Origin of the sequence: Bacillus cereus group sp. BfR-BA-01381, from assembly GCF_022663555.1 — a bacterium.
In the GTDB taxonomy this organism is placed as follows: Bacteria; Bacillota; Bacilli; order Bacillales; family Bacillaceae_G; genus Bacillus_A; species Bacillus_A pacificus.
On record NZ_JAKUFR010000023.1, the window covers coordinates 1 to 56735 of the forward strand.

Here is a 56735-nt window from a genome sequence, read left to right on the forward strand (position 1 = left end):
CTAGGGAAGGGGACAATTTATGTCAATTTAATTAGGGATGGAAGTTGTTCAAGACACTGGGGAATGTCTTATAAATTAGGGAGGAACAACTTCGATACATATACTATAAAATGTGGATGTGACGCCCGTGTGAACATAGAGTGAAAGAGAGAGGGAGTTTTAAATAGAAGATAGAAAGACAAAAAAATAAGACCATCACATAGGATGGCCAAAGGAAGGGGACAATTTATGTCAATTTAATTAGGGATGGAAAGCTGTTCAAGACACTGGGGAATGTCTTATAAATTAGGGAGGAACAGCTCCGATACATATACTATAAAAGATAGATGTGACCCCTATGTGAACATAGAGTGAAAGGTATGAGAATTTAAGAAATGATACATATAAAATGATTGTTGTGAGAGTTATAGAGTAAGGATACTTATAATAGAAAGAGTCTTTTCATAAATGAAGTGACGTTCGAGTATAAATAACAGTTGAAAACTATGAAAAAAAGGATTATGCTCAACTATATTATAAGAATATAAGGTTTATTCTGCTATTTAAGGTTTTTTATCCCGCTTTAATGGGCAGTAAGACCCCCACCTCAAAATTCAGCGAAAGCAAAGAAATTAGGTGGGGGTCGGGCTGCTCATTAAAGCCCGATTGGTTCAACTAATAATCAGTGGGGGATGAAGAAAACCCCCACTGATTAAAGTTTCACTTTATAAGCCTTTAGTTATGAGGGGAAAAAAGGGAGCTAGTGAATATGGAAGTAACAAAAAGACAAAGGCTGTATAATCGTTTTATACGATTAAATCCACCACAAATATTAGCATTAGGTTTTTTCTGCTTAATTGTGGTGGGCGGTTTGTTATTAAAGTTACCATTCGCAACGAAAGTACATATTAGTTGGGTAGATGCTTTCTTTACGGCAACATCAGCAGCAACTGTAACGGGGTTGGGAGTAGTAGATACTGCAAGTACGTTTACGATGTTTGGCGAAATTGTAATTATGTTTTTAATTCAAACGGGCGGTTTAGGTCTTATGACAATTGCCATTTTAATTGTTTGGGTATTAGGTAAAAAAATCGGATTACGTCATCGCTTATTAATTGGAGAGGCATTTAATCAGACAAATATAGGTGGTCTCGTAAAATTAGTAAAACGTGTCTTTATATTTTCAATTTGTATTGAGTTTATTGGGGTCATCTTTTTATCATTTCGTTTTATTCCAGAGTTTGGCTTTGGAAAAGGTGTATACTATAGTATTTTTCACGTGATCGCATCTTATAATAATGCTGGATTTGCTCTATGGCCGGATAATTTAACAAGGTATGTAGGCGATCCGATTATTAATATTGGGATTTGCTCTTTAATCGTAATAGGTGGTCTCGGATTTACCGTACTAATTGATATATGGTATAGCCGGAGTTTTCGAAAACTATCGCTTCATTCCAAAATCATGATTATTGGAACGGTAGCGCTAAATGTGATAGCGATGATTGTGATTTTTGTATTGGAATATAATAATGTGAAGACGTTAGGGAATTTACCGTTAAATGAAAAGTTATGGGCTTCTTTTTTCCAAGGGATTACTCCTCGTACGGCTGGATTTAATACAGTTGACTACGGGGGAATGGAAGAATCATCTATATTATTTACGATGGTTTTAATGTTTATTGGTGCAGGAAGTGTATCAACAGGTGGAGGGATTAAATTAACAACGTTTGTTATTTTAGTTACATCTGTTCTTTCTTTCTTTAGAAAGAAAGAGGAAATCGTATTATTTCAGCGCACAATTAAAATGTCGACAGTAACGAGAGCATTAGCAATTGCCGTTGCTAGTCAAATCCTTATTTTTGCAGCAGTATTTATGTTAATGCTTACAGAAAACTTCAGTTTTATTCAGTTACTATTTGAAACAATTTCAGCGTTTGGAACGGTAGGATTAACGATGGGAATTACTGCAAAGTTATCAGCGTTTGGAAAATGTATTATTATGTTTGTTATGTTTTGTGGATTAATCGGACCGTTAACACTTGTATTTTCTTTAGCGCGACCAGCAAAACAAAAAATTAAATATCCGTCAGAAGATGTATTTACAGGATAAGGTATCCCGCATAAGCGAGATACCTTTTTCTTTTTAAAAGAGGGAGAACAATAAGCCGATAAGCGCTACTCGGAATAAAATTGCAATGAGTGCTGCAATTCCGCCGACAATCGCAGCGATACCACCAGTTACAGTAGCTCCGCGGTTATAAGCGTAAATACCTAGTAGTACAGAAACAAGACCGAATAATGTTGGGAAGGTGAAAAGTGATAAGATAGATAAGGCAAGAGCGATAAAGCCAGCCGTTGATCCAGCAGCGGACGATCTTACATCATCTTTATGGTCCTTCTCATCGTAATCATAATCAATGCGCTGTGGTGCAACCTCAGCTGCATATTCTTCTTTATAGTCACTATAATCACTATCTATTCTATCTCTTTTTTTATACTCATCAAATTTCTCAGTCAAAGTCATGACTCCTTTCATAACAAGGTTCAATAGTAGTATGTATCTCTTTTTCCTTTTTATCCGAGTATGTACAGGGAGTAATATCCATTTAAAAGGTGAAGATTGTTTTTTTGAAATAGGAAAAGTTAGTATGACTTCCTCTATTTTGGAAAGTATAAAAAAGAATAATGAGGAAAGGGTGCAATACATAATGGAACATCCAATTGAAAATTTAATGAAAACAGCAATGACAAATTTAAAAGAGATGGTAGATGTAAATACGATTGTTGGAAGTCCAGTTTCAACAGCTGACGGAAATGTAGTATTAACAGTATCTCAAGTGGCCTTTGGTTTTGGAGCTGGAGGAAGTGACTTTAAAGGTGAATTTATTTCCGAAAAACATAATAATGGACAAGGGCAGCATAAAGAGAATAAGCAAAGTCATCCATTTGGAGGCGGAAGTGGGGCTGGGGTTTCTATTAGCCCAGTTGCTTTTTTAGTAGTTGGTTCTAACGGTGTGCAAGTATTGCATCTCAATAGTAGTACACATTTAATTGAAAAAGCTTTAAATACCGTACCAAGCACTGTAGATAAATTTGTAAATGGTCGCTAAAAGTGAACTTGCATTTTTTAGGAATTATGATATATTAGAAAAAGTGCGCTTTAGGATGATCGGAATAATTGAACTGTAAATATATATGATGTGTGGAATAAGGGAGAGGAATTTATGATTAATATCAAAAACTTAGTAGTTGGCTTATGTATGTTAGTAAGCGGTTTTGTTGTATATGTAATAAAAGAAAAAGCTCCATTCTAAAACAGACAAACCGTTATTGTCTGTTTTAAATTTGTGAAAAATGTTGACAAGTTGTTATATTGATGTTAAAATTTTAATTCGTGTCTCGGTTGCAGCTAGTGTAAAGTAAATAAATCTTATAAATATAATACGAAAAGTTTGCGAAAGATCGGGTAGTTTTACCAACAACTTTTGTGAACAAACCCTATAAATTATAATTATAGGCTTTATAGGTATACTAGTGAATCAAGGAGCGGTCAGTGGAACCGTAATGATGAGAGAGAGGTAGGGCTTTCATCCAGTATATGTTACTTTCCCGTTAGGTGAATATAAAAAAGAGGACTCCTTTTCAGAAGGAGTCCTCTTTCTTTTTTGTATGGAATTTAAATGCGGCTCTCAACTTGCTGGCAAATTTCATCTGTTGTTAAACCGTGGGCGTTAATTACCGATCCTTTTATTGATGTATCTGCAATACCCATCATATTAGAATCTTGCCCAGTTACAACGCAACAGTCGCATCCTTGTGCGTCATGTTCCGAGTTAATTGTAACGACTTCATGCCCCTGTTGCTGAAGAGCTTGTTGGACATCTGTTAACGAATTTTCAACACCAATTTTAGCCATAATTCTCACCTCCTACCATCTAGTTGTTAGTATGCTCAAGTTCATCGTATATATTTATACAAAGACGGTAGGAAGCATATATTTATCTGTTATTTACGGGTAGTCTGATTAAAGTACGACTTTATTTAGTCGTTATATACACCAGTAAGCATTTGGCTTACGAATTGATCGTTTAAAGTATCTTGGGCGGAAGAAGTATTTGAATGGATGTCGATGGAAGCAATAAAATTGTTATGTTCTTTATTATTTGGTTCTACCTCTACATAATTATCGAATTTACAAAAACCTTTCGTATCCATTAGATCGAATAGTTGAAGCATTTCTACTACCTCTTGTCTCGTTCCTTTAATTTGTACACACGCCATATTGATTTCCTCCTTCATTTTGACAAATTGTTTTTTAAAAATAGGATTATGATTCCGAAATGAAAAATATGAATGTTATTTTTAGACAGCGTTATTTTTATTATTTTCCCCCTTTTTCAGCAAAAGTCATTGTATATTCCCGAATTTATAAAAACGGACGTCCGTTTATTGAATACAATAGATTCGTATCAATTGACGAAAATCCTTCTTTTAAACAAATATTTTTTTTAGTGAAAATTGACGAAAAAAATTTTTTGACTTTTTGTAAACGTTAACAATGTTGTTAAATCAATATAATTAAAGATGTACGTACGAATAAAAATTATAAATTTTCTAAAAATTCACTTGATTTATTTAGAAAGGAGAGTAAACTAGGAAACAATAAAAAATTCATAGAACATAGGAGGCGCTTTCCAGTGAACGAGCAATGGATTTTCTTAAATGGAGAATTTGTTCCAAAAGACGAGGCAAAAGTATCAGTATATGATCATGGTTATTTATATGGAGATGGAGTATTTGAAGGAATTAGAGTCTATAGCGGTAATGTTTTCCGTTTGAGAGAGCATCTTGTCCGGTTATATGAATCAGCAAAATCCATCATGTTAGAAATTCCATATTCTTTAGATGAAGTAACGAATATTGTTGTTGAGACGATTCGACAAAATAAATTATCTAATGGATACATTCGCCTAGTTGTATCGAGAGGAGCAGGAAATCTTGGGTTAGATCCTGATTCTTGTAAAAAACCGAATGTAGTAGTAATTGCAGAGCAACTATCTTTATTCCCGCAAGAATATTATGAAAAAGGGATTCCAGTTGTAACAGTTGCAACGCGCCGAAACCGTCCAGATGTATTGTCGCCTCAAGTAAAATCTTTAAATTACTTAAACAATATTTTAGTTCGCATCGAAGCGAAATTGGCTGGAGTACAAGAAGCGCTTATGTTAAATGATCAAGGATACGTAGCTGAAGGCTCAGGGGATAACGTATTTATTGTAAAAGGAAATAAATTAATTACACCACCAAGTTCAGCTGGAGCGTTAGAAGGCATTACACGAAACGCTATTTTAGAAATTGGTGAAAAACTTGGATATGACGTTAGAGAAGAGTTATTTACAAGACATGACGTATATGTAGCTGACGAAGTATTTTTAACAGGAACAGCAGCTGAAGTAATTGCTGTTACGACAGTAGATGGTAGAACGATTGGTTTAGGGCAAACGGGTCCACATACGAATCGTTTACTAGAAGAATTCCGAAAGTTAGTTATAGAAGATGGAGAGAAAATTTACGAAGAAAATAAAGTTGGATAACAACTTTTTATAACATAAGAAAGCGTTGATAGGGAGGAGTAGTTGATTGTGAAGCCTCACAGAGAGTCGGTGGTTGCTGGAAACCGATGGTTCACGTCGACGAACATCGCCCTTGAGTGCTAAGCTGAAGCATTTGTCTAGGCTTAGACGGTAGCTCCGTTACTAGCTAGACTCATTTTATGGGTCACTGAGGCAAGAGTATTCTTGCAAAGAAGGGTGGTACCGCGAAATCTTTCGTCCCTTCAGCACATAGCTGGAGTGTGGACGTAGGATTTTTTTTATTGATAAAAGTTTTTAAAAGGGGGCTTATAAGAACAATGTCTTCAAAAACGGAAGAGAAACTGGCAACTGGTGCACAGCTATTGTTAGAAGCGCTAGAAAAGGAAGGAGTAGAAGTGATTTTTGGTTATCCTGGTGGTGCTGTTTTACCTCTTTATGATGCACTCTATGACTGTGAAATTCCACATATTTTAACAAGGCATGAACAAGGTGCTATTCACGCTGCTGAAGGATATGCCAGAATTACTGGCAATCCAGGGGTTGTCATTGCAACGAGTGGACCGGGTGCTACAAATGTGATTACTGGTCTAGCAGATGCGATGATTGATTCGTTACCACTTGTTGTATTTACAGGGCAAGTAGCGACAACGTTAATTGGAAGTGATGCTTTTCAAGAAGCCGATATTATGGGGCTTACGATGCCGGTGACAAAACATAATTATCAAGTGCGAAAGGCTTCAGATTTACCTCGAATTATTAAAGAAGCATTTCATATTGCGAGAACAGGAAGACCAGGGCCAGTCGTTATTGACCTTCCGAAAGATATGGTAGTAGAGCAAGGCGAACGATGTAGTGATGCGCAAATGGATTTACCAGGATACAACCCGAATTATGAACCGAATCTCCTTCAAATAAACAAATTATTACAAGCAATTAGGGTTGCAAACAAGCCATTAATTTTAGCTGGAGCAGGTGTATTGCATGCGAAAGCTTCGAAAGAATTAACAAGTTTTGCTCGTAAATACGAAATTCCTGTTGTGCATACATTACTTGGTCTTGGTGGCTTTCCGCCAGATGATGAACTTTTTCTAGGCATGGGAGGGATGCATGGTTCTTACACAGCTAATATGGCGTTATATGAATGCGACTTACTCATTAATATAGGTGCGAGATTCGATGATCGTCTTACTGGAAATTTAGCTTATTTTGCGAAAGAAGCGACTGTCGCGCATATTGATATTGATCCAGCAGAAATCGGAAAAAATGTGCCGACTGAAATTCCTATTGTTGCCAGTGCTAAGCAAGCGCTCCAAGTATTACTTCAAACAGAAGGAAGGAAAGAAAATCATCATGAGTGGATCTCTTTATTAAAGAATAGAAAAGAAAAGTATCCATTCTCTTATAAACGAAATTCTGAAAGTATTAAGCCTCAATATGCAATTGATATGTTATATGAAATTACGAAAGGAGAAGCGATTGTAACAACAGATGTGGGGCAAAATCAAATGTGGGCAGCGCAATATTATCCGCTGAAAAATCCTGATAAATGGGTAACTTCAGGAGGATTAGGAACGATGGGATTCGGATTCCCTGCAGCAATTGGTGCACAAATTGCAAAGCCTGAAGAACTAGTTATTGCAATTGTTGGTGACGCTGGATTTCAAATGACTCTGCAAGAATTAAGTGTGTTAAAAGAACACTCTTTACCTGTTAAAGTATTTATTTTAAATAATGAAGCTTTAGGAATGGTAAGACAATGGCAAAATGAATTTTATAACCAAAGATATTCGCACTCTTTACTATCGTGTCAACCAGATTTCGTTGCTCTTGCGAATGCGTATGGCATAAAAGGAGTTCGCATAGATGATCCACTTCTTGCGAAGAAACAATTGCAGCATGCAATTGAATTACAAGAACCGGTCGTAATTGATTGCCGTGTACTTCAATCAGAAAAGGTAATGCCGATGGTTGCGCCAGGGAAAGGTGTTCACCAAATGGAGGGAGTGGAAAAAAGGTGAAGAGAATTGTTACAGCAACAGTTCGAAATCAAAGTGGTGTGTTAAACCGAATTACAGGTGTTATGACACGAAGACATTTTAATATTGAAAGTATTTCAGTAGGTCATACGGAATCATCGGACATATCGCGGATGACGATTGTTGTACACGTTGAAAATGAACAGCAAGTTGAGCAGCTAATTAAACAACTGCATAAGCAAATTGATGTTTTGAAAGTATCAGATATTACAGAAGAAGCGATGATTGCAAGAGAACTTGCACTTATTAAAGTAGCAACTTCGGTAGCGAGGGCGGAATTATATAGTTTAATTGAACCGTTTCGAGCCGCTGTAATAGATGTTGGAAAGGATTCCATAGTTGTGCAAGTAACAGGTACACAGGAGAAAGTAGAAGCATTAATTGAATTACTTCGTCCATACGGTTTGAAAGAAATTGCAAGAACAGGGGTAACAGCCTTTACGCGTAGTATGAAAAAACAAGATAAGCAAGTTATGTTAATTCAATAATCATTTAACTATAGGGGGAAATGAAAATGGCAAAAGTTTATTATGAAAAAGATGTAACGGTAAATGTATTAAAGGAAAAAAAAGTAGCAATCATTGGATACGGCTCGCAAGGTCATGCGCATGCGCAAAACTTACGTGATAACGGATTTGATGTAGTAGTAGGTTTAAGAAAAGGGAAGTCTTGGGATAAAGCGAAAGAAGATGGATTTTCAGTATATACAGTAGCGGAAGCAGCAAAGCAGGCTGATGTAGTAATGATTTTACTGCCAGATGAACTGCAACCAGAAGTATATGAAGCGGAAATTGCGCCAAATTTACAGGCAGGAAATTCTCTCGTTTTTGCACACGGATTTAATGTTCACTTTGATCAAGTGAAACCACCAGCGAATGTAGATGTATTTTTAGTAGCACCAAAAGGGCCGGGACATTTAGTTCGTCGTACGTTTGCTGAAGGAGGAGCTGTTCCGGCACTATTTGCAGTATACCAAGATGCAACAGGAGTTGCGACTGAAAAGGCACTTTCTTATGCCGATGGAATTGGAGCGACGAGAGCTGGTGTATTAGAAACGACATTTAAAGAAGAAACGGAAACAGATTTATTTGGAGAGCAAGCTGTACTTTGCGGCGGAGTAACTGCGCTGGTGAAAGCTGGATTTGAAACGTTAGTTGATGCCGGATATCAGCCGGAACTTGCATATTTTGAATGTTTACATGAACTGAAACTTATTGTTGACCTTATGTATGAAGGTGGACTTGAAAATATGAGATATTCAGTTTCAGATACAGCGCAGTGGGGCGACTTCGTATCAGGACCACGTGTTGTAACGGAAGATACGAAGAAAGCGATGGGTACAGTGCTAACAGAAATTCAAGATGGTACATTTGCAAGAGGTTGGATTGCAGAGCATAAAGCCGGAAGACCGAATTTCCATGCGACAAATGAGAAAGAAAATGAACATGAAATCGAAGTAGTTGGACGTAAATTACGTGAAATGATGCCTTTCGTACAGCCGCGAGTAAAGGTAGGGATGAAATAATATGAAGCAGATTTTGTTCATGGATACGACGCTACGTGATGGCGAACAATCACCAGGAGTGAATTTAAATGAACAAGAGAAATTGCAAATTGCGAAACAATTAGAGAGACTTGGTATTAACGTAATGGAAGCTGGCTTTGCAGCAGCTTCCGAAGGGGATTTTCAATCGGTAAAACGCATCGCGAATACAATTCAAAATGCTACAGTTATGAGTTTAGCTAGAGCGAAAGAAGGCGACATTCGAAGAGCATATGAAGCTGTGAAAGGTGCGGTATCTCCTCGTTTACACGTATTTTTAGCTACGAGTGATATTCATATGAAATATAAACTTTGTATGTCAAAAGAGGATGTGTTAGATAGTATTCATCGTTCTGTTACACTTGGAAAATCATTATTTCCAACAGTACAATTTTCAGCAGAAGATGCGACAAGAACATCAAGAGATTTTTTAGCTGAGGCAGTAGAAGTTGCGATTCGTGCAGGAGCGAATGTAATTAATATTCCAGATACAGTTGGATATACGAATCCAGAAGAATATTATTCTCTTTTTAAGTATTTACAAGAATCCGTTCCTTCATATGAAAAAGCAATTTTCTCTTGTCATTGTCACGATGATCTTGGGATGGCTGTAGCAAATTCGCTAGCTGCAGTTGAAGGGGGAGCATTGCAAGTAGAGGGAACAATTAATGGAATTGGAGAGAGAGCAGGGAATGCGGCATTAGAAGAAGTCGCAGTTGCTCTTCATATTAGAAAAGATTTCTATCAAGCAGAGCCTTCTATGACGCTAAAAGAAATTAAAGCGACAAGTACATTAGTAAGCAGATTAACAGGTATGGTTGTACCGAAAAATAAAGCGATCGTGGGAGCGAATGCATTTGCTCATGAATCCGGAATTCATCAAGACGGCGTTCTAAAAGAAGTGACAACGTATGAAATTATTGAACCAGAGTTAGTAGGCGAATCTCAAAACCTATTTGTACTTGGAAAACATTCTGGACGTCACGCGTTTACAGAAAAAATGAAAGAGCTTGGCTATGAATTTACAACGGAAGAACGAGATGCAGTGTTTGAAGCGTTTAAAAAATTAGCTGATCGTAAGAAGGAAATTACTGAGGAAGATTTACGAGCACTTATGCTTGGTGAAGCAGCATTTGCGGCTCAGCAATATAATATTACGCAATTGCAAGTACATTTCGTATCAAATAGTACACAATGCGCGACAGTTGTACTAAAAGATGAGGAGGGAAATGTATTCGAAGATGCAGCTACTGGCTCTGGTAGTATTGAAGCGATTTATAATGCAATCCAAAGAATTTTAGGATTAGAATGTGAATTGGCGGATTATCGCATACAATCTATTACACAAGGTCAAGATGCACTGGCTCATGTTCATGTTGAATTAAAAGAAGGAACACATCAAGTATCAGGTTTTGGTGTTGCGCAAGACGTATTGGAAGCGTCGGCGAGAGCATATGTCCACGCAGCGGGGAAATTAAAATCTTTTATCCAGCTTGTGAAATAAGTGTTTGATAGGTGAGAGGGGCTATTCTCACCTGTCAAATTAAAGTTCTGAAAATTCGGTTAAAAAGGAGTGTTGAAATTGGAAAAACGTATCGTTTGTTTAGCTGGTGATGGTGTTGGACCGGAAGTTATGGAAAGTGCGAAGGAAGTATTGCATATGGTAGAAAGGTTATATGGTCATCATTTTCATTTGCAAGATGAGTACTTCGGCGGGAGTGCTATCGATTTAAATGGGCAACCATTACCACAACGAACACTTGCCGCTTGTTTAGCAAGTGATGCGGTTTTACTAGGAGCAGTTGGTGGACCAAGGTGGGATAGCGCGAAAGAAAGACCAGAGAAAGGATTATTAGCTTTAAGAAAAGGGCTCGGTGTATTTGCGAACGTTCGCCCTGTAACGGTAGAAAGTGCAACGGCACATTTATCTCCATTAAAAAAGGCTGATGAAATTGATTTCGTTGTTGTTCGTGAATTAACAGGTGGGATTTATTTTTCTTATCCGAAAGAACGAACAGACGAAGTAGCAACGGATACACTGACGTATCATCGCCATGAAATTGAACGTATCGTTTCTTATGCCTTTCAATTAGCGAATAAACGGAAGAAAAAAGTAACATCTATTGATAAGGCGAATGTTTTAGAATCTAGTAAACTATGGAGAACTGTAACAGAAGAAGTAGCACTTCGTTATCCAGATGTTGAATTAGAACATATTTTAGTAGATGCAGCTGCTATGGAGTTAATTCGGAATCCAGGACGGTTTGATGTAATTGTAACAGAAAATTTATTTGGGGATATTTTAAGTGACGAAGCTTCCGTATTAGCTGGATCATTAGGAATGCTTCCATCAGCAAGTCACGCGGAAAAGGGCCCTTCGCTATACGAGCCTATTCACGGATCAGCATCGGATATTGCCGGGAAAAATAAGGCAAATCCAATTGCGATGATGCGCTCTGTTGCCATGATGCTTGGGCAATCGTTCGGATTAACGAGAGAAGGGTGTGCAATTGAAGAAGCGATTTCAGCAGTCCTTAAATTAGGAAAATGTACAGCAGATATCGGCGGGACTGAAACGACAACTTCATTTACAAAGGCAGTAATGCAAGAAATGGAAGAGCAAGCACTAGTAGGGAGAGGAAGATAATGGGGAAAAGGTTGCTAGATAAACTTTGGGAAAGACACGTAGTTGCGACAAATGAAAATGGATTGGATTTATTATATATCGATCTGCACCTTGTTCATGAAGTAACGTCACCGCAAGCCTTTGAAGGCTTGCGGCTTACAAATCGAACGGTACGCAGACCAGATTTAACATTCGCAACGATGGATCATAATATTCCAACGAAAGATGTTTGGAATATTACCGATCGCATTGCGAAGCAGCAACTAGATACACTACGGGAAAATTGTAAACAATTTCAGGTGCCGTTAGCAGATATCGGAGATGAAGAGCAAGGGATCGTTCATGTTATCGGACCAGAACTTGGGCTCACGCAGCCAGGCAAAACAATTGTTTGTGGTGATAGCCATACGGCAACGCACGGTGCGTTTGGCGCGCTAGCGTTTGGTATTGGTACGAGTGAAGTGGAACATGTATTGGCAACGCAAACGCTGTGGCAAAGAAAACCGAAAGCGATGGGCATTGAGTTAAAAGGAAAATTACAGAAAGGCGTTTACGCAAAAGATATTATTTTGCATCTCCTTTCAAAGTATGGTGTAGCAGTTGGAACGGGATACGTAATGGAATTTTACGGAGAGACGATTCAGGCTATGGAGATGGAAGAGAGAATGACGCTTTGTAATATGGCGATTGAAGGAGGAGCAAAAGCGGGTATTATCGCGCCAGATGAAAAAACAGTTGCTTATGTAAAAGGACGTAAATATGCACCGAAAGACTATGAAACTTTCGAGAAGAAATGGTCTGAACTTTATACAGATGTAGATGCAATGTATGATTTACATATTTCGATAGATGTTACAGATTTAGCGCCATACGTTACGTGGGGAACAAATCCGAGTATGGGAGTTCGTATTGATGAGAAATTGCCAGAAAAACATGATGTAAATGACGAAAGAGCATTTTCTTATATGGGATTAAGCCCTGGACAAAGTACGTATGATATTCCAGTTCAGCATGTCTTCATTGGATCTTGTACAAATTCCAGGCTCTCTGATTTAGAAATTGCTGCAGCTGTTGTGAAAGGGAGAAAGGTAAAAGAAGGTGTGCGAGCACTCGTTGTGCCTGGATCGAAAAGAGTAAGGGACGCGGCGATGCAAAAAGGACTACATCACATATTTGAAGAAGCGGGATTTGAATGGAGAGAACCTGGATGTTCCATGTGTCTTGGAATGAATCCAGATCAAGTACCTGAGGGAGAGCATTGCGCTTCCACTTCAAATCGTAATTTTGAAGGAAGACAAGGAAAAGGAGCAAGAACACATTTAGTTAGCCCAGCAATGGCGGCAGCAGCTGCGTTATATGGTCATTTTGTTGATATTAGAAAGGAGAGTTATGATGGAGCCATTTCGTATTCATAAAGGTACTGCCGCAGTACTTATGAATGATAACATTGATACAGATCAAATTATTCCGAAGCAATATTTAAAGAGAATTGAAAGGACGGGATTTGGAAAATATTTATTTGATGAGTGGCGGTATGATAATGAACGACACGAAAACCCTAATTTCCCACTTAATGCATCAGATAGAAAAGGAGCAAGTATATTAATTACAGGTGATAATTTTGGATGTGGTTCTTCAAGAGAACACGCACCTTGGGCACTTGCTGATTATGGTTTCCGCGTAATTATCGCGGGAGGGTTTGCAGATATTTTTTATATGAATTGTATGAAGAATGGTATGTTACCAATTGTAATGGATAAAGAAATGCGAGAAAAGCTTGCCAAAACGAATGCAAGAGAACAAATAGAAGTAGATTTAGAGAATGAAGTAATTACAACAAGTACGCACAGGTTTCATTTTAAAATCGAGAAAATGTGGAAAGAGAAATTATTAAATGGTTTAGATGAAATTAGTATTACAATGCAATATGAACAAGAAATAAAAGAGTATGAAAGAAGGGTAGCTGTACATTGAAAGATAACGGAATATTTAAAATGTATTTACATTCAGAATTAAGTATTATATACTATGTAAAAATTAGAGGAGAAAGGGAGTAAGTATTATGAAAACAATGCAATCTATTAAAATGCTTACACAACTACATCATCATACATAAAGCCCTTGAACCTAGCGTGAAAACGTGTAGGTGCAAGGGTTATTCCCGTTGTACCTACACGCTACTAAAGAGCCTTGTAGGTATATTTTATCTACAAGGCTCTTTTTATTTTCGGTTTAGGTGCATGAAATAAGCATACATTAGAAAGGGAAAGGTGTGAGAATTTCGATGACAAAATGGAAACGGGCAAATCCAAATGGAACGAGAGATTATTTATTCGAAGAATGTATGTTAATTGAAGAAGTGGAGCAAAAATTAAGGCGTACTTTTTTAGAGAGAGGTTATGAAGAAATAAGGACACCAACAATTGAATTTTATGATGTGTTCGCCTTTCAAAGCAGGCCGATAGATGAAGAAAAGATGTATAAATTTTTCGATGAAAAGGGAAGGATTATCGTATTGCGTCCAGATATGACAATTCCTTTAGCGAGAGTGATCGGAACGCAGAGTTGTGATACACCACTTAAAGTGACGTATAGCGGAAATGTATTTCGAGCGAATGAGTCCCTTACTGGAAAATATAATGAGATCGTGCAAAGTGGTATTGAAATTATTGGTATTGATAATGTAAGAGCTGAAATTGAATGTGTTATAAGTGTCATTCAATCACTTCAAAAGTTGAAAGTGCAATCTTTTACAATAGAGATTGGGCAAGTGCAGTTATATAAATGTATTGTCAAAAAGCTCTCCATTCATGAGGAAGAAGAGAAAGTTCTTAGAACATATATTGAAAGTAAAAATTATGCCGCTCTATCAAATTTTATTAGAGAAAAGAAATTAGAGCGATGTGATGAAACAGTAAGGTTACTGGAGAAATTACCAAGGTTATTTGGGAATTTAGAAGTGATTGAGGAAGCAGAAAAACTCGCATCAAGTAATGAAATGAAAATGGCCATCGCAAGAGTGAAAGAAATATATGAAGCAATTGACAAGCTAGGCTATGGATCGTACATATCAATTGATTTAGGTATGATTCAACATTTGGACTATTATACAGGTGTTATTTTCAAAGGGTATATATATGAAATTGGAGAAGAAATTGTTAGTGGCGGAAGATATGATGAGTTAATTGGAAATTTTGGAGAAATGTTGCCGGCTGTTGGACTCGCGGTGCAAGTTAATCAAATTGTGAAGGCGCTGCAGGAGCAGCAAGAACCATATGAACGAAAGAGAATAGATATTATGATTCATTACGAGTTAAATAGATTAGCAGAAGCGGAACGGTTACGAAATTTACTTCAAAAGGACGGGAAAAAAGTAGAGATATCTTTATTTTCTAATTTAAATGACACCTTTCAATTTGCAAGAAAGCATCAAATAGTAACGGTCGTTGAGGCAAAGAACGAATCGTTAGTGGAATATGTATGGAACGAGAAATGGGTAGTCCAGAAAGAAGGAGAAACTTCATGCGTAACATTCAAATTGCGTTAACGAAAGGAAGATTAGAAAAACATGTGATTCCACTCTTTGAGCAGATTGGAATCGATTGTTCAGAGCTTAAAAATAAAGGACGAAAGCTTGTCTTTCAAAGTAAAAATACAGATATCTCATTTATTTTAGTGAAAGCAGTAGATGTTGCTACTTATGTAGAACATGGAGTAGCGGATATCGGGGTCGTTGGAAAAGACATTTTAATGGAAAACGAAAAAGATATTTATGAAATGTTGGATTTAGGAGTAGGTGTGTGTAAGTTTTGTGTTGCTTCTATTCCTACTTATAATCCGAAGAGCTACCGGAAGAAACGTATTGCGACGAAATATCCACATATTACTTCTAACTATTTTCATGATAAAGGAGAGGATGTAGAAATCATAAAAATAGAAGGTTCTGTAGAAATTGCTCCTATTCTTGGGTTGGTAGATGCGATTGTTGATATTGTTGAAACAGGAAAAACATTACAAGAAAATGGACTCATTGTATTTGAGGAAATGTATTCTATATCTGCTCGAATGATTGTAAATAAGGCTGCATTAAAAACTAAAAAAGACGAAATATTCAGTATTATAAATATGATGGAGCAAGAAATTTTGTCAGGAAAATAGGGGGACTTGTAATGGAGATCGTTTTTGAAGATTTTCAAAAGGCGTTATCGAAAATAAAATTACTACGAGAAAATGCCAATATAATAGAAGAAACTGTTCAAAGAAGTGTAAGTGAAATCGTTCAAAATGTAAGGGAGAGTAGGGATGATGCCTTATCTTTTTATACAAAAAAGTTTGATGGTGTAAAGATGAAAGAGTTTCGTGTAAGTGAAGAAGAAATAAAACAAGCGAGTTTGTTTGTAGAGAATTCATTTTTAGAAGCGTTACAAGAGGCGAAGAAAAACATTATTTCTTACCATGAAAAGCAAAAAAGACAATCCATGTTCGATTGCGCGAGTAAAGGCATCATTAGAGGACAAATCATTCGGCCGTTAGAGAATGTAGGAGTATATGTGCCAGGCGGAACTGCTTCGTATCCTTCGTCAGTATTAATGAATGTATTGCCAGCAAAACTCGCTGGTGTGAAAAAGATTGTAATGGTAACACCGCCAAGAGAAGGAGGAATTGATCCACATATTTTAGTTGCTGCAAGCCTTGCGGGAGTAGATGAAATTTATACGATAGGTGGTGCGCAAGCAATTGCTGCTTTAGCATACGGGACGGAATCGATTCCGAAAGTGGATAAAATAGTTGGACCAGGAAATTTGTACGTCGCTCTAGCGAAACGAGAAGTATATGGAATAGTGAATATCGATATGATTGCTGGACCGTCAGAAATTGTAGTTATTGCAGATGAAACCGGCAATGCAAAATATATTGCTGCTGATTTATTATCGCAAGCAGAACATGACGAGAGAGCGACAGCAATTTGTATTACAACAAATATAGATTTAGCAAAAAAAGTAGAAAAAGAGATAGAAAGGCAGTTAGAAACATTACCAAGAAGCGAAATTGCACGTGAATCAATAAAGAGAAATGGGGCCATTTTTATCGTTCCTTCTTTAGATGAGGCGCTAAAGTTATCGAATGAAATTGCCCCGGAACATTTAGAGTTACATATAAAAGAACCAATGAATGCTCTAGCTTATGTGAAACATGCAGGATCTATCTTTCTTGGAGCATATGCACCAGAACCGCTCGGGGATTATTTAGCAGGGCCGAATCACGTGTTACCGACAAGTGGAACGGCAAGGTTTTTCTCACCGTTATCAGTCGATGATTTTGTGAAAAAATCAAGCTTTCTGTCTTATACGGAGGAAGCATTAAGAGATGTCCAACATCATATTGTAGAGCTTGCCAATAAAGAAGGGTTACATGCGCATGCGAGAGCAATTCAAATAAGATTTGAGGAGGAAGAATAATGCGTGAGTCTAGTCAAATACGTGAGACGACAGAGACAAAAATAAAATTAAGTTTACAGCTTGATGATGGGAAGAACGTTTCTGTACAAACGGGAGTTGGTTTTTTTGATCATATGTTAACTTTATTTGCAAGGCATGGAAGATTCGGTTTGCAAGTGGAGGCAGAAGGGGATGTATTCGTTGATGCGCATCATACAGTTGAGGATGTTGGGATTGTACTCGGAAATTGTTTGAAAGAAGCACTGCACAGTAAAGAGGGGATTAACAGGTACGGCTCAGCATATGTACCGATGGATGAGTCTTTAGGCTTTGTTGCAATTGATATAAGTGGACGCTCATATATTGTATTTCAAGGAGAATTAACGAATCCGAAGCTTGGGGATTTTGATACAGAACTAACGGAAGAATTTTTTAGAGCAGTTGCTCATGCTGCCAATATTACATTACATGCTCGCATTTTATACGGAAGTAATACACATCACAAAATTGAAGCCTTATTTAAAGCGTTTGGTAGAGCGCTTAGAGAAGCAGTTGAAAGAAATGTCAACATTACTGGTGTAAATTCAACGAAAGGGATGTTGTAATTGATTGCCATTATAGATTATGGAATGGGAAATATTCGTAGTGTAGAACAAGCATTAAAGCATATTGGAGCAGCGTACATTGTAACGAGTGATAAAGAAGAGATTTTTAGAAGTGATGGAGTGATTTTACCAGGAGTAGGTGCATTTCCAAAAGCGATGGATGTATTGGAAGAAAAAGATTTAGTGCGTGTGTTACAAGAAATTGGGCGTTCCAGAAAACCACTTCTAGGTATTTGCCTAGGAATGCAGCTTTTATTTGAAAAAAGTGAGGAACTAGAAGACTGTAACGGGCTAAGTTTATTGCCAGGCGTTATTCGAAAGCTAAAGGTTCCTTATAAAATTCCTCATATGGGATGGAATGAGTTAAAGAAAGAAGGAGAAATAGCGCTTTGGAATGGAGTAGAGGACGGTTCTTTCGTATATTATGTCCACTCTTATTACGCAGATTGTCCAAATGAAATTGTGTATGGAATAAGTGATTATGGAGTAAAAGTACCTGGTTTTGTAGCAAAAGGAAATATATATGGCGCACAGTTTCATCCTGAAAAAAGTGGTGACATAGGGATGGAAATGTTGAAAAATTTTAAAGGAGTGGTAGAATCATGGAAATCTTCCCAGCTATCGATTTAAAAAAGGGACGATGCGTTAGACTGTATCAAGGGGAATTTAGTAAAGAAACAGTAATGAATGAAGATCCGGTTGCGCAAGCAATTATATTTGAAAAATTTGGAGCGAAACGGTTGCACATTGTTGATCTAGATGGTGCAGTTGCTGGTGAGTCGTTAAACTTGTCCGTCATTGAAAGAATTTGCAAGGCAGTACGTATTCCAGTGCAAGTTGGAGGAGGAATTCGATCACTTGTAGCCGTAGAGAAGTTATTTTCAGTAGGGGTAGATAAAGTGATTTTAGGAACAGCTGCTCTTTATGATAAGCCATTTTTAGAAGAAGCAGTTTTTCTATATAAAGAAAAAATCATCGTCGGAATTGATGCGAAAAATGGTTTCGTAGCAACGAGAGGCTGGCTTGATGTATCTGAAATTTCTTATATTGATTTAGCAAAACAAATGGAGAATGTAGGTGTTCAAACGATTGTGTTTACAGATATTTCGAAAGACGGGACGCTTGCAGGACCGAATATAGAGCAATTGGAATTACTACAAAAAAGCGTTTCTACTCGACTTATTGCTTCAGGAGGAGTTGCATCTATTCAAGATGTGAAAAAGTTAAATGATATGAACATATACGGCGTCATAATTGGTAAGGCTCTTTACGAGAAAACGATTGATTTAGAAGAAGTGCTAGAGGTAACAAAGTTATGTTAGCAAAACGCATTATTCCATGTCTAGATGTGAAAGAAGGGCGAGTCGTAAAGGGGGTAAATTTTATAGGGTTACAAGATGTCGGGGATCCTGTTGAAATAGCAGCTTTATATAATGATGCGGGAGCAGATGAAATAGTATTTTTAGATATTACGGCAACGCATGAAGGACGAAAAACGATTATAGATGTTGTAGAAAAAACGGCTTCAAAAGTATTTATTCCTCTTACAGTTGGCGGAGGGATTTCAAGTGTGAAAGATATGTACAATTTACTAAGAGCTGGAGCAGATAAAGTTTCAATTAACTCAGCAGCAGTACGAAATCCAAAATTAATCGAAGAAGGGGCAGAGCATTTTGGTTCACAATGTATTGTCGTCGCAATTGATGCTAGAAAAGTAGCAGAAGATAAGTGGAATATATATGTGAACGGCGGAAGAGTTGATACGGGAATGGATGCAATCAGGTGGGCAAAGCGCGTTACAGAGCTAGGCGCAGGCGAAATTTTATTAACGAGTATGGATGCAGACGGAACGAAAAACGGATATGACCTTCGTTTAACAGAAGAAATTTCAAAAAGTGTTTCCGTACCTGTCATCGCGTCAGGTGGATGTGGTCATGCTAATCACATTATAGAAGTGTTTCAAAAGACAACAGTTGATGCAGCATTAGCGGCATCAATCTTTCATTACGGTGAGGCGACAATAGGGGACGTAAAGAGAAAGTTAAGAAATGCAAATGTTGAGGTGCGGCTATGAAACCTAACTTTTCAAAAGGACTATTACCAGCAGTTGTAATTGAAGAAGGTACAAAAGAAGTTTTAATGCTAGCTTATATGAATGAAGAGGCATATGAAAAAACAATAGAAACGAAAAGAACATGGTTTTATTCTCGTTCAAGAAGGTCGTTATGGAATAAAGGAGAAACATCAGGTAATGTCCAACATGTGCAATCTCTTTATTTAGATTGTGATCAAGATTCAATTGTTGTTGTCGTAAAGCAAGTAGGACCTGCATGTCATACGGGAGAAAAAACATGTTTTCATTACAAAATTATATAGGGGGATACATATGAAAAACGCCTTTACATTACTATTTGAAACAATTAAAGAACGAAAGAGAAATCCACTTCCTGAATCATATACAAATTACTTGTTTTCAAAAGGAGAAGATAAAATTTTAAAGAAAATTGGTGAGGAATGTTTTGAAGTAATTATTGCATCCAAAAATAATGATAACGAAGAGCTAGTGAAAGAAATGGTTGATGTATTGTATCACTGCTTCGTATTATTAGCCGAAAAAAATATATCATTAGAAGATATTATGGAGGAAGTGACAGAAAGAAATGGGAAGCTTTCGAGAGTAGGGGACAGAAGAGAAATAGATACATTATAGGGGGAATATGTATGAAGGTGGATTATCACATTCATTTAGAAGAAGGGCCATATTCAATAGGATGGCTAGCTAAAATAAATGAATCATTACAACATTATGAACCGCTAAAAGAAGAAAAACATTCTATGGAATGGCTTGTAAAAACACAAGAACGCCTGCAAAGACGTGTGAATGAAGGACCATTTACAACGAAATGGATTGATTTATATTTAGAAGAAGCTTTGCGAAAAGGGATAAAAGAAGTTGGTATTGTCGATCATTTATATCGTTTTTATGAAGCGAAAGAATACTATGAAAAATATGTTGATATTAGTGATTCGGGGCTTGGACGTTTACAAAAGGAATGGTTAGAACAAGTAAGGGTAGCTTCACTACATGATTTTACAAAGGCAATTGAAGAGGCGAAAGAACGGTGGAGTAAAAGAGGTGTTACGCTTAAACTTGGAATTGAAGCGGATTATTTTATTGGTGGTGAACAACAATTACAATCTTTACTCGCATTAGGAGATTTTGATTATGTAATTGGTTCTGTTCATTTTTTAAATGGCTGGGGATTTGATAATCCAGATACGAAAGAATATTTTAAGGAACATGACTTATATGCTTTATATGATACGTTTTTCAAAACGGTTGAGTGCGCAGTTCGTTCTGAGTTATTTGATATTATTGCTCATCTTGACAACATAAAAGTATTTAATTATCGGTTAGATGAGAATGAACAACTTTCCTATTATAAGAAAATTGCGCGTGCATTAGTAGAAACAAATACAGCAACGGAAATAAATGCGGGATTGTACTATCGCTATCCTGTGCGCGAAATGTGTCCGAGTCCGCTATATTTACAAGTATTAGCTAAACACGAAGTTCCGATTACACTCTCTTCAGATGCTCATTATCCGAATGATTTAGGAAAATATGTGGAAGAGAATATAAAGACGTTACGTAATCATGATATTGCTCACTTAGCTACATTTACGAAACGAGTCCGAACGATGAGATTACTAGAAGAAGAAGTAACAATTTCAAAATGATCACGATTTTTTCATGAAAACCCATCTTTTTGTTCAAAATAAGAAAGAATAAAAAGGAGGGTAAAGAAATGGTGAAACAACAAAATAAACAAAACGTACAAGATGCACAGCAACAAGCGTATACTTCTGATACGAATGCTACATCTCAATCAGTGATTGAGGAACAAATTAGTGATACAGTTGCAGAAGGAACAATTGATGTGAAGCTTGGAAAACAATCGCAAGAAAAAGCGTAAAAAGAGGGGAGACTTGTATCTCCTCTTTTTTTATGGAAAAGTGTCGATTTTCAAAACTATAATCAAATTCCTTGGTTTTTATATGTGGATTTCTTACAATGAAAGATAAGAGCTATCCTATTTTGTATAGAAGAGGTGTTAGTATAGTGGCAAAAATATTAGTAGCAGGAAAAATTCCCGAAATCGGATTAGAACTATTAAAAGATCATGATGTAGAAATGTATGATAAAGAGGAGTTAATTTCTTTAGATGAATTAACAGAACGTGTAAAAGATAAAGACGCATTGTTAAGCTTACTTTCTACAAAGGTGACAAAAGAAGTGATTGATGCGGCACCTAATTTAAAGATTGTTGCAAACTACGGTGCTGGTTACGATAATATTGATTACTCATATGCCGGAGAAAAAGGGATTGCGGTAACGAATACACCGAAAGTATCAACGGAAGCGACAGCGGAATTAACATTTGCACTTCTTTTAGCAGCTGCACGTAGAATTCCTGAAGGTGATACGCTATGCCGTACAACTGGATTTAACGGATGGGCTCCATTATTTTTCTTAGGCCGCGAAGTACATGGTAAGACAATTGGAATTATCGGCCTTGGAGAAATCGGAAAGGCAGTTGCAAAGCGTGCAAAAGCGTTTGGAATGAATGTTTTATATACAGGACCAAATCGAAAGCCTGAGGCTGAAAGTGAACTAGAAGCAACATATGTAACATTGGAAGGATTATTACAAACAGCAGACTTTATTACAATTAACTGTGCGTATAATCCGAAATTGCATCATATGATTGATGAGGAACAGTTCAAAATGATGAAGAAAACAGCGTATATTATAAATGCTTCACGTGGACCAATTATGCATGAAGCGGCACTTGCTCATGCTTTAAAAACGAATGAAATTGAAGGGGCAGCTCTTGACGTGTTTGAATTTGAGCCGAAAATTACTGAAGAGCTAAAAGGATTAAAGAATGTGGTACTTGCTCCTCACGTAGGAAATGCAACATTCGAAACGCGTGATGCGATGGCCGAAACGGCGGTAAGAAATATTTTAGCTGTATTAAATGGCGAAGAACCTGTAACACCTGTCAATCAAAAAGTATTCGTTACAAAATAAAAAGAAACCTTCCGGAATCGGAAGGTTTCTTTATTTTTCTTTATTTGCTCTTTTTGATGGTCTTTGTCTAAGGAATTGAGATAGCATGTACAAAATATATAGTGGAATAGCAATGAATAAGAAAACAGAAAAATTACCGAACCCTGTTTGGTACATTGTAATAATGATTCCCACTAAAAATAGTGTAATAATGATGCTATATCGTGGAATTGGTACATCTTTTAAACTTGGGATACGAATGCGGCTTACCATTAAAAATGCGAACGTTACAAATACTGTAATAAGAACGATTTTTGGAATAGTATGTGAAAATAATGTTAAGAAAGCAACAAGCCCTCCCGCTGCTGTAATCGGTACCCCAGTGAAATATTTCATTGAAGTAGAAGATGGTGTTACATTAAATCGTGCTAAACGATATGCTCCGAAAAGAGGGAATAGCCCCGCTATGTATAGTCCGATGATTCCATAATTAGAGAAAGATGTGTAATACATGAGAACAGCAGGTGCTGCACCAAATGTTACGACATCTGCAAGCGAGTCAAGCTCTTTTCCCATTTGTGAATCAACGCGTAATAAACGAGCAACACGCCCATCAAGACTATCTAACATCATCCCGATAAGTACTAAAATAGCAGCTGATTTATAATATCCTAAAGATGCATAGCCGATTGACAAGAATCCACTATATAAATTTCCGAGCGTAAATAAGTTTGGAATAGCTGCTCTATACAAAATCTGATCCCTTGCTTTCTGTAATAAATTCTTAATTAGTGTATGAAAGTTTACTTATTTTATCATACCATAAATTTCTTCCTCATACGAAAGAAATTCCCAATTTGTGAAAGATTTCATAGAAGAATGATTTGAAAAATAAGTGAAAAAAGAAGCAACTTTTATAAAGTTGCTTCGTGTATTATTCAAAGTTCGTTGTCATAGTTCCAGTTTTATACCGATTGTTAGGATCGAAACGTAACAAATCTCCATAAATGAGTTTGTCGGAAAGTTTCAATTCTGTTTTTGCTTTTTCAATATTCGGTTGACATAATGAGATGTCTGCTTCTTCACCTGTGTTTCGTTTATAGCACATGTTTTTTGTATACACATAATCTTCCGAAACGAAGCTACCATCACGCATTACCATAAGAGGGTCTTTTTCTTTAATAAATAGGTCAGTTCCAAATTCAACTGATTGATTTGTTTTAATACCAAGTAAATGAAGTAGCGTTGGTTTAATATCAATTTGACCAGACACTTTAGAAATGACTTTTCCTTCTTGACCAGGCACGTGAATGATGAGAGGGACGCGTTGTAATTGCATAGAATCAAACGGTGTAATAGCGTCTTTCCCAAGGAACTGAGCCATAGCTGCGTTATGGTTTTCAGAAATACCGTAATGATCTCCATAAATGACAATAACGGAATTATCATACAGTCCTTCTTCTTTTAATTGTTTAATAAATTGTTTAAGAGCTTCATCTGTGTAACGAACAGTTGGGAAGTAACGGTTTACAACACCACTTTCTGAATTAAACTCATCAACATATTGATCTTCTGGATTTAGAAGAAATGGAAAATGGTTTGTTAAAGTAATGAATTTTGTATAGAATGGCTGTGGTAAAGATTTTAGCTTTGGAATAGATTGTTCAAAGAACTCTTTATCTTTTAACCCCCAACCGACAGACATTTGTTCTGTGCCTACGTAATCATTTAAATTAAAGTAACGATCATATCCAAGTGCAGGATACATTACATCACGATTCCAAAACGTTTTATCGTTTGAATGGAAGACAGCAGAAGAATATCCGTATTTCTTTAATTGTTCTGGTGTAGCTGTATATTCATTTGTTGCATGAGTAAAGAATACAGAACCGCGGTCTAACGGATAAAGTGAATTTTCAACGATAAATTCAGCATCAGAAGTTTTACCTTGCCCTGTTTGATGATAGAAGTTATCGAAATAAAAGCTATCTTTAATAAATTCATTTAAAAATGGAGTAATTTCTTTTCCATTTATTTTTTTATTAATAACAAAACTTTGTGTAGATTCCATTGAAATTAAAATAACATTTTTGCCTTTTGCAGCTCCAAATAAATTTTTGTCAACTTGTTTATCTTTTGAATCTGTATAGTTTTTAATTTCAGAGAACCCGTCCCCACTTGCAAATACACGTTCAGCTGAAGATTTAGATTGAAGTGTAATATCAAATAGATGATATGTGTATAAACCTAAATTTTTCACGACAGTTTGACGGTCAAACGAGCGTGAGAACATTTGTGGTTTATAAATAACGGAAACAACAATTTGTAGTGCTAATAGAGCAGTTACACCGCTAAAGAAAGTTCTCTTCTCAGAGCGAGAAAGCGGCGTCTTGTCGCAAAATGATGGGAATTTACGCGAAAGAAACATTAAGATGATCGCATCTGCGAATAACAGTAATGTTTTATACGTAAAGAGTTCTTTTATACTCGTCCCTAAATCAGCCATATTATTTGTTTGAAATAATACTGGGAACGTAACGAAATCGTTATAAAACCCATAAAACATTGCATTTCCAAATAAAATGAATGACAGTATAAAACTAATTCCAACTATAATGCGATTTCGGTGTTTAGATGCAAATAAAGCAAAACCGAAAAATAAAAGTAACGCAGCTAGTGGATTAATAAAAAGCATAAATTCTTCAAAGAAATTATCAATTTTAATATCAAACGCTAGCTTGTACACAATATATGTTTTTATCCATAATAAAACGACTGCAACGAGTGCGAATCGCAGTTTTGGAAACAGACGTTGTAGCATAATATACTCCTCTCCTAAAAAGCATGACGGTTCTTGTGGGCCGATTTGATTAGCGCCTCATTTTATATATACGAACAGTCCTTTATTATTATGTTTATTATACTATGAGTATCATTATACGAAAATAAAAGAGAGTTGTGGACTTTTTTATAATAATTGAGTAGAAAAAGGGCAGTAGGAGACAATAAAATGGAGTTTCTATGTATGATTATTATCGTGCGCGGAAAGAATCGTGTAACAATACGGAGGTTATAATGCGAAAATTATTATATTTTATAGTATGCAGTAGTGTTATACTTTTTGCTTCACCAAGTGTGTCGGTAGCTCAATATGATGCACCTCTTATGGAAGATGCCCTTTATTCTGTCCTATTTCCGAAAATAAATAAAGCAATTGAAAAACAATATGGGAGCTTGAAGCCTTATCAATGTCCGAAAATTATTAGTTTAAAAAAAGTGTATAGCGGTACATATTTATTTCAAGCAGTTATTGAAGTAACGAAGTATGAACGTGTTGCAGGGAAAATTGCGCCACCATTTGAGAAGGTAACGATTACATTTAATAACGAAGAAGGCGAATGGGAAGTGACAAAGGTTTCAGTAAAGCGCTTACCAAACGATACGAAACTAAACTGTAAAAAAGCAATATAAAAAATTGTTTGACAAATAAAATGGTCCTTTGGTATTGTTAATAGCAACAATTAGATGTTTGAAAATTAAATAGACTTACCTCATCTACTCTCAAAGGTAGAGGCCGCGATAGGAAAGAGTAAGCTATGGGAGATTTAATGGAATCTGTGATCATAGGTTGAAAGGGACTATTGCCGAAATATAAGAATAACCATCTTATTCATATATTGGGACTGCATTGAATAAATGTAGTACTGTCATAAGATTTATTTTATGGAGAGCTATTTGGAGATGTTGATGCGGTTTCTTATTTTGAGGAGATAACAACTCGTTTATTTTTTCAATATATATTTTTCCTAATAAGAAACGCGTGTGAACATTGTTCCGCGCGTTTTTTGTCTATCTAAAAGCGTGCTGCAATGAATAGAAGATTGGGGTTATGAGTTTTAGAGGAAATAAGGGAGGAATTCAAATGTATTTACACGGCACAAGCCGAATCAATGGGCAAGGACACTTAGAAATTGGAGGGTGCGATACGACGCAGCTAGCAAAACAATACGGAACACCACTTTATGTATACGATGAAGAGTCAATTCGAGGAAAGTGCCGCGCGTTTCATCGTGCTTTTAAAGAAAGTGGGTTCTCTTATCAAGTAGCATATGCAAGCAAGGCGTTCTTGTGCATGGAGATGTGCCGAGTAGCTCGTGAAGAGAATATGTCATTAGATGTTGTTTCTGGAGGAGAATTATATACTGCACTACAAGCAGGATTTCCGGCATCGCGCATTCATTTTCATGGCAATAACAAAACAGATGAAGAAATTGTGATGGCTCTTCAGGCGAATATTGGTTGTTTTGTCGTAGATAACTTCTTAGAATTAGAAATTTTGCATGATTTAGCAGTGCAACATGGGAAATTTGTGAACATATTAATTCGTGTAACGCCCGGAGTAGAGGCGCACACACATGAATATATTACAACAGGTCAAGATGATTCAAAATTTGGATTTGGCGTGTCAAATGGTCAAGCGATGCAAGCAATTGAGCTTGCTTTACAAAAATCAAATTATAACGTGTTAGGAATTCATTCACATATCGGATCACAAATATTTGAAACAGCCGGCTTTGTACGAGCGATTGAAGTTCTTCATCAATTTTTAGAAAAAGTGAGAGAGCGAACAAATTATGTAGTAAAAGTGCTAAATGTAGGGGGAGGATTCGGAATACGCTACACAGAGTCCGATACACCATTAACTCTTGAGACGTATGTGCGAGCTGTAACAAGTGCGGTGAGAGAACAATTTACGTTATGTAATTATCCATTGCCAGAAATATGGGTTGAACCAGGCCGTAGTATTGTAGGTGATGCCGGAACGACACTTTATACAGTCGGATCTGTGAAAGACATTCCTGGTATTCGGAAATATGTATCAGTGGATGGTGGGATGACTGATAACTTAAGACCTGCTTTATATAACGCTCGTTATGAAGCGATGTTAGCGAATCGAGGGAATGATGAGAACGAGGAAGTTGTTTCGATTGCAGGGAAATGCTGCGAGAGTGGAGATATGTTAATTTGGGATATTAATCTACCGAAAGTTGCTTCTGCGGATTTACTAGCAATTTCTTGTACAGGGGCATACGGGTACTCGATGGCGAATAATTATAATCGGATTCGTAGACCAGCTGTCGTTTTCGCGAAAGGTGGTACATCACAAATTGTTGTAGAGCGCGAAACATATGAAAATATTATTGGGAACGATCGCATACGTATAAAAGAACTTGTTTAAATGAGGAAAAAGGAGTTGTTCGGATGGGCAATTCCTTTTTTATAAAATAAAATAATTAAAATATATCGGAAAACTAGGATTGAAAAAAATCAGAATTGTGATAAAATACAAATACAAAGCTTATCAAGAGAAGCGGAGGGAACTGGCCCGGCGAAGCTCGGCAACCTGCTTATAGAAAGCAAGGTGCTAAATCCAGCAAAATGGAATCCATTTTGAAAGATAAGGTAAAATATATTACCGAACAGTCTTTTCGAAATGGGAAAGATTTTTTTTATGAATAAAAAGGGGGGCTGTTCGCGTGAGCGTACGGGAACATTTTGAGGAAGTATCTGAGAAAATTGAAGCGATGCTTGCTGATATGAAATATGGTTCAATTACAATTGTTGTGCAAGATGGAAAAGTCATTCAACTAGAGAAAAGTGAAAAAGTACGTTTAAAGTAAAAAGCGCTGACTAGAAAAACTAGAGGCGGTTTTAACCTATTTCATTAGGTTAAAACCGTCTTTTTGCTTTTACAGGGGGAAAAAACATGTTGACGTATGAAACGTGGGAAGAAAATGATGTTTCATTTTCAGAAGAAGATGAAACGAAAGGCGCGTTATCTGTATTAAGTTGGGCTTATAAAGAATATAAAAGTGAAATTGTATACGCATGTAGCTTCGGAGTGGAAGGGATGGTACTGCTGCACCTTATTAACCAAGTAAATCCATCTGCTAAAGTTGTATTTTTAGATACTAACGTACATTTTCAAGAAACGTATGAATTAATTCAAAAAGTGCGGGAACGATTTCCTTCATTAAATATTATAGAAAAACAGCCAGAACTTACACTTGATGAACAAGCCGGATTGCATGGTGACAAGCTATGGGAAAGCAATCCTAATCTCTGTTGTAAGATTAGAAAAATTTTGCCTTTAGAAGAATCATTAGCGAATGAAAAAGCGTGGATATCGGGACTGAGGAGGGAACAATCAGAAACCCGTAAGCATACAAAGTTTATAAATCAAGATCATCGCTTTCGATCTATTAAAGTTTGTCCGCTCATTCATTGGACGTGGAAAGAGGTATGGCGATATGTATACAAACATAGTTTGCCGTATAACCCATTACATGACATTGGATATCCAAGTATTGGGTGTGAGAAATGTACGTTACCTGTAGGAGAGGGTGGCGATTCGAGAGATGGTAGATGGGCCGGGAAAGTAAAAACTGAGTGTGGTCTTCATTACCAATAAGGTGAATTTGAAAATAAAGCTAAGAGAGGGTATAGAAAATGAGTACAAGAAACGAGTTAATAAATCGAATAGACGAGACATACGATGTATCACAAATTGAAAAAGAAATTGGGCTAGATAACATTGCGTTAAGTGATTTAGAACTATTAGCGACAGGGGGATATAGCCCGCTTACTGGTTTTTTAGGAAAGAAAGATTATGATTCGGTTGTAGAAACGCTTCGTTTAGGTAATGGAAGTGTTTGGAGTATACCCATTACATTACCAGTAACAGAAGAGGTAGCAGAGACGCTAAAAGTTGGAGAGGAAGTAAAACTTGTTAACGGTGAAAATGTATATGGTGTCATTCAAATAGAAGATATTTTTGTGCCTGATAAGGAAAAAGAAGCGTTACTAGTGTATAAAACGACGGATGAGACTCATCCTGGAGTGAAAAAATTATACGAAAGACCGAACGTTTACGTCGGAGGAGCTATTGTTCTGACGAAACGTTTTGAAAATAATCCGTTTCCTTCTTATCATTTAGATCCAATTGAAACGAGAGAGGAATTTAAAAAACGTGGTTGGAAAACAGTAGTTGGATTCCAGACGAGAAATCCGGTACATCGTGCTCATGAATATATTCAAAAATCTGCTCTTGAAATTGTAGATGGTCTCTTTTTAAATCCGCTCGTTGGGGAAACGAAGTCGGACGATATTCCTGCTGATGTAAGAATGGAAAGTTATGAAGTATTACTTCAAAACTATTATCCGAAAGATCGTGTCTTTTTAAGTGTATTTCCTGCAGCAATGCGTTACGCAGGACCGAGGGAAGCGATATTCCATGCATTAGTCAGAAAGAATTTTGGATGCACCCACTTTATTGTAGGGCGCGATCATGCAGGAGTAGGAGATTATTACGGTACTTATGAAGCGCAAGAGATTTTTACAAACTTTACAGTGGAAGAGTTAGGGATTACACCGTTATTTTTTGAGCATAGTTTTTACTGCACGAAATGTGAAGCGATGGCTTCAACGAAAACATGCCCGCATGGAAAAGAGGATCATGTCATCTTATCTGGTACGAAAGTAAGAGAACTATTAAGAAACGGTGAGGTTCCACCAAGTACATTTAGTCGTAAAGAGGTAGTAGAGGTACTAATTAAAGGATTGAAAAAAGAAGTAGTAACAGAATAGGGAGAGAATGAGATGGATACGAATATTACTTGGCATACAGCTTCTGTTTCAAAAGATGAGAGAAGAGTGAAGAATGGGCATCATAGTTTTGTCATTTGGTTTACTGGTTTATCAGCTTCGGGTAAATCTACAGTAGCGAACGCGGTTGCTCGTAAACTATTTGAAAAGAATATTGGAAACTATGTACTTGATGGAGATAATATACGTCACGGTTTAAATAAAGATTTAGGTTTCTCTGAAAGTGATCGTATGGAAAATATAAGACGAATTGGCGAAGTAGCGAAGCTATTTGTAGATCAAGGGACTGTTGTTCTTACAGCGTTTATTTCACCGTTTCGAGTAGACCGAAAACAAGTTAGAGATCTATTAGCTGCAGATGAATTTATAGAAGTGTTTGTAAAATGTCCAATTGAAGAGTGTGAGAAACGTGATCCGAAAGGACTTTATAAAAAAGCAAGAAAAGGTGATATTAAAGACTTTACAGGTATCGATTCACCGTATGAGGAACCAGAGAAAGCGGAATTAATTGTAGAAACGCACAAGTATTCTATTGAAGAATGTGCAGAACAAATCGTGAAGTACTTACAAGAGCGTAGTTTTATATAGGGGGATAAAAAATGAGTTATGAAAAAGTATGGGCTAACAATGAAAAATTAAATCAAACTGAGAAAAATAAATTAAAAAAAGATGGATTGGAAATCTTTAATGATATTCCTTACTATGCAGAGAATGGCTTCGAATCTATTCCGAAAGAAGAGTGGGACGCATTCAAATGGGCAGGGTTGTATTTACAAAGACCGAAAGAAGCTGGTTATTTTATGATGCGTGTAAATATTCCTTCTGGCATTATTACGAATGCACAGGCAGAAGTGCTTGCTTCTATCGCTGAGGATTATGGGCGTGACGTAATAGATATTACGACAAGACAGGCAATTCAGTTTCATTGGTTAGAAATTCATCAAATTCCAGATATTTTTAAAAGATTAGCAAGGGTTGGGTTATCTTCAGCTGGGGCGTGTGGTGATATAACGCGTAATATTACGGGGAATCCACTTGCTGGTATTGATGCAAATGAACTATTTGATACAACTGGCATTGTAAAAGAGGTATATGATTATTTCCAACATAATGAAGAGTTTTCTAACTTACCGCGTAAATTTAAAATGTCTATTAGTTCTAACATTTATAATTCAGCAAACGCAGAGATTAACTGTGTTGCATTTACACCTGCAACGAAAGAAATAGATGGTGAGAAAAAAGTTGGTTTTCATATAAAAGTAGGCGGTGGGTTATCAGCCCGTCCGTATTTAGCTGATGAATTAGATGTATTCGTTTTACCAGAAGAAGTGAAGGCGGTAGCAATTGCGATTGCTACGATATTCCGTGATTTTGGATATCGTGAAAAACGTCATTTAGCTCGTTTGAAATTTCTTGTTGCAGACTGGGGAGCAGAGAAGTTTAAAGAGAAACTAATAGAATATACAGGACCATTACAAAGTAAAGGAGAAAGTGCTCTTAAAGGCTGGAATGCGGGATACTTTTATGGTGTCCAAGACCAAAAACAAGATGGACTAAAATATGTAGGTTTTAATGTGCCAGTAGGACGCCTACATGCAGAAGAAATGTTTGAGATTGCAAGAATTGCTAAACAATATGGAAATGGACAAATTCGTACATGTAATTCACAAAACTTCATTATTCCGAATGTTCCGCCAGAAAATGTAACTGGCTTGCTAAATGAGCCGTTGTTTGAAGCGATATCAGCAAATCCGAAATCGTTTATTGGTCACGCGGTTTCTTGTACTGGTATTGAATATTGCAATCTTGCATTAGTAGAAACGAAAGAAAGATTACGAAAAATTGCCGAATACTTAGATACACAAATTGCACTCGATGTTCCGGTTCGTATTCATATGGTAGGATGCCCGAATTCATGTGGTCAACGTCAAATTGCTGACATTGGATTACAAGGTGTAAAAATGAAAACGAAGGAAAAAGGAATTGTTGAAGCATTTGAAATATATGTAGGTGGAACGTTGTTAGATGGTGGTGCTTATAATCAAAAGTTAAAAGGAAAAATAGATGGCGAGGATCTACCTGATGTACTCGCATCATTTATAAGTTATTTCAAAGAAAATAAATTACCAGCTGAAACGTTTTATGATTTTGTAGGCCGTGTTGGTGTAGAGACATTACAAACAGTGTTAAATAACGTGTTAGAAGAAGTAATAGCGTCTTAGGAGGGGCAATATGGATTTATATCGATTTGAAGCGGTATTAGTGAATAGCATTGTTCCGATTGTTGTTGTTGCTGAAAGTGAAGAACAGGCATTTAAGATGGCGGAGATTGAGCTTGAAAAACATTTTTTACCGTTACCAGAAGTAAAGGAGATTGCTTTATTTGAAAAAAAGAAGATTCGAAAAAGCGCAGCCTTTGTTATTCATGAGTAAGGAACATTGAAATATGAAGAAATGAAAACTTCCATTCCTATATAAGGATGGAAGTTTCACTTTAATAGTAGAAATGAGGAGAGATGATGGGAAAAGTATATATCGTTGGAGCGGGCCCTGGTGATCCAGATTTAATTACTGTAAAAGGATTGAAATGCATTGAGAAAGCAGATGTTATTTTATACGACCGTCTCGTGAATAAAGAATTGCTTTCTTATGCAAAGCCTGAAGCGGATTTAATTTATTGCGGAAAACTACCAAATTATCACACGATGAAGCAAGAGACAATTAACACGTTTCTTATTAAATATGCGAAAAAAGGAAAAGTTGTAACGAGGCTAAAAGGTGGGGATCCATTTGTATTTGGTAGAGGAGGAGAAGAAGCTGAAGCGTTAGCAAAGCAAGGTGTACCGTTTGAAATCGTTCCTGGTATTTCAGCTGGAATAGCTGCTCCTGCTTATGCTGGTATTCCAGTGACACATCGTGATGCAAGTGCAAGTTTTGCTATTGTGACAGGGCATAGAAAAGAAGATGCTGAAGAGGAAGTGAAGTGGGAAAATTTAGCGAAAGGTGTAGAGACGTTAGCTGTATATATGGGGGTTAGCAATTTACCCTACATATGTGAGCAACTGATAAAGCATGGAAAAGATAAAAGTACGCCTGCTGCTATTATTGAGCGGGGAACGACATCTATGCAGCGCACAGTTGTTGGGACGTTAGGAACAATTGTAGATGTTGCGAAAAAAGAACAAATTCAAAATCCGAGCATGATTGTAATTGGAGAAGTCGTCCGTTTTAGAGAAAAAATCCATTGGTTTGAGAAACAGACAGAAAGTACGTATCAAGTAAGTGGAGTGTTATAAAATGAAAGCCATCTTATATATATGTCATGGAAGTCGCTTGAAAGCAGCGAAAGAAGAAGCGGTTGCATTTATTACTTCATGTATGAACCATGTAGAGGCAAGTATTCAAGAAATTTGTTTTTTAGAGTTAGCGAGTCCAACTATTGATGAAGGGTTCCGTACATGTGTGAAGCGTGGTGCTACAGAGATTATTGTTATTCCCGTTTTTTTATTAGCGGCAGGTCATGTGAAGAAAGATATCCCGTTTGAATTGGAAAAGTTAACTAATCAATTTTTGAATGTTAAAGTGACCTATGGTAATCCGTTTGGTGTATCAGAAACACTTGTTAAATCGGTGTATAGCGGAAGTGGTATTGAACAGGAAGATAAGAATGAAGTGACGTTGCTTCTCGTTGCAAGAGGGAGTAGCGATCCTGAAGTATTAAGAGATATAAACTGGATTGCTTCTTTATTTCAAATGGAAGAGAAGATTAAGAAAGTAGAAGTTTGTTATTTAGCAGCTGCAGAGCCAAAATTTGAGGAGAAGTTAAAGGAAGTTGTAGAACGAAAAGAAAAGAATATCGTTGTACTGCCTTACTTGTTATTTACAGGTTTGCTTATGAAGCATATTGAAAAAGAAGTACGCCAATATGAGCTAGATGAGATAAAAATAAGTCCATATTTAGGGAAGAATGAAGCGTTTCAGTATATGTTAATTCAGAAAACGAAGAAATTATTGAAGGGAGATCAATATGTATCCACTTACAGTGCGAGTTGAGAAGAAACGTGTTGTTGTCATTGGTGGAGGGAAAGTCGCGGGATTCAAAATTATTCCTTTACTCAAACAAGGTGCAGATATAGTTGTGGTAAGTCCTGAATTGGATGCAAATTTAGTGAAACTTGTAGAAGAAAAGAAAATTCGTTGGTATCAAAGGGAGTATGAAAAAAGTGATATTAATGGTGCTTTTTTAGTTGTAGCAGCGAGTAGTGATGCCGTATTGAATGAAAAGGTTGCTGAAGATACGGCAGAAAATCAGCTGGTAAATGTTATTACGAATCCGGAAAGTGGAAATGTTCATTTTCCGGCGGCGTTTCATCGTGGGCTACTTAATATAGCCGTTTCTACTGGAGGAGCGAGTCCGAAACTTGCAAAAAAAATTCGAGATGATATCGCAAATAAATATGATGAGACGTATGAATCGTATCTTGATTTTTTATACGAAGTTAGAATAAAGGTGAAAGAATTACAAATAGAGAAAAGAGAGAGAAATATATTGTTGCAAGAGGTATTGAAGTCGATATATGTTCAAAATGAACAAAAAAGAGAATTGTTTTTACAAGAATTAGAGAGAAGAGTTCATATAGGATAATAAATAAATTGTACTTTACAACTATAAGAATATAATTTATAATCACAAGTAACTTCAATAGATGAAATCGATGAGCAAGAAGAGTATGTATATTTGATACGTTCAGAGAGCTGGGGTAAGGTGTGAGCCCGGTACGATAAAATATACAGAATGGGCTTGCGAGAGGTATGTTGAACATTGTAGTAGGCAACCCGGGTTCCGCCGTTAAAAGGATAGAGTATCGGAGTTTTTCCTGTACTTGAACAAGTGGGATTTATCAATCCAATTGAGGTGGTACCACGGTATTAACATTACATATATCGTCCTCTACATGCATATTTGCGTGTAGGGGACTTTTTTATTTTCTAAAGGAGGTGTGCGAGTATGAAATGAAAGTGTATAATTAACAAAAGTTTAAATATTCAGAAAAGGAGAATTTATGATGAAAGAAACACAGCAATGGACGTCGAAAATAGGCTTTGTACTCGCAGCAGCCGGAGCCGCAGTAGGTCTTGGTGCAATATGGAAATTTCCATATGTTGCAGGTAATGGCGGGGGAGGCGCATTCTTCCTTGTATTTTTACTATTAACTTTATTTATAGGTATGCCACTCCTTTTAGCTGAATTTGTTATTGGGCGTAGTACGCAAAAAGAGGCAGTTACAGCGTATAAAGTATTAGTGCCAAATAGCAAGGTATATCCTTGGATTGGTCGCATGGGAGTTGTTACTTGTTTTAGTGTACTATCTTTTTATAGTGTTGTAGGTGGATGGATTTTACTTTACTTATACTATAGTGTGACAGGAAGCTTCTGGAATGGAGTGACTGATTATGGGCAATTATTCGGTGAGACGATTTCAAATCCAGTAAGCGCGATTGGAGCGCAATTTGTCTTTATGCTTTGTACGATTTTTGTTGTAAGTAAAGGTGTAGAGAAAGGGATAGAAAAAGCAAGTAAGTATATGATGCCGCTATTATTTATTTTGTTTATTGCAATTATTGTTCGTGCGTTAACACTGGATGGTGCTTTTGCTGGGGTAGAGTTCTTCTTAAAACCAGATTTTTCAAAACTGACAGCAGATACGATTTTATACGCGATGGGACAATCATTCTTCTCGCTAACAGTTGGGGCCTCAGTAATGGTCACGTATAGTTCTTATTTGAAGAAAGAAGAACATTTAGCGAAATCAGCAACATCTATTGTAAGTTTAACTGTTTTTATTACAGTACTTGCAGGATTAGCGATTTTTCCGGCGATTTTCGCATTAGGTGTTAAGCCGACTGAAGGACCGGGGTTACTATTTATCGTCCTTCCAGCAGTATTTGCGAAAATACCATTTGGACAATTTTTCTTCATTATGTTTTTGGTGTTATTTTTCTTTGCAACGTTAACATCTGCGATTTCCATGCTTGAAATTGTAGTAGCATCTGTTGCGAAAGATAACGAGAAAAAGCGTCCGTCAGCATCGTTATTAATTGGTATTCTTATTTTTGCAGTTGGAATTCCGTCAGCTCTATCGTTTGGAATTATGAGTGATGTGAAAATATTTGGGAAAACATTCTTTGACTTAGTCGACTTCTCAGTAAGTAACGTATTGCTGCCGTTAGGGGTACTAGCTATTTCGCTATTCGTACCAAATAAAATGAGTAAAGAAATGTTAATGAAAGAATTAGAAGTTACGGAAACGAAAGGGAAAACATTATTTAATATTTGGTTCTTCTTACTTCGTTATGTTATTCCAGTAACTGTAATTATTGTATTTTTAAATGTGATAGGCGTATTTAAAATGTTTGCATAATAAAAAGACGGAGATTTCTCCGTCTTTTTATTATGTTGTAGGTGTATTTAATAAACGATTATATGCTTTATAGGCTGTGACGACTGCGAGGAATGATCCGATTAAAAATAAAACTGAGCCACCAAATGTAAATATCCGGCCAATAAAAGTCTCTCTAGCTTCTTGTATTTCTTGTTGTAATTGTGTATTCATATAATTCACCCCGTAAACTATAGGCATTTAGTTGTAGTCTATGTGGAATGCCTATAGTGTGTGAAGGGGAAATAAAAAAACTCGGTATGCACCGAGTTTTTTTATAATCCGATATAAGGAGATGGATCAACTGCGTTTGTCTTACCGACATTCCATTCTCCAAGATGAAGTTCAAAGTGTAAATGTTGTCCGTATGATTGGCCGGTATTCCCCATAAATCCAAGTTGAGTTCCTTGTTTTACAGTTTGTCCATTCGATACAGAACGGCTACTCATATGAGCATATACTGTTGTATATGTTTTTCCGTTAATACGGTGAGATAAGTACACAACATTTCCGTAACTAGATGATAATTCTGAGCGAATAACAACGCCATCTGCAGCGGCAATAATTGGAACAGTTCCTGAAGCAGCGATATCGATTCCTTTATGGTTATCAATAGAGCGCACGCCAAAACCAGAAGTTTTTGATCCAGCTGCTGGTTTAATAAATCCTCCGATGTTTGTATCGTGTGGTGTTGGGGCCGCTTGAGCTGTTTGAGCAGATGTAGCAGCTTGTTTACGAGCTTCTTCCGCCTTGCGAGCTTCCTCAGCTTTACGAGCTTCTTCTGCGCGTTTTTCTTCTTCAATTGCCTTTTGAACAGCTTGACGCTGATTTTCTAAAATGCCTTTAGATTCTTCTAATCCTTCAATCTCTGAATCTACTTTTGCCACTTTCGTATGTAGATCGCTAATAAGAGTTTGTTGCTGTTGTTGGTTATTTTGTAATTCTTGTTGTTTTTGTTCTAATTTTTGCTCGGATTCTTTCAGTTGTTGCTCTTTTTTCTCAACAGCCTCTTTTTCTTTCGTCACAGCATCTTGGTCAGTTGTTTGTTTTTTCACAATATCAGTATCGTTGTTTAAAATTAAACTGACAGAGTACATATTATCAACAAGATCAGCAATGTTTGCAGAATTTGTTAATACTTCCGTAATGATATTTGTGCGAGGTTTTTCTTGCATAGATTGCAGTCGTTGCTTAATAACTTCCTGACGTGTATCTATGTTTGTTTGTAATTGCTCTATATGTTTCTTTTTTTCAGTAATTATTTGTTGTGTTTTACTAATTTCTTTTTTTGTATCGTTTAATTCAGCTTCGTTTTTATTAATAGAAGTAGTTAAATCGTCGATTTTCTTTTGTAATTCTTGAATTTCTTTTTCTATTTGTTCTTTCTCGGCTGATTTATTTTGTAAGTCATTTTGTTTTCCTTCTAATTCAGATTGAATATTAGATAATTTATCTTGATTCGTTTCAGCGTATGCGGGTGAAAGTAACGGGGAAGCAAAAATCGTTCCTGCTGCTAAAACGCTGAACGCTACAAATTTCTTTTTCATGGTTGTCTGGCTCCTTTCCCTATGAATGTTATATATCATAAGAAGAAGAGTGTCTATCGTTGTAACCATAATGTAAAGAAAATTTTATAAAATTACTAAGTTTTGTCGGAATTTATCATTTTTTAACGATAAATTTCACTGTAGATTCATTTTTTATATTTGTGTAACAAAGGTTTGTTTTTAGAGTTTCCTTGTAAAATAAAGGGAAAAGTGAATTTGTTTTATGTAGTGAAATATTAGTTATATATTCAATAAAACACTGGTAAGGAATCGTTCTCATGTTAGGTTTTCTGACATGGGTTTTATTTTTGTCAAGAAAATTATTTGTGTTCGGGCAAAGTTATTTTGTTGTCAGATTTTAAATTTTGATTTATGATTTTTAACAGGGACAAAATGTAGTGAATTGTCGAATAATATGTAATACTCTTAATTTCAAGTTTTATAGAGATAGATAGAATGAGAGATAGAGTGACACATCGAAGAGGGGGTTACAACAAATATGAAAAGAATAGGACTTGCATGGCAAATATTAATTGGTCTTACGCTAGGTATTGCAGTTGGGGCGATTTTCTTTGGCAATCCGGCAGTGGTGAGCTATTTACAACCAATTGGTGATATTTTTATCCGATTAATTAAAATGATCGTTGTACCGATTGTTGTAGCGAGTATTGTTGTTGGGGTTGCTGGTGTTGGCGATGTTAAAAAATTAGGTCGACTAGGCGGAAAAACAATTATTTACTTTGAAATTATTACAACAATTGCAATTATTGTCGGTCTATTAATTGCGAATATTTTCCAACCAGGAAAAGGCGTAAATATGGAGCAGTTAACAAAGACAGATATTTCGAAATATACACATACGACAGAGCAAGTACAAAGTCACTCATTTGCAGATACATTTGTAAATATTGTTCCAACAAACATTGTAAAGTCATTAGCTGACGGAGATATGCTTGCTATTATCTTCTTCTCTGTATTATTTGGTTTAGGTGTAGCGGCAATTGGTGAAAGAGGAAGACCGGTTCTTCAATTTTTCCAAGGTGTAGCTGATGCAATGTTTTACGTAACAAACCAAGTTATGAAATTTGCACCATTTGGTGTATTTGCGTTAATTGGAGTTACAGTTTCTACATTTGGTCTTTCTTCATTAATTCCATTAGGGAAATTATTAATTGTAGTATACGGAGCAATGATTTTCTTCGTTGTAGTCGTATTAGGAATTACAGCGAAAATATTTGGAATTAACATTTTCCAATTCTTTAAGATTTTAAAAGATGAACTGATCTTAGCGTACTCTACAGCAAGTTCAGAAACGGTTTTACCGAAAATCATGGAGAAAATGGAGAAGTTTGGTTGTCCGAAAGCAATTACATCTTTCGTTATTCCGACAGGTTATTCATTTAACTTAGATGGATCAACTTTATATCAAGCAATTGCGGCTATTTTCTTAGCACAAATGTATGGTATTGATTTATCTATTACACAACAAATTACATTATTACTTGTATTAATGCTTACATCAAAAGGTATTGCGGGTGTACCTGGCGTATCATTCGTTGTATTATTAGCGACACTTGGTACAGTAGGTATTCCAGCTGAAGGTTTAGCCTTTATCGCTGGTATTGACCGTATTTTAGATATGGCCCGTACAGCAGTTAACGTTGTAGGTAACTCTTTAGCAGCTGTAGTTATGTCTAAGTGGGAAGGTCAGTATGACGCTGAAAAAGGAAAAGCCTACTTGAAAGAAATTTCTAATAAGCAAGCAGCTTAATTATAATTTGAACAAGCTCTCACATAATATGTGGGGGCTTTTCTATATAGAAGGGGAGCAGACGAAATGAAACGTAAATATGGTGACGGTTCTTCGTGGAAGCGACTAATAGAGAGGGATTATACTGTTAAGCAAATAGAAGAGGGAATGCTAGGAATACTGGAAATAAAAAAGGTGAGAGAACCTAGTTTTAAAGCATATGATGGTAAGGAACTTTGTATTGCTGGTAATCAGTATACGTGGATTCAATATTTCATAGATGGTAAAAACTTTGCGATTACAGCTATGTTAGATGATCAGAAAAAATTAGTGCAATATTATATCGATGTGGCGAAAGAATATGAAATAGATGACCGTGGCTTACCATATTTTGATGATTTATATTTAGATGTAGTGTTATTACCGAATGGTAAAATGTATGTACTCGATGAAGATGAGCTAGAGGATGCTTATAAAAGTGGCGATGTTACAAAAGAAGAGTATGAGTTAGCTTGGTACACTACGAAATGGATCATAGCTGCAATAAAAAATAGTGAATTTTATTGGATTTCAATATTGGAAGAAGAAATCGAAAAGTTAAAATGATTATTGTATTCAAATTTTTGTATAATTACCAAAAAAATCTATACAAAAAATAATTGACTTTTGTTTTGTAAGCGAGTAAAGTTAGGGAAGAAATTATTATTAAAAAATAAATATGAAACCTTCTTATAAAGAGAGGCGGAGGGACTGGCCCTACGATGCCTCGGCAGCGGACTCGATTTCAGAGTGCTGTGCCAAATCCAGCAAGCATATGCTTGAAAGATGAGAAGAGCGTTTCTTATAGATGTATAAGACCTCTTCTCGTTGGAAGAGGTCTTTTGTTATTCATTAGAAAAAGGTTGAAACTAGGGAGAGATGGTACTTTGAAAGAAACGAGAGGAAATGGTTTGGCATTATTACCACTTGGGATATTTTTGGCGCTATTTATTGGTTCTGGAATTATTACAGGTGATTTCTATAAATTGCCGATACTTGTAGCAATTTCAATTGCTGTAGGAGTCGCTTTAGCAATGAATCGTAAAGAAAGTTTTCATGTAAAAGTGGAACGATTTGCTAAAGGTGCAGGGAACCCAGACATTATGATTATGGTTCTGATTTTTGTACTGGCAGGAGCATTTTCTGAAACAGCAAAAGGGATGGGTGGCGTTGATTCTACAGTTAACTTAGCTTTATCAATTTTACCACAAGGATTTATCGTAGCTGGCATTTTCGTTATAGGAGCATTTATTTCATTAGCGATGGGAACTTCAATGGGAACAATTGCTGCATTAGCACCAATTGCTGTAGGTATTAGTGGGCAAACTGATATCTCAATTGCACTTACGATGGCTACTGTTGTTGGCGGAGCGATGTTTGGTGATAATTTATCATTTATTTCAGATACAACAATCGCAGCTGTACGTTCACAAGGAACAGAAATGAAAGATAAGTTTAAAACGAACTTTTTAATTGTATTACCAGCAGCTATTATTACAATTGTACTATTAGTAATCATTACTTTAGGAAGCGATACGCAGATTAAAACGCATAGCTTTGACTGGATAAAAATTTTACCGTATGCAGGAGTACTTATTACAGCGCTACTTGGTTGGAATGTACTTATCGTGTTAACCGGTGGAACTGTACTATCTGGGGTTATCGGTCTTTTAGATGGAAGTTATACGTTAGAGAGTTTCTTTAAAAGTGTAACGACTGGAATGGGCGGTATGATGGAGTTAGTATTACTTGCTATTTTAATTGGCGGTATGGTCGAATTGATTCAATATAATGGTGGCATTCAATATTTAATGAATATTTTAACGCGTAACATTCGTTCAAAAAAAGGAGCAGAGTTCGGTATCGCTGGTTTAGTAGGCATGACGAATATGTGTACAGCGAATAATACAATTTCTATTATCTTTACAGGTCCGCTTGCGAAAAACATTGCAGATCAATATGAAATTGATCCTCGTAAATCAGCGAGTGTATTAGATCTTTTCTCGTGCTGTGTGCAAGGATTGATTCCGTATGGTGCGCAAATGTTAACAGCAGCAGGATTTGCGGCGTTATCTCCAATTGAACTGTTACCATATGCGTTTTATCCAATCTTAGTTGGAGTATGTGGAATCATTTCTATATTAATTGGTTTTCCGAGGTTTTCTAAAGTAGCGGAAAAGAAAGAGTATCATAAAACAGCATAATGAAAATGAAGTGTATGAAAAGTAACGAAAGCCGTACAGAGAATGTTCTCTGTACGGCTTTTTATGTGCGGGAAAAGAGTGAATGATCCTATGCTACCGTATGTTTTTACAAAAGGCTGAATGCAACTCGGTCTTAAGTCTGAGTTAAAAACGGTTCTTAAGCTCGTTATGGAAAAAAGAAAAAATAGTTAAGATAAGAGTATCAAATCGAAGGGAGGCAAGCACAAGATGAAACAATTTCTAGCGTTTATCGCGGCTGGTATTTTAGCTTTAATTGCTCTTGGTAGTCTTGCTGGTATTGTAGGATTCGCAATCGGAGCAGGAGTTGTGTATTGGAGCTATAAATCATTTGTGCGAGCACAATCATTTTTTGGAAAGTTAGCTTGGGGTATTGTTGGTTTGATCGGCTTGTCCATCGCCCTTTCGCATTCCCCAGCATTAATCGGTATTGCAGCATTAGTAGTTTTATACTACGGATACCGTGAGTGGAAAAAAGAAAAAGATGTAGTTGTTGATTCTGCTCCAGAAAGTTCTAAACCATATAGTAACTTTGAAGATGAGTGGAACAAGTTAATGAAAAACTAATATAAAATCAATCAAATCAAATTTATAAAGTAGAAGAGAGGAAGATTATAATGAAACAATCTTTATTCGGACGTGTACGCGATGCAATTTTAGCAGATTTTCATAATGTGTTAGATGAGAAAGAAAGAAAAAACCCAATTGCTATGTTAAACCAATATTTACGTGATAGTGAGCGTGAAATAACAAAAATTGAGAAGTTAATTCAGCGTCATAAAACATTAAAATCTAACTTTGCTCGTGAGCTTGAGCAAGCACGTTATTTCGTGAATAAAAGATCTAAGCAAGCGATCATCGCTCAAGAAGCAGGCGAATTACAACTACATGAGCGTGCATTAGAAGAAGTAGCTTATTATGAAGGGCAAGTAACTCGATTAGAAGAAATGTATGCAGGTGTTGTAGAACAAATTGATGAGCTAGAGCGTCGTCTTTCTGAAATGAAAAATAAATTAAAAGAAATGCACGCAAAACGTATGGAATTAATGGCACGTGAAAATATGGCACATGCAAATCGTCGTATGAATACTGCGATGCATAAAATGGATGAAAATAATCCATTCTTACGCTTTGAAGAAATTGAAGATCATATTCGCGACTTAGAAACTCGTATGAACGAGGAGCATGAACGTGACACATTTGATATGAAGATTGCAAAGCTTGAGCGTGAAATGAAAGAAAAGAATGATGTATCGTTAACGAAAGAGTTAACAAAATAATAGTAGTATATTATAAAACAGGCTTATGATATAGTGATAGGAGAAAAGGTGTTGGAAAGCAATGCCTTTTCTTCTATGTATATGTGACAAGAAGGGGGGAGCTGAAATGAAGAAACATTTTTCAAAGACACAATTAATGGGGATGCTCCTCATCATATTTGGATTCGGTCTTTTTCTTGATATGATACTTGGACATTTTGAACCAGGTGGTCTCATTTTTGCATTTATTATGCTTATGTTTGGAAGGCATTATCGTAAAAAGAATCGTTATGTACGGGGAAATGTATTTTTATTTGTCGGTGGTATCGTATTTTTATTCTTCTTATTTTCATCAGCAGCATTTGTTCTTGTCGTATTTGCTTGTTTAGCTTTAATTGGTTATCAATTGATTCAACAAGGGCATCAGCAAAAAGCAATGAAGGTTGAAATTAAAGAAGAAGGGATTATAGACGAAGCGAAGCAAATATATCGTACAGAACCATATTTAAAAAATATGTTTGTAGGCAATGTACGAATGATGGATCATATTTATGAACTTGAGGATATTAATGTTCAATATGGTGCTTGTGATGTGGAAATAGATTTAACAACTGCTATGATTCCAGAAGGAGAAACGGTAATTGTTATTCGGGGTGTCGTTGGTAATATTCGTTTATATGTGCCATATGATATTGAACTGTCTTTAAATCATTCTGTTATTGTCGGACGTGTGCTCTTGCCAGGTCATGAGGAGACAGGGTTTAACCGCAATGTTACATTTAGAACAGAGCAGTATAAAGAGGCTCCTCGTCGTATTAAAATTATTTCTTCGCTTGTCGTAGGCGATACGGAAGTGAGGAAAGTATAATGAAGAAACAAAAAAATATTTCGTGGATGTATATTCGTTATTCTATGTTGTCCTCAGTTAGTATCGCACTCATTTGTACAATTGTATATGTATGGAAAAGCGAGCAACAAGTATATGATTTATTATGGAAGGAATCCATCGCTTCTGTTCCAATTGGCTTGTTTATTATGACTACAAGTTTACTTATCGGGGGAATTGTAGGATATGCAATCGGTTACTATATAGAGCAGCGTATACAAGGATTAAATACGTTTCTATTTGAAGTAGAGCGAGGGAATTTTCCGAGTGATGTTTCGTTTACTGCAGATGATGAATTTCATGAAGTGGAACGAAAAGTAATCGGTCTGGCTCGTCGATTAGAGGAGCAAGCTGGACTCTTTCAAAAGGTAACGAATGAACGAGCTCATTGGAATGAAGAGATGAGACAAGAAGCGATTTCCCAAGAAAGGCATCGATTGGCGAGGGAGCTGCATGATTCTGTAAGTCAGCAGCTTTTTGCAATGTCGATGATGATGTCGGCTATTAATGAACAAGTAGCTGAATTTCCAGAAACGACGAAAAAGCAGTTACAGCTCGTTGAAAATATGGTTGTAAATGCACAGTCAGAAATGAGAGCATTGCTTCTTCATTTACGCCCAGTACAGTTAGAAGGTAAGAAACTAACAGAAGGAATAGAAGAATTATTAACAGAACTATCTAGAAAGCAACATATGAAAATTGAATGGTTAATTGAACCGATTCAATTAAAAAAAGGTGTAGAAGATCACTTATTCCGCATTGTACAAGAGGCGCTATCTAACACTTTACGTCATGCGAAGGCAAAGAAAACGGAAGTGCGTCTTCGAAAAATTGATCAATATGCAATATTGAAAATTATTGATGATGGTGTAGGGTTTAAAGTAGGAGTGAATAAGGCTGGTTCTTACGGATTAAGGTCAATACAAGAGCGTGTTCATGAAATTGGTGGGACATTAAAGGTACTTAGTTTTCCAAATAAAGGTACACAAATAGAAGTAAAAGTACCGATTATGATTGAGAGAGGGGGAGAATCATGATTAAAGTATTACTAGTGGATGATCATGAAATGGTTCGTATGGGTGTATCAGCATATTTATCAACGCAGCCAGATATTGAAGTAGTTGGAGAAGCTGAAAATGGAAGAAAAGGTTCAGAGTTAGCTTTGCAATTAAGGCCGGATATTATTTTGATGGATCTTGTCATGGATGAGATGGATGGTGTTGAAGCAACACGTGCTATTATTCAAGAATGGCCAGAAGCAAAAATTGTAGTTGTAACGAGCTTTTTAGATGATGAGAAATTGTATCCTGTTATTGAGGCCGGAGCGACAAGTTATTTATTAAAAACATCAAGAGCGAGTGATATAGCAGACGCTGTACGAGCTACTTATGATGGAGAAACGGTATTAGAGCCGAAAGTTACTGGTAAAATGATGTCTCGTATGCGTCAGAAGAAAGAACAACCTTTGCATGAGGAGTTAACAGAAAGAGAGTCTGAAATTTTGTTATTAATTGCAGAGGGGAAAAGTAATCAAGAGATTGCAGACGAGTTGTTTATTGCCCTCAAAACAGTAAAGACACATGTGAGCAATATATTAAATAAGCTAAATGTAAGTGACCGGACACAGGCGGTTATTTATGCGTTTCGACATCAATTGACGAAATGATAAAGTGAAATTTTAACCAGTGGGGTGGTCCCCACTGGTTATTAGTTTGTACAAAATCTTTTTATTGACGCTAATAAATGTAAGCGTTATCATTAAGTTGTTAACAGTACATACAAAGGGGAGAATGTATATGCTAGTTCAAACTATATTCGGTATGGATAAGTCTAAAAAACTAGGGGATTATGTGAACGCATTACAAGCGCTTTGTGAACAATATAATGTTGAAACAGATAAAATTGCAATTGTTGAGGCGACAGAAGAGTACTATTTATTTTTAATAAAGCAAGAAGAGTGCTACGATGTTGTCAAAGTAGAAACGGTGGATACAAATATCGATTATTATACGAAAGCGTATAAAATAAGCAGTTTTAATCATACTGCTTATCAAATGTAAAAAAACTCCCTTTCGGGAGTTTTTTAGGATGCTTTTATTTCACGAGATTCGGTGAGTAAGGGAACTTTTTTCGCGCCGCTTAGCTTAGCGATTGTAAGGCCGATAAGAGCTCCGATTAATGCAGGTACTAGCCAACCTATTCCTTCATTATATAAAGGGATAAATTCAAAATATGATGTGATAAATGAAACTGAAATACCACCTTGTTTTAATCCATCAAATACGCTTACGATTGCTGCGCCAATTAAAGCACCTACATAAACAGAGCGATATCCACCGAAATATTTATGCAGTAACGATAGTAGAACAAGTACAATCGCAACTGGATATACAACAAGTAGAATTGGAACAGAGATGGAAATGATTTTTGTTAAACCTAAGTTGGCAACTAATAATCCCAATACACAAATGATACTTGCGAATGTTTTGTATGAAAATTTAGTCAATAATGTTGAGAAATATTGACTACATGCAGATACAAGTCCAACACATGTTGTTAAGCAAGCGAGTGTAACGATAAGAGATAATAAAAGCAGACCATATGGACCGAATAATTGTTGTACGATCACAGTAAGTAATTGTCCACCATTCTTTGCATATCCGAGCGAGACGCTAGTTGCACCGAGCCAGCCAAGCGCACCATATACAAGTACGAGGCCAGTAGCAGCAATAAGTCCAGCTTTGGCTGTTGCGATAGCAATGGATTTACGATCCTTTACACCTTTAGAGCGAATGGTATTTACAACGATAATTCCAAATGCAAGTGCTGAAATGGTATCCATCGTTAAGTATCCTTCCATAAAGCCTTTGAAAATCGGAGAAGTTTGATACTCTTGCATTGCAGGTCCTGATTGTCCAAGTGGTGTAAATACACTTTTAACAAACAATAAGAAAATAGAGAGTAATAAAATAGGTGTTAATATATTTCCAATACGATCTACAAGTTTAGATGGATTCAAACTCAGCCAATATACGATAGCAAAGAAGATGATTGTATATACAAAAAGTACGAGGTTGCTAGAGCGAATCGTTTCTGGTAAGAAAGAACTAGCGCCCATTTCATAAGCGACATTTGCAACGCGTGGAATACCCATAGAAGGACCAATGGCGATGTATACAACTACCGTAAAGAATATTCCGAATAATGGGTGAACATGACTTGCAAGTTGCTGCATACCATTTCCTGATAAAGAAATTGCGATAACTGTTAGTAGTGGTAAACCGACTCCTGTTAGTAAAAATCCAATCATTGCCGGCCAAAAGTTTTCGCCTGCATTTTGTCCAAGCATGGGAGGGAAAATTAAATTACCTGCCCCAAAAAATAAAGAAAATAGCATAAGACCCGTGAAAAAAATATGTTTTTTTGATACAGTGTTCATTGTTTTTCCTCCTTTTTTAAAATTCATTTGTAAGAACACAAAAAACTCGTCCCTAAAGAAAGGGACGAGTTATATTTACCCGCGATACCACCCTAATTTATACATGTAGAAATAATTCTATATGTATACGGCTCTGCAACGTACAACATGATACGTGTTCCTTGTAACGGGGGACAGCCGGTAAGAACTTACTATAACATTCGGTTCTACTTCTCGGAGATGATTTTCGGCTACGCACTGAACGTTGGCTTTCAGCAAATCGCCAACTCTCTGGGGAACAGTTCTATAACGTACTCGTTCTCGTCAATGAATTTTTATTCAAGTATTCTGACAGTATTGTTACATTTTTTTTTTAGAAAGTCAATATATTTTTTAATAAAATATATCTATGCGGAAATGTTATTTGTTTTGAAATGAATAGTTGATGTAAATTGAATTGTAAAACAGAAGTAAAAATTTGCGGAGAATTGTAAATATTATAGAGAAAGTTGATATTTATAGGAGTAAAGAAGGGATTGTTTGAATTTAGAGAGAATAATACAACAATCCACTTGCTGGAAAGAACAAACCAAAAGAGGTGACTGAAATGCTTGCGATGGGAGTATTATTTGGCATTATTGCTATAATTGGTTTTATGTGGTTATATTATTCGCGTTCGTTTAAACAAGCAGAAGTTTTACTCTTTCAAAAAGGTAGTTTGTTGACAAATCAGTCTAGATATTTAGTATGTCCGAAGTGTGGAAGTGCACAGGCCAGAAGTGGAGGATATCAAGAGTGTTGCAAAATTAGATTATGAAAGAAGGAAGCCTCACATTATTTTGTGAGGCTTCCTTCCTTACAACTTCATGGCGCTCCAAATGGTCCAACGATCTCTTTCGATAATAGGAGAGACGTTTTGTAAGGCGGTCTTTACTTGTTGTAGAAGTTGAGAAAGTTCATAATCTGTTAGTTCATATAGAATGGATCGGCCTGTTCGAGGTGATAAATCTTGCAATAATGCCTCTACAGAATCATGTATTTTTCGTATCTCCCATTGTGTTTGAGTGGGGAAAACGTGAAGAAAATATTTTTGTAATTCTTGCTGTATCTTGGTGGTTTTTGGACGTCTTTTTGATTCTATTTCAATGAGTTTTGGGAAGATAGAGAAAAAATATCCACGGATGTGTTCTGGACTTCCAGGGATCGTACAATCTTCAATAGTTCGGTCTTGTACAATAAGTACACCGTTTTTCTTTAATATACGAGAAGCTTCACGTAGAAATGTAGGAACGTCTTGTAAATGATGAATAACTGCGCGCGAAATAACAATGTCGAATGTATCATTAGGATATGGGACGCTATGTGCATCACCTTGAATGAAAGAAATGTTTGAAAATCCGCTACAATTTTCTTTTGCAGCCTGTAATATTTCTTTTGAAAAATCAAGCCCAACAACACTTTCTGCTCCCATAAGAGCAAGTTCTTTCGTATAAATCCCGCCACCACAGCCGATATCAATTATTCGTTTATTTTGTACGTCTGTAATATTTTTTATCATTTCTCTCCAAGAAATATGGGCGTTTCGCTGTGCGTATGTGTATTTATTATTTGCATCGTGAAAATTAATGGACATGAAAAAGACCTCCTTTCAATGCTTAGTATAGCGTATTTTATAGTGTGTCACGTTTTTGTTTTTTGTATGAAGATTATAAGAGTTTCTTATTGTAAAAGGAGGATTAAGTTGAAAAGGAAATATGTATTGCTGTTATTTGTTATGTTACTAGCATCTTGTAGTCAAGTTGAGCAAAAAAAAGAAACAAAAAAAGTGGAAGAGACGGTGAATGAAGTGAAAGAAACAATAGAGGTAACCGTTATACAAAAAAAACATAAAGAGAAAAAGTTACAGGAATCAGAAGCTAAGGTAGTAATAGACATTATAGATAAAGCTGAGAAACAAGAAATAACAGGTAGCTTTGGTGAACCTGAATATGAAATACAAATTAGTAGAGATGGGAAGAAAGAAACGTATTATGCATGGCTAAGAGGAGAAGACAGACGAGGATGGGTACAACATAAGAAAGCAATGTATATGCTGAATAAAAAAGATACAGAAAAGCTTTTGGCTATATTTCCAAATGTATCAGAACAAAAAGAAGATGAAACACAGGCAGGTCCTTTAAAGGAAGTAACAAAAAAAGATTTGCAGATTACCGCGTTCCATATTAAAGCGGGCGATCAAAAAGTGAATTATACAGTACGGTATACGATTTCACAATCACTATACAACAAGTTAGAGAAGGAACAAGAATACTATTTGCAGGTCATTTTTCCAGAAAAAGTTCAAAAATTAATTGGAGCAAAAGAGAGTGAAAAAATTTTAGGAGAAAAGGTAAAGGAAGGATATAAACAGTATGAATTGCATGCTACTGTTCCTGTACAAGGTGCTTCAGAATCACAATTAAATTCATTAGAAACATATTATGAAAATTATGATTTAAATATATTAAATAGTAAACAAGAAAAAATAGGTGTTTTTCAAAATATTATTCAAATTGTTAAAGATTATGGTGAAAAAATGAATTTACAAAGATAAAGTGAAACGTTATTTAGCCTTTACGGATCGGGATGAATGTAACTCGTCAATTCTATATGAACTTTCCTAGGAAATGATAATAGAGAGGGGAAAATCCCCTCTCTATTACTTTGCTTTTGCAGATGGCTCATTCATTGATTTTCGTGTAATAAGAAAAGAAATCATAAGAGCGGAAAGGATGATAAGGGCAATAAATACGTGATTGGGCAACAAATCTAATAATAATACGTAACTAACGGTATAAAAAATAAGAGTTGAGGCTAAAAAAGATAGAGCTCCTATTATGAGCGATTGTAAATTCAATTGTGTGCACCTCCTTTTATTTATATTTTTGGCTAAAAATGGATTATATAAACATTATTTCTAACAATAGAAAAAAATATGTCATAATAGAGAAAAGAACAGGCTTTGATGAATGTATATCATTCATTAATGAAAGATAAAGGAGAGGAATATGAAAAATAATAAAAAAGGATTATGGGGAATTATTGTTGCAATAGGGTTATTTTTACTTTCTAAGTTAAAGTGGGTATTTGCAATTTTTAAATTAGCAAAGTTTTCAACGGTATTTAGTATGTTTCTATCACTTGGTGCGTACGCAGTTATATATGGTTGGAAATTTGGGGTAGCGCTCATTTATTTGTTGTTTATTCATGAAATGGGCCATTTATGGGCTGCGAAAAGAAAAGGTATACCAACATCGCCAGCAATATTTATTCCATTTATGGGCGCTCTTATTGGGATGAAAGAGATGCCTAAAAATGCAAAAGATGAAGCATATATTGCCTATATGGGACCTCTTTTCGGATTACTTTCATTTTTACCGGCTATTCCACTTTATATGATAACGAAAGAGCCATTTTGGGCGCTCATTATTTTACTCGGAAGTATGATTAATTTCTTTAATTTAATTCCGGTTTCTCCGTTAGACGGGGGACGGATTATTTCAGTTGTAAGTACGAAAATTTGGGGAGCGGGGCTTGTTTTACTACTTGGGTATTCAATTTATTTTAAAAGTATTTTAGGCGGATTTATTTTTATTATCGGCTGTATGGAATTGTATAGAGTAATAAAGAGAGATGAGCCAATTAAGGAATTAGGATATAAAATTGATGGAATGAAAGAATATGTTGCAAGGCTTGAAGAAGAGTTAAAAGAAACTGGTGCAGTGCATCGGAATATATATATGATGCAACATGAAATAAATGTATTAAGGCAAAAAGAAAGAGAGAAAGAATTAAAAACAGGAGAACTTCAAAAGATTGAAGTGTTAGAGTATCTTTTACCAAAGTTTGAGCCACTTGATTACGTCCCATATGAAGATGAAAAAGAAACACATACAATTCATATACGAGAAGCATTTGAAATGTCAGAAAGAAAATTACAGGAATGGGATGCAGACAAGAGACAACAGGAAAACTATTACAAAGTGGATACGAAGACGAAATGGACAGCATTTGCTTGTTATATCGGATTAATGGCTATACTCGGTTACGCAGCTTATGAAGGGTATATGGTTTTACAAGAACATTTGCCAACGAGGAATGTATAGAAAAATATTGTCGAAATGATAAGCTAGCTAGTATTCTAGTTAGCTTATTTTCTTTTGTAAGTGCAATGTTCATATATTTTTCACAAAAACACCATGTTAATAGTGATTAAAATCACAATCTGTATTATACAATTCGGTTAAACTAAAAACAGTTAAGGAAATAGAGGAGTGGGATACAATGTTAAGTGAAAAAACAATTGAAATCGTAAAGTCAACAGTACCATTATTACAGGAAAAAGGCGTTGAAATTACAACGAGATTTTATGAAATTTTATTTTCGGAACATCCGGAGTTATTGAATATTTTCAATCATACAAATCAGAAAAAGGGAAGACAACAACAAGCGTTAGCGAATGCTGTTTATGCAGCTGCAACGTACATTGATAATTTAGAAGTTATTATTCCAGTTGTAAAACAAATTGGTCATAAGCATAGAAGTTTAGGTATTAAAGCAGAGCATTACCCAATTGTAGGTACATGTTTACTACGCGCAATTAAAGAGGTTGCAGGTGCACCTGATGAAGTTTTAAACGCATGGGGAGAAGCTTATGGTGTCATTGCTGATGCATTCATTAGTATTGAAGCAGAGATGTATGCAGAAGCGGCACATAAAGAAGGTGGATGGAAAGATTTCCGTAACTTTGTAGTTGTAAAAAAAGTGAAGGAAAGCGATGTTATTACGTCATTTTATTTGAAAACTGAAGATGGAGGGAAAGTTTCTTCATTCATCCCAGGACAATATGTAACGGTTCAAATCAATATCGAGGGTGAAACATATACACATAATCGTCAATATAGCTTATCAGATGCTCCTGGAAAAGAATATTATCGTATTAGTGTCAAGAAAGAAAAAGGTGTAGATACACCGGACGGTAAAGTATCTAATTACTTACATGATCATGTAAAAGAAGGCGATATGTTACCAATAAGTGCACCAGCGGGAGATTTCGTATTAAATATGGATTCAACATTACCAGTTGTCCTAATTAGTGGTGGAGTAGGTATTACACCAATGATGAGTATGCTAAATACGTTAATTGAACAAGATTCAAAACGTAATGTATGTTTTATTCATGCAGCACTAAATAGTAATACACATGCAATGAAAGAATACGTTGAGGCAGTAGATAATGAATACGAACAAGTGAAAGCATACACTTGCTATTCGGCGCCGACTGAAAAAGATTTGGAAATGAAAAACTTTGATAAAGAAGGTTTGATTGAAGCTGAATGGCTGCAAACGATTATTCCGACAACGGAAGCAGAATTTTATTTCTGTGGTCCAGTACCATTTATGAAGCATATAAATGCTGCACTAACTGATTTAGGTGTGAAACAAGAGCATATTCATTATGAATTTTTCGGTCCAGCAGCAAGCTTACAATAGATGGAGTTTGAAGAAGCAAAAAAACGAGGTATTATTTCACCTCGTTTTTTATCCCGCTTTAATGGGCAGTAAGACCCCCACCTCAAAATGCAGTGAAAGCAAAGAAGTTAGGTGGGGAATCAACTGCCCATAAAAGTCCGATTGTGAGGGCTGATAATCAGTGGGGGATGAAGAACCCCCCACTGATTAAAGTTTCACTTTATTTGTTCTCGCAATAGTCGATTTACCGTTTCGCGGCGTATACCGATGAGCTGACCAATTTCAGTTTGTGTTAATATTTCATATATAGGAATGTCACCTAAATATAGTGTGAACCATTCTTGTAAGCGATGAAGACGTTCTTTTGGAGAGACGGTCGTCAATTGGTCGATACGTTGCTGCATCATTCTTAATTTTGACTGTAATTGCATAGCGATATTTGCATATGATGCAGGATCCGCTTGAAGTTGATTGTACCACTCATTGCTAATTATAGGTTCAACTTCTGTTTTCATTAAAGCGATTGCTGTACCGTGATATTCCTTCGGTGAAATTAAGGAATGGTGAGGTATCGTTTCTCCTGGAACGATAATGTTGAATAGAAATGGTGTTCCATCTTCTTCTATCCTTACTACTTTTAATAAACCTGTTTTTATAAAATATAAAGGACCGTCCTCACCTTGACGGAATAGTACATCTCCTTTGTGTAGAATCAATGTTAGCCCCCCATTTATTAAACATTTCTATTTTTTTAGTGTATATGTATAAAGACAATATGCTATTTAAACAGCAATTTCATTGACGAAATATATGCTATTACAGTAGTATACTATTTAGTGTGTAATAGTACTAGCAATGAATACGCTGTAGGGGGTTTAGTATATTGTTAGATGCGATAAAAATGACGGATATGAGAATTCCGGCGAATGCCATCATTCATGTAGAAGAGATGAAAGGTGGAGTCGTGTTATCCGTTGAAGTAGATGGCCAAATTATTTATACGATGGCTTATGATGAAGAAACAGATAGTTATGCTGAATTATATGATCGAAACGATAAGAGGGCGTGCCAAGTACATGAAGACTTTATGGGATGGTCACTTCTTCACTAAAAAAGATGTCAATATGACATCTTTTTTTATTAAAACGATAGAATATACAAAGAAATGAAATATAAGGATAAAATTTGTAATAAATGATTTTGCATTGTTAGCACTTTGTAACTGCAAGTAAATTATTTTTTCGCTATCATAAAGATAACAGTCGCAGTTATAGGAGTGGTCAACGTGAAGAAAGTACATATTTCCAATTACATGTTATTATGTGTTTGTCTAATTTTATTTGTTCTCTTAGGAGGATTTTTATATTCATGTGTATAAGAAAAAACGCATTCTAAAAAGAACACGTTATAAAAAAGAAGTAATGATTAATCTAGTCCCAAGAATAATTAATGTGATACGCAATAGATTAATTACGGCGTTACCGCTTAATTTTGTATTAATATACGCCCCGATTTTTCCACCAACCCATGCACCAGGAATAAGAATTAATGCGTAAATCCAGCTGACATTTCCAAGTGAGATGTGAGTTGCAGAACTTACAATTGCTGATAGAAATACGATAAACATCGAAGTTGCTACAGCAATATGTGCTGGGAATGCAAAAAGTAGCATCATTGCTGGAACAAGTAAAGCACCGCCACCAATTCCAAATAACCCAGATATAAAACCAACTATAAAGGCGATAAAGATAGCGAGAAGCGGTGGGAATTGATAGTGTACAGTGTTTCCTTCGTTATCTGTAAAAGAGCGCTTGATTACAGTCATATTTGATAAAGAAAGGGGTTTTAATTTGTCTCGTAACATAAGAAGAATGGAGACAAAAATAAGAAAAATCCCAAAATATAAAGAAAATGTATCTTGGTTTAAAAATTTATTCGCCCACGAGCCGATGATACCACCCGGGCCACTCCCGATAAATAAAATAAGTCCACTTTTGTAATCTACTCGTTTATGCTTCATATAAGTAAGGGTGGAAGATAGTCCTGTGAAAACGACTGTTACCATTGAGGTTCCTACTGCAAGTTGTGGTGATAGGCTGTGTAATCCGATTAATAACGGAACAATAATAATTCCGCCGCCAAGTCCGACTAGACTCCCGACTGTCCCGGCGATTAGTCCGATGAAAAGTAACATGATGTATTCCAAAATTGCCAACTCCTCTATATAACTTATCCACCAATTATTATACACGCTTTTTCATGAGAAAAAGCTTTGTTCACAAAAAAGTCGTCTTCCTAGAAAAATAAGGAAGACGACTTTTAATTAAAAGATTAAGTGTAATAAAGAGTAAAATAAAGCAGCTAAAGAAGCTGAAATAGGAAGTGTAATAACCCAAGTAATTAACATGCGTTTTGCAGTTCCCCATTTTACACCTTTCACACGATGAGAAGCACCAACCCCTAAAATAGAAGAAGAGATAACGTGCGTCGTACTAACTGGTAAGTGAATGAATGTTGCCCCGAAAATAACAAGAGATGATGATAAATCAGCAGCTACACCATTTACAGGACGAATTTTCATAATTTGTCCACCGACAGTTTTAATAATTTTCCATCCGCCGACAGAAGTACCAAGACCCATTGCAATGGCACAAGATAATTGTACCCAGAACGGGATATCGCTAGAAGTATGATAACTATTCGCCATAAGAGCCATTGTAATAATTCCCATTGCTTTTTGTGCATCATTCGTACCATGTGTATAAGCTTGTAATGCAGCAGTGAAAATCTGGAATATACGGAAGTTTTTGTTCGTCTTCGTTAAATTAAAGTTTTTAAAGACGACTTTAAAAATACTGTATACGATATAACCAATAACAAATGCGATAATTGGTGAAATGATTAAAGCTTCAATAATTTTTATGAATCCTTTAAAGTTTAATGAACTAAAACCAGCAGCAGCGATAGCTGCACCTGCGATGGAGCCAATGATTGCATGCGAAGAACTACTTGGAATACCGTAGTACCAAGTAATCAAATTCCATGCTATTGCCGCAAGTAAAGCAGCTAAAATTACAAGAGAACCATTTTGTAAAGCGAA

General features: G+C 36.1%; 63 protein-coding genes, 3 riboswitches and 3 other annotated features (1 of these 69 running past the window's edge). Of the genes, 50 read left to right on the forward strand and 13 right to left on the reverse strand.

Annotation, left to right across the window (positions count from 1 at the left end; all coding sequences use genetic code 11):
- The first annotated feature begins 748 nt into the window (after positions 1–748).
- Positions 749–2092, forward strand: coding sequence for a TrkH family potassium uptake protein (locus MR079_RS10270; protein WP_139869729.1), 1344 nt, complete (start codon positions 749–751; stop codon positions 2090–2092).
- 33 nt (positions 2093–2125) lie between these two features.
- On the opposite strand, the gene MR079_RS10275 is transcribed toward MR079_RS10270, so the two are convergent.
- Positions 2126–2518, reverse strand: coding sequence for an imidazole glycerol phosphate synthase (locus MR079_RS10275; RefSeq protein ID WP_002020776.1), 393 nt, complete (start codon positions 2516–2518; stop codon positions 2126–2128).
- Between the two features lie 112 nt (positions 2519–2630).
- On the opposite strand from MR079_RS10275, the gene ytfJ reads away from it, so the two are divergent.
- Entirely contained in the window at positions 2631–3092 is a 462-nt protein-coding gene (gene ytfJ / locus MR079_RS10280) for a GerW family sporulation protein (RefSeq protein ID WP_001997038.1), read from the forward strand.
- Between the two features lie 114 nt (positions 3093–3206).
- Complete coding sequence (locus tag MR079_RS10285) at positions 3207–3296, forward strand: hypothetical protein (protein ID WP_000608225.1); 90 nt, start codon at positions 3207–3209, stop codon at positions 3294–3296.
- 362 nt (positions 3297–3658) lie between these two features.
- Here the strand turns inward: MR079_RS10285 and MR079_RS10290 are convergent, their stop codons facing one another.
- Together MR079_RS10290 and MR079_RS10295 are read right to left on the reverse strand one after the other, a co-directional pair.
- A complete protein-coding gene (locus tag MR079_RS10290) occupies positions 3659–3898 on the reverse strand; it encodes a YkuS family protein (RefSeq protein WP_001062581.1) in 240 nt (79 codons plus the stop codon).
- A gap of 125 nt (positions 3899–4023) precedes the next feature.
- A complete protein-coding gene (locus tag MR079_RS10295) occupies positions 4024–4263 on the reverse strand; it encodes a DUF3911 family protein (RefSeq protein WP_000752504.1) in 240 nt (79 codons plus the stop codon).
- 59 nt (positions 4264–4322) lie between these two features.
- Between MR079_RS10295 and MR079_RS29345 the strand changes: the two genes are divergently transcribed.
- The 21 genes from MR079_RS29345 to MR079_RS10395 all read left to right on the forward strand — a co-directional run bounded on the left by MR079_RS29345 (position 4323) and on the right by MR079_RS10395 (position 22919).
- Entirely contained in the window at positions 4323–4538 is a 216-nt protein-coding gene (locus MR079_RS29345; protein WP_140168456.1) for a hypothetical protein, read from the forward strand.
- A 141-nt stretch (positions 4539–4679) separates the two neighbouring features.
- Positions 4680–5576 carry a branched-chain-amino-acid transaminase gene (gene ilvE, locus MR079_RS10300; RefSeq protein WP_001005497.1) on the forward strand — a complete coding sequence of 299 codons (897 nt, stop codon included), beginning with the start codon at positions 4680–4682 and terminating at the stop codon, positions 5574–5576.
- A 16-nt stretch (positions 5577–5592) separates the two neighbouring features.
- Positions 5593–5821 (forward strand) — a binding site (T-box leader).
- 72 nt (positions 5822–5893) lie between these two features.
- The gene (gene ilvB / locus MR079_RS10305; protein WP_242293971.1) at positions 5894–7594 is read left to right on the forward strand and encodes an acetolactate synthase large subunit; all 1701 of its coding nucleotides are present in this window, start codon (positions 5894–5896) and stop codon (positions 7592–7594) included.
- A complete protein-coding gene (ilvN, locus tag MR079_RS10310) occupies positions 7591–8100 on the forward strand; it encodes an acetolactate synthase small subunit (RefSeq protein WP_000822948.1) in 510 nt (169 codons plus the stop codon). The genes ilvB and ilvN overlap by 4 nt, the downstream gene beginning before the upstream one ends.
- Before the next feature lie 26 nt (positions 8101–8126).
- On the forward strand, positions 8127–9137 hold the full coding sequence (ilvC, locus tag MR079_RS10315; protein WP_139869725.1) for a ketol-acid reductoisomerase: 1011 nt from the start codon (positions 8127–8129) through the stop codon (positions 9135–9137).
- Position 9138: 1 nt separating this feature from the next.
- Entirely contained in the window at positions 9139–10659 is a 1521-nt protein-coding gene (gene leuA, locus MR079_RS10320) for a 2-isopropylmalate synthase (RefSeq protein WP_242293972.1), read from the forward strand.
- 78 nt (positions 10660–10737) lie between these two features.
- Positions 10738–11802, forward strand: coding sequence for a 3-isopropylmalate dehydrogenase (leuB, locus tag MR079_RS10325; protein WP_242293973.1), 1065 nt, complete (start codon positions 10738–10740; stop codon positions 11800–11802).
- Positions 11802–13196, forward strand: coding sequence for a 3-isopropylmalate dehydratase large subunit (gene leuC / locus MR079_RS10330; protein WP_242293974.1), 1395 nt, complete (start codon positions 11802–11804; stop codon positions 13194–13196). The genes leuB and leuC overlap by 1 nt, the downstream gene beginning before the upstream one ends.
- On the forward strand, positions 13174–13755 hold the full coding sequence (leuD, locus tag MR079_RS10335; protein WP_016716978.1) for a 3-isopropylmalate dehydratase small subunit: 582 nt from the start codon (positions 13174–13176) through the stop codon (positions 13753–13755). Before leuC ends, leuD begins: the two co-directional genes overlap by 23 nt.
- 310 nt (positions 13756–14065) lie before the next feature.
- On the forward strand, positions 14066–15328 hold the full coding sequence (gene hisZ, locus MR079_RS10340) for an ATP phosphoribosyltransferase regulatory subunit (RefSeq protein ID WP_242293975.1): 1263 nt from the start codon (positions 14066–14068) through the stop codon (positions 15326–15328).
- Complete coding sequence (gene hisG / locus MR079_RS10345) at positions 15304–15939, forward strand: ATP phosphoribosyltransferase (RefSeq protein WP_001244478.1); 636 nt, start codon at positions 15304–15306, stop codon at positions 15937–15939. The genes hisZ and hisG overlap by 25 nt, the downstream gene beginning before the upstream one ends.
- 11 nt (positions 15940–15950) lie before the next feature.
- Positions 15951–17240 (forward strand): histidinol dehydrogenase, encoded by a 1290-nt coding sequence (gene hisD / locus MR079_RS10350; protein WP_242293976.1) that lies wholly within the window; start codon positions 15951–15953, stop codon positions 17238–17240.
- Entirely contained in the window at positions 17240–17824 is a 585-nt protein-coding gene (gene hisB, locus MR079_RS10355; protein WP_139869718.1) for an imidazoleglycerol-phosphate dehydratase HisB, read from the forward strand. The genes hisD and hisB overlap by 1 nt, the downstream gene beginning before the upstream one ends.
- Positions 17825–18454 (forward strand): imidazole glycerol phosphate synthase subunit HisH, encoded by a 630-nt coding sequence (gene hisH, locus MR079_RS10360; RefSeq protein ID WP_139869717.1) that lies wholly within the window; start codon positions 17825–17827, stop codon positions 18452–18454. It abuts the gene before it with no gap.
- The gene (hisA, locus tag MR079_RS10365; RefSeq protein WP_139869716.1) at positions 18427–19146 is read left to right on the forward strand and encodes a 1-(5-phosphoribosyl)-5-[(5-phosphoribosylamino)methylideneamino]imidazole-4-carboxamide isomerase; all 720 of its coding nucleotides are present in this window, start codon (positions 18427–18429) and stop codon (positions 19144–19146) included. Before hisH ends, hisA begins: the two co-directional genes overlap by 28 nt.
- Positions 19140–19898, forward strand: a complete 759-nt coding sequence (gene hisF, locus MR079_RS10370) for an imidazoleglycerol phosphate synthase cyclase subunit (RefSeq protein ID WP_139869715.1) — start codon at positions 19140–19142, stop codon at positions 19896–19898. Before hisA ends, hisF begins: the two co-directional genes overlap by 7 nt.
- Positions 19895–20200 carry a phosphoribosyl-AMP cyclohydrolase gene (gene hisI, locus MR079_RS10375; RefSeq protein ID WP_098921949.1) on the forward strand — a complete coding sequence of 102 codons (306 nt, stop codon included), beginning with the start codon at positions 19895–19897 and terminating at the stop codon, positions 20198–20200. Before hisF ends, hisI begins: the two co-directional genes overlap by 4 nt.
- 10 nt (positions 20201–20210) lie before the next feature.
- A complete protein-coding gene (hisE, locus tag MR079_RS10380) occupies positions 20211–20534 on the forward strand; it encodes a phosphoribosyl-ATP diphosphatase (protein WP_139869714.1) in 324 nt (107 codons plus the stop codon).
- An 11-nt stretch (positions 20535–20545) separates the two neighbouring features.
- A complete protein-coding gene (locus MR079_RS10385) occupies positions 20546–21565 on the forward strand; it encodes a histidinol phosphate phosphatase domain-containing protein (protein ID WP_139869713.1) in 1020 nt (339 codons plus the stop codon).
- A 68-nt stretch (positions 21566–21633) separates the two neighbouring features.
- A complete protein-coding gene (locus MR079_RS10390) occupies positions 21634–21801 on the forward strand; it encodes a DUF4025 domain-containing protein (protein WP_000240694.1) in 168 nt (55 codons plus the stop codon).
- Between the two features lie 146 nt (positions 21802–21947).
- Entirely contained in the window at positions 21948–22919 is a 972-nt protein-coding gene (locus MR079_RS10395; protein WP_240795831.1) for a 2-hydroxyacid dehydrogenase family protein, read from the forward strand.
- A gap of 30 nt (positions 22920–22949) precedes the next feature.
- On the opposite strand, the gene pssA is transcribed toward MR079_RS10395, so the two are convergent.
- Positions 22950–23651, reverse strand: a complete 702-nt coding sequence (pssA, locus tag MR079_RS10400; protein WP_000285422.1) for a CDP-diacylglycerol--serine O-phosphatidyltransferase — start codon at positions 23649–23651, stop codon at positions 22950–22952.
- A gap of 181 nt (positions 23652–23832) precedes the next feature.
- Positions 23833–25719 (reverse strand): LTA synthase family protein, encoded by a 1887-nt coding sequence (locus MR079_RS10405; RefSeq protein WP_139869711.1) that lies wholly within the window; start codon positions 25717–25719, stop codon positions 23833–23835.
- Positions 25720–25919: 200 nt separating this feature from the next.
- On the opposite strand from MR079_RS10405, the gene MR079_RS10410 reads away from it, so the two are divergent.
- The 12 genes from MR079_RS10410 to MR079_RS10465 all read left to right on the forward strand — a co-directional run bounded on the left by MR079_RS10410 (position 25920) and on the right by MR079_RS10465 (position 36985).
- Complete coding sequence (locus MR079_RS10410) at positions 25920–26369, forward strand: DUF3888 domain-containing protein (protein ID WP_061183989.1); 450 nt, start codon at positions 25920–25922, stop codon at positions 26367–26369.
- An 89-nt stretch (positions 26370–26458) separates the two neighbouring features.
- Positions 26459–26640, forward strand: a riboswitch (Lysine riboswitch).
- A 180-nt stretch (positions 26641–26820) separates the two neighbouring features.
- A complete protein-coding gene (gene lysA, locus MR079_RS10415) occupies positions 26821–28137 on the forward strand; it encodes a diaminopimelate decarboxylase (RefSeq protein WP_139869710.1) in 1317 nt (438 codons plus the stop codon).
- A 117-nt stretch (positions 28138–28254) separates the two neighbouring features.
- Positions 28255–28363, forward strand: a riboswitch (SAM riboswitch).
- Between the two features lie 72 nt (positions 28364–28435).
- A complete protein-coding gene (locus MR079_RS10420; RefSeq protein WP_000116161.1) occupies positions 28436–28579 on the forward strand; it encodes a YezD family protein in 144 nt (47 codons plus the stop codon).
- Between the two features lie 86 nt (positions 28580–28665).
- Positions 28666–29370: a phosphoadenylyl-sulfate reductase gene (gene cysH / locus MR079_RS10425; protein ID WP_139869709.1), complete on the forward strand. Its 705-nt coding sequence runs from the start codon at positions 28666–28668 to the stop codon at positions 29368–29370.
- 38 nt (positions 29371–29408) lie between these two features.
- Positions 29409–30545: a sulfate adenylyltransferase gene (gene sat / locus MR079_RS10430; RefSeq protein ID WP_242293977.1), complete on the forward strand. Its 1137-nt coding sequence runs from the start codon at positions 29409–29411 to the stop codon at positions 30543–30545.
- 12 nt (positions 30546–30557) lie between these two features.
- Positions 30558–31151 carry an adenylyl-sulfate kinase gene (cysC, locus tag MR079_RS10435; protein WP_139869707.1) on the forward strand — a complete coding sequence of 198 codons (594 nt, stop codon included), beginning with the start codon at positions 30558–30560 and terminating at the stop codon, positions 31149–31151.
- 11 nt (positions 31152–31162) lie between these two features.
- Positions 31163–32785: a nitrite/sulfite reductase gene (locus MR079_RS10440; protein WP_242293978.1), complete on the forward strand. Its 1623-nt coding sequence runs from the start codon at positions 31163–31165 to the stop codon at positions 32783–32785.
- 10 nt (positions 32786–32795) lie between these two features.
- On the forward strand, positions 32796–32996 hold the full coding sequence (locus MR079_RS10445) for a DUF3906 family protein (RefSeq protein WP_000366912.1): 201 nt from the start codon (positions 32796–32798) through the stop codon (positions 32994–32996).
- 86 nt (positions 32997–33082) lie between these two features.
- A complete protein-coding gene (cobA, locus tag MR079_RS10450; RefSeq protein ID WP_000521273.1) occupies positions 33083–33859 on the forward strand; it encodes a uroporphyrinogen-III C-methyltransferase in 777 nt (258 codons plus the stop codon).
- A 1-nt stretch (position 33860) separates the two neighbouring features.
- Positions 33861–34616 carry a sirohydrochlorin chelatase gene (locus MR079_RS10455; RefSeq protein WP_139869705.1) on the forward strand — a complete coding sequence of 252 codons (756 nt, stop codon included), beginning with the start codon at positions 33861–33863 and terminating at the stop codon, positions 34614–34616.
- Complete coding sequence (locus tag MR079_RS10460; RefSeq protein WP_000283349.1) at positions 34591–35208, forward strand: NAD(P)-binding protein; 618 nt, start codon at positions 34591–34593, stop codon at positions 35206–35208. The genes MR079_RS10455 and MR079_RS10460 overlap by 26 nt, the downstream gene beginning before the upstream one ends.
- A gap of 61 nt (positions 35209–35269) precedes the next feature.
- Positions 35270–35518: a binding site (T-box leader), on the forward strand.
- A 111-nt stretch (positions 35519–35629) separates the two neighbouring features.
- Positions 35630–36985 (forward strand): sodium-dependent transporter, encoded by a 1356-nt coding sequence (locus MR079_RS10465; protein ID WP_016716991.1) that lies wholly within the window; start codon positions 35630–35632, stop codon positions 36983–36985.
- A 30-nt stretch (positions 36986–37015) separates the two neighbouring features.
- Here MR079_RS10465 and MR079_RS10470 read toward each other — a convergent pair whose 3' ends face one another.
- Positions 37016–37177: a hypothetical protein gene (locus MR079_RS10470; RefSeq protein WP_001095994.1), complete on the reverse strand. Its 162-nt coding sequence runs from the start codon at positions 37175–37177 to the stop codon at positions 37016–37018.
- Positions 37178–37278: 101 nt separating this feature from the next.
- Positions 37279–38550: a murein hydrolase activator EnvC family protein gene (locus MR079_RS10475; protein ID WP_049111555.1), complete on the reverse strand. Its 1272-nt coding sequence runs from the start codon at positions 38548–38550 to the stop codon at positions 37279–37281.
- Between the two features lie 499 nt (positions 38551–39049).
- Between MR079_RS10475 and gltP the strand changes: the two genes are divergently transcribed.
- From gltP to MR079_RS10520, 9 genes are all read left to right on the forward strand, one after another.
- Complete coding sequence (gltP, locus tag MR079_RS10480) at positions 39050–40321, forward strand: glutamate/aspartate:proton symporter GltP (protein ID WP_049111554.1); 1272 nt, start codon at positions 39050–39052, stop codon at positions 40319–40321.
- 66 nt (positions 40322–40387) lie between these two features.
- Positions 40388–40906 carry a ribonuclease FAU-1 family protein gene (locus MR079_RS10485; protein WP_049111552.1) on the forward strand — a complete coding sequence of 173 codons (519 nt, stop codon included), beginning with the start codon at positions 40388–40390 and terminating at the stop codon, positions 40904–40906.
- A 120-nt stretch (positions 40907–41026) separates the two neighbouring features.
- Positions 41027–41132, forward strand: a riboswitch (SAM riboswitch).
- Between the two features lie 94 nt (positions 41133–41226).
- Positions 41227–42543: a Na+/H+ antiporter NhaC family protein gene (locus MR079_RS10490; protein WP_000665478.1), complete on the forward strand. Its 1317-nt coding sequence runs from the start codon at positions 41227–41229 to the stop codon at positions 42541–42543.
- A gap of 228 nt (positions 42544–42771) precedes the next feature.
- Entirely contained in the window at positions 42772–43128 is a 357-nt protein-coding gene (locus MR079_RS10495) for a lmo0954 family membrane protein (RefSeq protein WP_000808648.1), read from the forward strand.
- A gap of 50 nt (positions 43129–43178) precedes the next feature.
- Complete coding sequence (locus tag MR079_RS10500; RefSeq protein ID WP_000814138.1) at positions 43179–43841, forward strand: PspA/IM30 family protein; 663 nt, start codon at positions 43179–43181, stop codon at positions 43839–43841.
- Positions 43842–43947: 106 nt separating this feature from the next.
- The gene (gene liaF / locus MR079_RS10505; RefSeq protein WP_049111551.1) at positions 43948–44688 is read left to right on the forward strand and encodes a cell wall-active antibiotics response protein LiaF; all 741 of its coding nucleotides are present in this window, start codon (positions 43948–43950) and stop codon (positions 44686–44688) included.
- A complete protein-coding gene (locus tag MR079_RS10510; protein WP_000744320.1) occupies positions 44688–45743 on the forward strand; it encodes a sensor histidine kinase in 1056 nt (351 codons plus the stop codon). Before liaF ends, MR079_RS10510 begins: the two co-directional genes overlap by 1 nt.
- Positions 45740–46372 (forward strand): response regulator, encoded by a 633-nt coding sequence (locus MR079_RS10515; RefSeq protein ID WP_000598709.1) that lies wholly within the window; start codon positions 45740–45742, stop codon positions 46370–46372. Before MR079_RS10510 ends, MR079_RS10515 begins: the two co-directional genes overlap by 4 nt.
- A 55-nt stretch (positions 46373–46427) precedes the next feature.
- A complete protein-coding gene (locus MR079_RS10520) occupies positions 46428–46766 on the forward strand; it encodes a DUF3922 domain-containing protein (RefSeq protein WP_396022960.1) in 339 nt (112 codons plus the stop codon).
- A 23-nt stretch (positions 46767–46789) separates the two neighbouring features.
- Here the strand turns inward: MR079_RS10520 and brnQ3 are convergent, their stop codons facing one another.
- Positions 46790–48145 carry a branched-chain amino acid transport system II carrier protein BrnQ3 gene (gene brnQ3, locus MR079_RS10525; protein ID WP_049111549.1) on the reverse strand — a complete coding sequence of 452 codons (1356 nt, stop codon included), beginning with the start codon at positions 48143–48145 and terminating at the stop codon, positions 46790–46792.
- 57 nt (positions 48146–48202) lie between these two features.
- Positions 48203–48461, reverse strand: a binding site (T-box leader).
- Positions 48462–48731: 270 nt separating this feature from the next.
- Here brnQ3 and MR079_RS10530 point away from each other — a divergent pair.
- Positions 48732–48941, forward strand: a complete 210-nt coding sequence (locus tag MR079_RS10530) for a hypothetical protein (protein WP_000880630.1) — start codon at positions 48732–48734, stop codon at positions 48939–48941.
- A gap of 39 nt (positions 48942–48980) precedes the next feature.
- On the opposite strand, the gene MR079_RS10535 is transcribed toward MR079_RS10530, so the two are convergent.
- Positions 48981–49757, reverse strand: coding sequence for a class I SAM-dependent methyltransferase (locus tag MR079_RS10535; RefSeq protein ID WP_049111547.1), 777 nt, complete (start codon positions 49755–49757; stop codon positions 48981–48983).
- A 108-nt stretch (positions 49758–49865) separates the two neighbouring features.
- On the opposite strand from MR079_RS10535, the gene MR079_RS10540 reads away from it, so the two are divergent.
- Positions 49866–50717, forward strand: a complete 852-nt coding sequence (locus MR079_RS10540) for a YhfM domain-containing protein (protein WP_049111545.1) — start codon at positions 49866–49868, stop codon at positions 50715–50717.
- Between the two features lie 105 nt (positions 50718–50822).
- Here MR079_RS10540 and MR079_RS10545 read toward each other — a convergent pair whose 3' ends face one another.
- Positions 50823–51020 carry a hypothetical protein gene (locus MR079_RS10545; RefSeq protein WP_001053353.1) on the reverse strand — a complete coding sequence of 66 codons (198 nt, stop codon included), beginning with the start codon at positions 51018–51020 and terminating at the stop codon, positions 50823–50825.
- A 151-nt stretch (positions 51021–51171) separates the two neighbouring features.
- Between MR079_RS10545 and MR079_RS10550 the strand changes: the two genes are divergently transcribed.
- Together MR079_RS10550 and hmpA are read left to right on the forward strand one after the other, a co-directional pair.
- Positions 51172–52269 (forward strand): site-2 protease family protein, encoded by a 1098-nt coding sequence (locus MR079_RS10550; protein WP_242293979.1) that lies wholly within the window; start codon positions 51172–51174, stop codon positions 52267–52269.
- A gap of 178 nt (positions 52270–52447) precedes the next feature.
- Positions 52448–53656 (forward strand): NO-inducible flavohemoprotein, encoded by a 1209-nt coding sequence (gene hmpA / locus MR079_RS10555; RefSeq protein ID WP_242293980.1) that lies wholly within the window; start codon positions 52448–52450, stop codon positions 53654–53656.
- 194 nt (positions 53657–53850) lie between these two features.
- On the opposite strand, the gene MR079_RS10560 is transcribed toward hmpA, so the two are convergent.
- On the reverse strand, positions 53851–54351 hold the full coding sequence (locus tag MR079_RS10560) for a Crp/Fnr family transcriptional regulator (RefSeq protein WP_087951823.1): 501 nt from the start codon (positions 54349–54351) through the stop codon (positions 53851–53853).
- Positions 54352–54518: 167 nt separating this feature from the next.
- On the opposite strand from MR079_RS10560, the gene MR079_RS10565 reads away from it, so the two are divergent.
- A complete protein-coding gene (locus tag MR079_RS10565; protein ID WP_000882907.1) occupies positions 54519–54746 on the forward strand; it encodes a hypothetical protein in 228 nt (75 codons plus the stop codon).
- A 294-nt stretch (positions 54747–55040) separates the two neighbouring features.
- Here MR079_RS10565 and MR079_RS10570 read toward each other — a convergent pair whose 3' ends face one another.
- Positions 55041–55841 carry a sulfite exporter TauE/SafE family protein gene (locus MR079_RS10570; RefSeq protein WP_242293981.1) on the reverse strand — a complete coding sequence of 267 codons (801 nt, stop codon included), beginning with the start codon at positions 55839–55841 and terminating at the stop codon, positions 55041–55043.
- 117 nt (positions 55842–55958) lie between these two features.
- Positions 55959–56735, reverse strand: the 3' portion of a protein-coding gene (locus tag MR079_RS10575) for an inorganic phosphate transporter (RefSeq protein WP_000380271.1). It continues 222 nt past the right edge of the window; the window shows 777 of its 999 coding nt (coding positions 223–999); the start codon falls outside the window, past its right edge; it ends in the stop codon at positions 55959–55961.

What these genes read in the sequence shown, in the direction of transcription:
- ytfJ (WP_001997038.1), top strand. Translation starts at nt 2,631, where the DNA reads ATGACTTCCTCTATTTTGGAAAGTATAAAAAAGAATAATGAGGAAAGG.
- hisG (WP_001244478.1), top strand. Translation starts at nt 15,304, where the DNA reads ATGCGTAACATTCAAATTGCGTTAACGAAAGGAAGATTAGAAAAACAT.
- MR079_RS10530 (WP_000880630.1), top strand. Translation starts at nt 48,732, where the DNA reads ATGCTTGCGATGGGAGTATTATTTGGCATTATTGCTATAATTGGTTTT.
- MR079_RS10385 (WP_139869713.1), top strand. Translation starts at nt 20,546, where the DNA reads ATGAAGGTGGATTATCACATTCATTTAGAAGAAGGGCCATATTCAATA.
- sat (WP_242293977.1), top strand. Translation starts at nt 29,409, where the DNA reads ATGAGTACAAGAAACGAGTTAATAAATCGAATAGACGAGACATACGAT.
- hisD (WP_242293976.1), top strand. Translation starts at nt 15,951, where the DNA reads ATGGAGATCGTTTTTGAAGATTTTCAAAAGGCGTTATCGAAAATAAAA.
- cysH (WP_139869709.1), top strand. Translation starts at nt 28,666, where the DNA reads ATGTTGACGTATGAAACGTGGGAAGAAAATGATGTTTCATTTTCAGAA.
- liaF (WP_049111551.1), top strand. Translation starts at nt 43,948, where the DNA reads ATGAAGAAACATTTTTCAAAGACACAATTAATGGGGATGCTCCTCATC.
- lysA (WP_139869710.1), top strand. Translation starts at nt 26,821, where the DNA reads ATGTATTTACACGGCACAAGCCGAATCAATGGGCAAGGACACTTAGAA.
- hisB (WP_139869718.1), top strand. Translation starts at nt 17,240, where the DNA reads ATGCGTGAGTCTAGTCAAATACGTGAGACGACAGAGACAAAAATAAAA.
- leuC (WP_242293974.1), top strand. Translation starts at nt 11,802, where the DNA reads ATGGGGAAAAGGTTGCTAGATAAACTTTGGGAAAGACACGTAGTTGCG.
- ilvC (WP_139869725.1), top strand. Translation starts at nt 8,127, where the DNA reads ATGGCAAAAGTTTATTATGAAAAAGATGTAACGGTAAATGTATTAAAG.
- MR079_RS10470 (WP_001095994.1), bottom strand. Translation starts at nt 37,177, where the DNA reads ATGAATACACAATTACAACAAGAAATACAAGAAGCTAGAGAGACTTTT.
- MR079_RS10510 (WP_000744320.1), top strand. Translation starts at nt 44,688, where the DNA reads ATGAAGAAACAAAAAAATATTTCGTGGATGTATATTCGTTATTCTATG.
- MR079_RS10455 (WP_139869705.1), top strand. Translation starts at nt 33,861, where the DNA reads ATGAAAGCCATCTTATATATATGTCATGGAAGTCGCTTGAAAGCAGCG.
- leuD (WP_016716978.1), top strand. Translation starts at nt 13,174, where the DNA reads ATGGAGCCATTTCGTATTCATAAAGGTACTGCCGCAGTACTTATGAAT.
- MR079_RS10440 (WP_242293978.1), top strand. Translation starts at nt 31,163, where the DNA reads ATGAGTTATGAAAAAGTATGGGCTAACAATGAAAAATTAAATCAAACT.
- MR079_RS10445 (WP_000366912.1), top strand. Translation starts at nt 32,796, where the DNA reads ATGGATTTATATCGATTTGAAGCGGTATTAGTGAATAGCATTGTTCCG.
- MR079_RS10515 (WP_000598709.1), top strand. Translation starts at nt 45,740, where the DNA reads ATGATTAAAGTATTACTAGTGGATGATCATGAAATGGTTCGTATGGGT.
- MR079_RS10485 (WP_049111552.1), top strand. Translation starts at nt 40,388, where the DNA reads ATGAAACGTAAATATGGTGACGGTTCTTCGTGGAAGCGACTAATAGAG.
- MR079_RS29345 (WP_140168456.1), top strand. Translation starts at nt 4,323, where the DNA reads ATGAAAAATATGAATGTTATTTTTAGACAGCGTTATTTTTATTATTTT.
- hisI (WP_098921949.1), top strand. Translation starts at nt 19,895, where the DNA reads ATGAAACCTAACTTTTCAAAAGGACTATTACCAGCAGTTGTAATTGAA.
- cobA (WP_000521273.1), top strand. Translation starts at nt 33,083, where the DNA reads ATGGGAAAAGTATATATCGTTGGAGCGGGCCCTGGTGATCCAGATTTA.
- MR079_RS10285 (WP_000608225.1), top strand. Translation starts at nt 3,207, where the DNA reads ATGATTAATATCAAAAACTTAGTAGTTGGCTTATGTATGTTAGTAAGC.
- brnQ3 (WP_049111549.1), bottom strand. Translation starts at nt 48,145, where the DNA reads ATGAACACTGTATCAAAAAAACATATTTTTTTCACGGGTCTTATGCTA.
- MR079_RS10270 (WP_139869729.1), top strand. Translation starts at nt 749, where the DNA reads ATGGAAGTAACAAAAAGACAAAGGCTGTATAATCGTTTTATACGATTA.
- ilvB (WP_242293971.1), top strand. Translation starts at nt 5,894, where the DNA reads ATGTCTTCAAAAACGGAAGAGAAACTGGCAACTGGTGCACAGCTATTG.
- MR079_RS10495 (WP_000808648.1), top strand. Translation starts at nt 42,772, where the DNA reads ATGAAACAATTTCTAGCGTTTATCGCGGCTGGTATTTTAGCTTTAATT.
- gltP (WP_049111554.1), top strand. Translation starts at nt 39,050, where the DNA reads ATGAAAAGAATAGGACTTGCATGGCAAATATTAATTGGTCTTACGCTA.
- MR079_RS10290 (WP_001062581.1), bottom strand. Translation starts at nt 3,898, where the DNA reads ATGGCTAAAATTGGTGTTGAAAATTCGTTAACAGATGTCCAACAAGCT.
- MR079_RS10535 (WP_049111547.1), bottom strand. Translation starts at nt 49,757, where the DNA reads ATGTCCATTAATTTTCACGATGCAAATAATAAATACACATACGCACAG.
- MR079_RS10500 (WP_000814138.1), top strand. Translation starts at nt 43,179, where the DNA reads ATGAAACAATCTTTATTCGGACGTGTACGCGATGCAATTTTAGCAGAT.
- hisA (WP_139869716.1), top strand. Translation starts at nt 18,427, where the DNA reads ATGGAAATCTTCCCAGCTATCGATTTAAAAAAGGGACGATGCGTTAGA.
- MR079_RS10405 (WP_139869711.1), bottom strand. Translation starts at nt 25,719, where the DNA reads ATGCTACAACGTCTGTTTCCAAAACTGCGATTCGCACTCGTTGCAGTC.
- MR079_RS10460 (WP_000283349.1), top strand. Translation starts at nt 34,591, where the DNA reads ATGTATCCACTTACAGTGCGAGTTGAGAAGAAACGTGTTGTTGTCATT.
- leuA (WP_242293972.1), top strand. Translation starts at nt 9,139, where the DNA reads ATGAAGCAGATTTTGTTCATGGATACGACGCTACGTGATGGCGAACAA.
- MR079_RS10390 (WP_000240694.1), top strand. Translation starts at nt 21,634, where the DNA reads ATGGTGAAACAACAAAATAAACAAAACGTACAAGATGCACAGCAACAA.
- MR079_RS10475 (WP_049111555.1), bottom strand. Translation starts at nt 38,550, where the DNA reads ATGAAAAAGAAATTTGTAGCGTTCAGCGTTTTAGCAGCAGGAACGATT.
- MR079_RS10465 (WP_016716991.1), top strand. Translation starts at nt 35,630, where the DNA reads ATGAAAGAAACACAGCAATGGACGTCGAAAATAGGCTTTGTACTCGCA.
- MR079_RS10295 (WP_000752504.1), bottom strand. Translation starts at nt 4,263, where the DNA reads ATGGCGTGTGTACAAATTAAAGGAACGAGACAAGAGGTAGTAGAAATG.
- MR079_RS10550 (WP_242293979.1), top strand. Translation starts at nt 51,172, where the DNA reads ATGAAAAATAATAAAAAAGGATTATGGGGAATTATTGTTGCAATAGGG.
- MR079_RS10410 (WP_061183989.1), top strand. Translation starts at nt 25,920, where the DNA reads ATGTATGATTATTATCGTGCGCGGAAAGAATCGTGTAACAATACGGAG.
- MR079_RS10275 (WP_002020776.1), bottom strand. Translation starts at nt 2,518, where the DNA reads ATGAAAGGAGTCATGACTTTGACTGAGAAATTTGATGAGTATAAAAAA.
- hisZ (WP_242293975.1), top strand. Translation starts at nt 14,066, where the DNA reads ATGACAAAATGGAAACGGGCAAATCCAAATGGAACGAGAGATTATTTA.
- hisE (WP_139869714.1), top strand. Translation starts at nt 20,211, where the DNA reads ATGAAAAACGCCTTTACATTACTATTTGAAACAATTAAAGAACGAAAG.
- hisF (WP_139869715.1), top strand. Translation starts at nt 19,140, where the DNA reads ATGTTAGCAAAACGCATTATTCCATGTCTAGATGTGAAAGAAGGGCGA.
- hmpA (WP_242293980.1), top strand. Translation starts at nt 52,448, where the DNA reads ATGTTAAGTGAAAAAACAATTGAAATCGTAAAGTCAACAGTACCATTA.
- cysC (WP_139869707.1), top strand. Translation starts at nt 30,558, where the DNA reads ATGGATACGAATATTACTTGGCATACAGCTTCTGTTTCAAAAGATGAG.